This window comes from Planktothrix pseudagardhii, from assembly GCF_904830925.1.
Lineage (GTDB): Bacteria > Cyanobacteriota > Cyanobacteriia > Cyanobacteriales > Microcoleaceae > Planktothrix > Planktothrix tepida.
Genome location: NZ_LR882967.1, coordinates 4,670,461 through 4,728,131, shown reverse-complemented (window position 1 = coordinate 4,728,131; position 57,671 = coordinate 4,670,461). Strand labels below are relative to the sequence as shown.

Here is a 57,671-nt window from a genome sequence, read left to right as displayed (position 1 = left end):
ATTAGATGGGTGGATAGCGGATGGGTGTAATGAATGGGAAATTTTCAAATTAATGAATAATAAAACTTTCCAAAGTGAACACTCTACTTTACAATTTCCTTGGCGTTGATCAGGAATAGTTGCCATTCATGAGTAGGTTCTTATCATAGATTCATTTTATTTATATTTCAGGAGAGAGGGTCAACTTTTCCCTCTCTATTCCCTAGGATAGTTCGCTATTTGGGAGAATTCGAGTCTAGTTATTCCACTTTCTCTAGCGTCACTTAAAGTTGCTATATTACATTTATACTACTTAATAAAGTTCTGTAAAAACACTATCTTAGGAAGCAGGGAACACCAGATAATACTTCTGGCTGTTTCAGGCTAGTTGTAATAATTTACAACTGCTATAGCAATCCCAAATAGGTTGTAATCATTTAAAACTGATATGAAACAGCTAGAAGTATTACCCCTGTTCCCTGTTCCCAGTTAAGCTGTTCCCTGTTCCCAGTTAAGCTGTTCCCTTTTGAGCAGAAATTTTGGATACAAATCAAATAGGATTGCTATATATGATGTTTCAATCAAAAAAATGGCACATTTCAAGGGATAATCTCTAATTTTTAATTAAAATTTATTCCCCCTAAAGGAACAGAAATTAAATCATCAAATTGGGTATCACGAATTCGTTTTAATTCCCACATCCATTTCGTTTCAGCATCAATTTGTTGATAATATTTTTGAGCTAAATTTTGCTCTTTTCCCACATCTGTTTCTTGCCATAATTTTAATGCCATATCTCGTCTTTTTTGACAAATAACCGTTTCAATAGAAGCCACGGAACTGCGAATTACTAAACGAGCGCGACGGATATCAATTTCTGTATGTTCATCCAAATAAAATAAATGATAAAATTGCTTTGTAGGTTGATTTTCCTGTAAACAAACTTGTTGTAATTCCAGAATCAAATCAACGGAATCTAAATCCTTTTCAGCTATTTCTTCAATTTTAGTAATTTCTCGCCAGAGAAACCGATGATGGGCTAAACTAAACTGTAAATCTCTCGCTTCTAAGGCATCCTGAATGGTCAGACGGTATTCAGGACAATGTAAATAAATTCTCAGCAGTTTCACTTCCGCTTCTTCTAATAAACTCCGTTCAGAATTAAGAGTTAGTAAATCAGAAGATACCTTTTGTTTTTCATGATCTGAATAAGGTTTATTAACTTGAGTTTGTAAATTTTTAGCGAACAAAGGAACTAATCGAGATTGTCCTTGGCTGAGAAGTTCAGCACAGTATTGAATATAATGAGTTCTTTGTATGCCGTTGTCAATTTTTCTTAATAATTCTACCATCACTTTTGAAACTTGTTGCGACTGGGCAACGGTTTCCAAGCTTTTTCCGATTAAAAGCCGTTGAATTTGCCACTCAATCCATGAGGGAGAATTCAAGACTAATTTTTGATAATCTTCGGCAGAATTATAGATTAAAAATTCATCAGGATCTTTCCCGGAGGGAATATTTAAAATCCGTAAATTAATATATCCTTGATAAGCCAAATCTTCAATTTCTCCGATGGCGCGTTCGGCGGCTTTATTTCCCGCAGCATCCGCATCAAAATTCAGAATAATTTGTTTAGATTCTGTATAGCGAACTAACTGCCGAACTTGATTTAAACTTAAAGCAGTTCCTAAAGATGCTACAACATTTTCAATTCCCGCCCTATGTAAAGCGATCGCATCAAAATACCCCTCTACAACAATCGCTAAATCCTGTTTACTAATCGCATTTTTGGCTTTATCTAAGGCAAATAACGTTTTACCTTTATCAAATAATTCTGTTTCGGGAGAATTGAGATATTTCGGAAGTTCATCCCCTAAACTCCGACCTCCAAATCCAATCACTCGCCCTTGACTATCCTGAATGGGAATCATTAACCGATCTCTAAACCGATCATAATAGCCATTACCCGTTTTTCGAGGCACAATTAACCCCGCCTGTTCTACTAATTCCGCCGGAAAATGCTTCTGTTCCACAAGATAATCATAGAGGGTTTCCCATCCTTGGGGGGCGTATCCTAACTGAAAATATTGAATTGTATCTTCTTTAATCTGACGTTTCAATTTTAAATAATCTAAGGCTTGTAATCCTTCCGGCTGTCTTAAAGCGTGTTGATAAAAACTTGTGGCGATCGCTAAAATTTCATATAATTGTTCTCGTAAAGAAATCTGTCTTTGTAATTCCTGCCGTTTTTCGGGCTCTAAGGTTTTTACCGGAATTTGATAGCGTTTTGCTAACTCTAAAACGACCTCACTAAAGGAACGTTTCTCCAAATCCATGATAAATTTCAGGCTATTTCCTGCCGCCCCACATCCAAAACAATAAAACATTTGTTTCGTGGGACTAACGGTAAAACTAGGGGTTTTTTCTTCATGAAAAGGACACAACCCCACAAAATCTTTCCCCCGTCGTTTTAAAATCACTTTCTCGGAAACGACATCATAAATATCAGCGCGTTCTTTAACGTCCTCTATGGTATCGGGATGAATTCGGGGAGTCAGCATTGGAGATGAGATTAAAATTGTAAATCTTTATTTTGCCATAAAATACCCCTGATGATCCCTTTAATCTTCTTATTGTCTGATTTTTTTAAAGGTATCCTTATTTACAATGGGCATAAATTCAAGAACTTGAACTTGCTATTGTCGTTTTATATTCAACGGTTAATTAACTAAATTCTCAGCAATTATTGAATTTTCTGTCATCTCTGAATATTTTTTTGATTCTGAAGTAACGGATGTTGTAGGGATTTTTAAACTAAAAACAACAACTAACTGATGATTTTCAATATGAATATTATTAACATTAACAACACTTTTTTCAGTCAGCAAACTATCAACGGGAATCTCAGGGGGTGTCTGTCGTTTATATCCGGCTTCTTCTAACCATTCAGTCACTTCTCGCCAACTTTCTATCCGAGCATCTAACTTATCTACCAAACTTTTCACATATCGATATAACGTCACACAGAGGTCAGTTTTCACACCTTTAACGTTCTTTCCCAGTTGTTCAGCAATTTCCGCAGGGCTAAACCCACATAACAACCCCCGCAAATGCAGCTTTTCCATCGGAGTTAGACGTTTTCCCTTAGCAGAGGCGAGGTCAGTATAAAGGGTTTCCAAGTCCCAATGGAGTGCAGCCTGGTTGAACTGTTGATCAAGGGAAGTCATGATGTTGCGTCCTCAATATCCTATCACGATCATAACACAAATCCTGTTTGAATACAAGGAGCAAATAGGATTAATCATTTTATACTAAGTAAAGCTCAAGCCTAGCTCATCTCTAACTCGCTACGACTCACGAAAGCATATTGATCTGGATTAGCGTTGTGTCATCATCTCCCGATGGCAACAAAACCCAGGTTAAAAAATTTTTTGAGGAATTTGCGTAAAGTTTGCAAGCCAAGTCAATAGATATTTAAGTCAAATCTAATTATTCACCAGCGTTGGGAGGTTGAAACCCAGTATGACAAACGAACCAGGGGACAAATATGTTAAGTATGCTGTTGATTTAGTCATGTGCATTGATGGTACAGGTTCAATGGGTCACTTGATTGATGAAGTCAAGTCTACAGCCCTCAACTTCTATCCCAAACTAGAAGCTAAGATGGAGACTAAACAGAAAAAAATTGATCAACTTAGGGCTAAAGTGATTGTATTTCGGGATTACTGGGCTGGCTCTCCTGAATAAATAGTGTAAAATGTAGCGTAAGCTACGTTTTACACTCCGACTGAATATGGACTTTCAATTAGAACGCTTGCTCAACCTCCCGAATATTACGGTGTTCAGTTGCCAAGAACAAGAAGGTTTTGTTGTTCTTAAGTTAGAATTATTAAACGAGGGAATTACTTGTCCACATTGTCAAAGTTATACCGATCATATTCATCAAACTCGCTCAATGTTAATTCGAGATCTATCTATTTGTGGGCAGGGAGTTTATTTGCATCTTCCCCGTCGCCAATTTTATTGTGCTGGATGTAAAAAATATCCAACAGAACCCTTAGAATTTGTAGAGAAAAGGAGGAATTACACCATTCGTTATGAAGAATATATCTATGAAAGAGTTAAAGAATTAACTGTAGAGCAAGTCAGCCAGAACGAACAATTAAGCCCTCATCAAGTGGGAAGTATCTTTCAAAGAATCGCCCTTCAGAAAAAAAAAGCTGGGGAGAGCCGGAAAAATTAAGCTTAGATGAATTCAGCCGTCAAAAAGGAAAAAGAAACTTTGTTACTGTAGTAAGTGATCTATCGAATGGTTCGTTATTAGAAGTTATTGATTCTCATAAAAGTTCAGAGATTATCGAAGTGTTAAAGCAGCAACCCGAATCAATGAGAGCCAAGGTCAAAGAGGTTTCTGTGGATATGTGGGGAGGATTTAAAAAAGTGATTCGGGAAGTTTTTCCTAATGCTTTAATTGTCATTGACCGATTTCATGTGATGAAGTTAGTCAACAGTTCTCTGAATCAACTTCGACTTAAATTAGAACTAAAAGGCTTAAAAAATCGGTGCTTACTGCTCAAAAATTATGTCGATTTAACCCCCGAAGAGAGAAGTGATCTGAAACTGTTGTTAAAGGCCTCCCCCTGTTTGAGTATCGCTTATGAATTAAAAGAGGAACTCCGAGATATTTATGAAAGCAGTACAACGGTTCTTATGGGAATGAGAAGATTAAAGAAATGGCTCAATTCGGCTCTTATTGTTTTTGGAAAAACCGCCCAAACTCTTAAACACCATCTTCCCGATATTTGCCATTATTTTATTAATCGAACAACCAGTGGAGTTATGGAGGGATTAAATAACCGGATCAAATTAATTCTTCGTCAAAGCTATGGCTTCAAAAATTTTGAGATGATGCGTGAAAAGCTACTAGCTTGTCTTTCTTTATAAGATTTACTTATCACCATAGGTACAGGAGAACCATCAAACTCGTGGCGAAACAATTAATCTTGCAGTCGGTTACTGGGATGGAAATAATGGAACAGAACTGCGAACAAAAGGATGGTTGACTATTTATCCGAGTAGATGTGAAGAGGTTGATCTAGGAAGACGCTATACAGGTGATGTTTATATGTACGGACAAAGCGGAACTAAATTTTGGAATTCAAATTTGCCTAATTTATCTTTTTGTGTTAATAGCTTAAGAGGATTTGATTTTATCAATGCTAATCAAATGCCTTGTAATGAAATAGGCGAGAGAAAAGTTCAGATGAAAGTCTTTGCAGTAACTCCTGGTATAACGCTATGGAATTTAGAAGAATAATTTAATTAAAAATTACTGTTTTACAAATGTGATCGCTCTCACCCTAACTTACCCAAATCAGTAGAAAATGTTATAATTACCTTAGAATTAAGCAAGATTTAATCAATGAACATCACTTTCCTGTTTAAACTTTAAGCCCGTGTTGTGGTATAATAAATGTAGTTATATTCAGTAAATTCTCTAAGGTATAACAATGCAACTGGAAGACTATTTCAACTTTTTAGCCCCTAATGATATTCGTTTGAAAGGTTCACGCATTGGCATTGAAACCATTCTTTATGAGTACATTTATCGAAATCGGACTCCAGAAGAAATCGCTAAAATCTACACTTCCTTAAGTTTAGATCAAGTTTATGCCACAATTTTATATTATTTACAGCATCAAGAATCGGTAAGTCAGTATATTACTGAATGGTTGGAATGGGGACACCAAATGCGAGAAGAACAACGACAAAATCCATCCCCTATTGTTCAAAAATTAATGAAATTGAAAGCAGAAAAGGAAGCTACAAAATTGAAAAATGCTTAAATATCTCATGGATGAAAATGTTAACCCAATTTATATTAATCAACTAAGACGGAGAGAACCCGATTTAGTAATTCGTTCTGTGGGAGAACCTAATACTCCACCAACAGGAACATTAGATCCAGAAATTTTGATTTGGTGTGAAGTTTATAAGTTTGTCCTTGTCACAAATAACCGCACATCAATGCCTGTGCATTTAGCGGATCATTTACAGCTAGGTCGTCATATACCAGGGATTTTTATTCTTAATTCTGAAATGGGAATTGGAGAAACAATAGAGGAGTTAATCCTAATAGCTGCTGGTTCCTTTGAAGAAGAATATCAAAATCAAATTATTCATTTACCTATCGCTTTAAGAAGGTTTTAGTTACCGGAGCCACTGGGCTTTTAGATCAGAAATTAGGGTTGAGATTGCATTCTTTAGGTCAGGATGTTACCGTTTTATACCCTAACTTAATAATAGGCGATCGCTTACAAAAATTAGATCTCAATAGGACACAAGAGCAGGAATTTCCCACACCCGATGCCCTGTAACAAAATTCACCTTTACTGAATAATAGGTATCCCCTTCGATAAAGAATCATTCTCCCAACTTCTAAAGGGATGAATTTCGGTTTCTTCATCAAGAACCGCCACAACTCGATCATAAATTTCCTGGGCGTGTTCAGGAGAATTGCCAATACACGTTAATCCTAATTTGCCATAACGAGATAAACATCCCATTAAGTGAAATACCGTTCCCGTTTCCGTACTATTATTAAAATGTAATTCATGATTGACAATAATATCCATTAAATCATTCGGTAATAACCCCTGATATCGTTCACTTTGTAAATTATCAGAGGCAATATAAAATTTAGGACGAGATTGTTGACTATAAAATAGCCCCGTTTTTAAATCATAAGATCCATTCGTTAATAATTTTAACGTCATAAAGGGATGCGTCGTCCCGCCACGACGTAAATTGATTTCTATCGCCTGTAAATCCCACTCAGAACTGTCGGGTTGATGCACCGCAATAAAATCCACACTAAACCGCTCTAACGCCCCTTTATCGGCTAAATTTTGACCAATTTTTTCCCCCATTTCTTGTAATTGTAATCGATAAGCTTGTTGGGCTGGAAATCGGCATCCTTGAAACACTTGACCATCGGGGCCACTTAAAATTTGATCATGGGTGGAGAGAACTTCAACCTTTCCGGTGGGAAAAATTTCACACTGAACACTCGGCGATTGTTTAATTTCTCCTTCAATAAAGGCTTCTACAATAGCTCCTAATTCTGAAATGCGATCGCTAAAAGTTTCCCAAGTTTCATCGGGGGCTTGAAACCTTAAATGATGCCAAGAATTTTTTAAAGTTTTTGCTCTTTCATGAAAAGTTAAATCTTGGAAAGGTCTTAAATCTAATAAAGCATTTCCTTCCCCAGAAAATCCTTGATTCAGTTTAATCACCATCCGTTTTAAAGTGGGTTGACGATCCCATAATTCCAGGGCAACTTCTGTTAAATCTTCGGAATTCCAAACTAAAGGGCTGCCATCGGGATGAGGAATTCCGACTTCACTAAAGATTTGCCGACTTCCACTTTTCGTTCCCCAATAATTTAAGTCAGGATCAACTCCAAATAACGGGATATCTAATTGTACCGATAATTCCCGTTCTAAAGGTGTGGAATTAAAACAAACCATATAAGATTTATTGGGTCTTAAAACTTGATGAATTCGGGAAATTAAACGGGGACGTTCTAATATTTTTTGGGTTAAAGGTTTCGGGGAGGTATCATAGGTTGAAAACAACAGTAAACGATCCCGAACATGACTGAGGGGAATTCCGGGCATTAAATGTAAATAATAATCAATCACCGTCGGATGAACGGGTTGAGAAGACACATAAATCAACCGCATTTGAGGGTTGCGTAATCGAATTAAAGAAAAGAGTAATCGTTCTTCATATTGATGGGCACCTTGAACTTTTTCTAATTGATGGCTATCTAAACTCAGAGAGGGAATCACGACGACATCTTGATCTTTTAATTCCTGATAGCTTAAACTGTGAAACCGTTGGCGAAGTTGAGTTTGTAATTCTCGAAACCGTTGAACAGTGTTTGTATTGGAGTGAGGTAATCCATTCATAACCCTAACCTGTTGAACCCGATATTACCATCTTAGTTTAGGGGATCAACCAGATAGAGGTTTTGATAAAAATTGCAAAATTTTGTTACTTGAGTTCCCAGAGTTGGGTTTGTTGAGCAACCTTTTCTAGCTGATAGTTAGAAGTTTCAATCCTTTGGCGTAATTCTTGAGAGGGGTTGAGAACCAAAATTTTTGGCCCTACTGGGAGTAATAATAGATTCGGTTGAGAATTGACCATAAATAGTTTGATGTTGGGATTCAATTCGTAACTTAACGAAATAATATTTCCTAAATTTGTATAATCAATTCCTTGATCCACGATGAGGGTCGCTGAGGGATTTTGATTCAAATAACGAGCCATTTGGGGAATTTCATGACTGGGAACTTGATGCCACCAGCTTTGAGAATTGGCACTGATACTAATGGAAATAATACTGGAAGTGAATAGGATTGCTAAGAGTCCTCGCCAGAATATTTCTCCATCCATTAACGAAATTTTATTACTCTGAATATGGGTAGAAAATAAATAAGCAACAGCTAATTGAAGGGCTGGAAAAGAAGGAATTAGAAAGCGAGTTACCCCAGAACGTCCTCCCCCTAACAACACATCGGGTAAGGCTAAGATTAAAAAGGGAACTAAAATTGATGTCCAAATAAATAGACGAGTGGGTCGATTTGTTTGTAAGCTAATTTGATAGAGTGCTGCTACAATAATTAAAATAAAAGGCAGCCTGAGTAAGTACATTTGAATGCTATTAAAATCAAAATTGATATCAATAAATAGACAGGTAAAACTCAAGATCCATAACTTAATTAAGTTGAGTAAACTCGTGGGATAGGCTGACCAATGTGTAACATCTATAGCTTGTTGTAAATTATTGATTAAAATGATTAACCAAGGACTATAAGCCAGAATAGCGATCGCAATTGCTGCCAAAAACTCTAACAAAAAAGTAGAGAAAGGAAGTTTTTTCCTTCGGGAAAAGGACGGGGAAGGTTCAAGACTCAATAATAGAATATAAGCTCCATGACCAATAATTGTTAACCCGAATAAAATATGGGTATAGAGTCCTAAAATACAAGCTAAACTATAGCCGCCCCAAAATAAAGGATGTCGCCAACGGACGGCTTTGAGTAAGTAATAACTACTTACAATTACCATCAAGGTGAGTAAACTATATTGTCGGGCAGTTTGAGCAAATAAAATATCAAAGGGGGATAAAGCAAGAAAGGCTGTCGCGAGTAAAGCGGTTTGGGAAGATTGAAACAGTTCCCAAGCCAATAAATACATAAACGGTAAGGATATTAAACTAATTAAAGCGGGTAAAAGACGAGAAGCCAGAATAGAATTACCGCCTACAAACATCCATCCTCGTGCCAATAAAAAGTAAAAGGGAGAATGTTGAGGATCTTCTGTGGCTAAAGAATTGAGGGTATCTAGGGGGGTACTTCCGGGTTTAAGTTGTTGATATTTTAGGAGATCAATGGGGGAAACAATACGATTTTGATAGAATTCTTGGGCGAATTCTTGACTGGTATATCCCGCCGCCCGCAGGTTCGTATAAACTTCATCATGCCAATAGATTTTTCCATCTAATGCTACAAAGCGAAAGCTGACACCAACAACAATGGCAACAATTAAAAATAACGGCAGAATCTGAAGGCGAATTTTGTTAAAAATTTTTTGGGGATGGAACATAACATCCGGTTACATTAAGTTTAATATTTTTATAGGAGGGAACAGGGAACAGGGAAGAAAAGGAAAGAGAGAATAGGAAATTGAAGGATAGAATATAACGTTTAATTTTTGTGTTCTTGATTAAAAAAAGCAGGGAATTTCCCTGCCTAAATTGGGCTCAAATTCTAAACAATTTTAAGCAAAGGATGAGTTAGGGACTTTGGAATCTAGTTCTAACTCATCCAGTCTTAAGACTTAATCTTAGTACAGAGAAGTAGAAGGTTTGTGAACAATGAAGCTCAACACTTGGCACTGTTTCACGTTGTCAAAACCCATGACGCGAATAAAAGATTTGGAATATTCTTGGCGGCAAGCTTGGATTTCATTTAACACTTCTTGGGGGGTAGAAGCACCGAACAGAGGCAACTTCCACAGTGTCCAATAGTGTTGGGTGGGTTCAGAAGATTCGCTGAATTCTACACCAGGGATATATCCTTGCTCCAAAATATATTGGATTTGCTTGACGATTTGAGCATCGGTCAAGGGGGGGAGATAGGATAAGGTTTCAAAACGACGTTCTTTTGGTAATGTCCGCATTGTTGTTTCTGAAGTTCAATCCACTAAAGGTTTACACGCAATGGCAATTAATCTTTCACTCACCGAGGATCGGCATTGGGTTCCGAGTCGGTTTGCAATTTTGTCTCTGGGTTAGGTTCAATACTACTGAGTTGCGTCATTCGTTCTAAATACTGACGGCGATAATCCATATTGGCTTTTTGAATATTGTCACGAACCATTTCCGGTAAATAATCAGCGACTTCCTCCACCAGATGGTCTCGTACCGTCATAATGCGAAAAGCCATTTCCTGATTTTCTTGAAGCATTTCCTGTAGATAAGCTTCTCCGTCCTGAATTTTACCCGTTGAGGAAAATCCACTCAGCCAAATTGCTTGTCCAGGGTTCGTTTCCCGTAGTTGATTCGTAATAATCCTAACAGCCTGATAGGTCAGGTAGCTTGCCAGCACCTTTGATGTTTCTTTCGCAACTTGTTTGATATCCATAGGCTGACCTAACCCTCTTGATTGTGGATTTAGATTTTAGATTTTGGATTGAGTTGTAACCACAACTGACTTGATTTGTCAAGTCTGACCCAAAATCCAAAATCCTGAATCTCCAATCAATTAGACGGTATCCATCGACTCGAATTCAAACTTGATTTCTTTCCACAGTTCGCAAGCAACAGCCAGTTCAGGAGACCATTTGCAAGCTTCGCGGATAACGTCGCCGCCTTCACGGAACAGGTTACGGCCTTCGTTACGAGCTTGGATACAAGCTTCCAGAGCCACACGGTTCGCAGTTGCACCCGGAGCATTACCCCAGGGGTGTCCGAGGGTTCCACCACCGAACTGTAAGCAAGAGTCATCGCCGAAGATTTCCACCAGGGCGGGCATATGCCAAACGTGAATCCCACCGGAGGCAACGGGCATAACCCCAGGCATAGAAGCCCAATCTTGGGTAAAGTAAATCCCACGAGCACGATCGACTTCAACGTGATCTTCACGCATTAAGTCAACGAAGCCCATGGTGATGCCTTTTTCACCTTCGAGTTTACCCACAACGGTACCGGAGTGCAGGTGGTCTCCACCGGACATCCGTAAGCATTTGGCTAACACGCGGAAGTGAATCCCGTGATTTTTCTGACGGTCAATAACCGCGTGCATGGCACGGTGGATGTGGAGCAGCAGACCATTGCTACGGCACCATTTGGCTAAACTGGTGTTAGCGGTGAAACCACCCGTCAGGAAGTCGTGCATGATGATGGGGGTTTTGATTTCTTTGGCGAATTCAGCCCGCTCCATCATTTCTTCAGAGGTGGGGGCGGTCACGTTTAAGTAGTGGCCTTTGATTTCCCCGGTTTCAGCTTGAGCTTTTTCGATGGCTTCTTGAACGAACAAGAAGCGATCGCGCCAGCGCATGAAGGGCTGAGAGTTGATGTTTTCGTCGTCTTTGGTGAAGTCTAAACCACCGCGTAAGCACTCATAAACGGCGCGGCCATAGTTTTTGGCAGACAGACCGAGTTTGGGCTTGATGGTACAGCCGAGCAGAGGACGACCATATTTGTTTAATTTATCGCGCTCAACGGTAATCCCGTGAGGAGGCCCTTGGAAAGTTTTCAGGTAAGCAATGGGAATCCGTAAGTCTTCTAAACGCAGGGCGCGCAAGGCTTTGAACCCGAAAACGTTACCGACTAAAGAGGTCAGTAAGTTGGTGACAGACCCTTCTTCAAACAGATCCAGAGGATAGGCGATGTAGCAAATATATTGGTTATCTTCACCGGGAACGGGCTCGACTTCATAGCAACGACCTTTGTAACGATCCAGGTCAGTCAGTAAGTCTGTCCATACCGTTGTCCAGGTTCCGGTAGAGGATTCAGCAGCAACGGCAGCACCCGCTTCTTCCGGGGGAACTCCAGGTTGAGGCGTGACGCGGAAGGCAGCCAGAACATCTGTATCTTTAGGTGTATAGTCGGGCGTGTAATAGGTCAGTTTATAGTCCCGTACCCCAGCTTGATAGCCGGATTTGGACTTGGTTTGTGTTTGAGAGTAAGACATATCTCCCTTAAATCTCCCTTCGTGAGGAATCGCTTATTTTATGCGCTAATTGGCAATTGATTAAAATAGTATCAAGAAATGAGTCATTGCAACGTTGAATCTTTTTAATATTTTCATAACATTTGTTTATATTTCTTCTGAATTAGCCATAATTTCCTCAGAATCCTTGTTTGTTTTTAACCTTCTTTACCATTAAATTGGCATTTTTTATATTAAGTCTTATTAAGGTAATTTTCTTGAATAGAATAAGTGATTTTACTTAAATTTTTTAGAGATTTTGATTGCACAGTTGTAGCCTGCTGTCAAGCAAAACGCTATGATCCCCGATTTTCAGTCTTCAGATTTCCGAGGGAGGAACTGCACAGAAGTATTTCTAGGTTTACCCCAGAATTCTAGCCATAGTCTCCATCAGGTTGCCAGTCTGTACCCGACTCTTTTTCCTCTGTTCAAATTTCCCTCCTCCTCTAACCCTTCGTTTCGGCTTTGTTGAGTCTGAACCGAGGATCAAGTTGCCACTTAAATAGTATATAATCTATGATAAATTAATTAACAATTGACTTTAATCTATTCAACTAAAACTGGGTTTTGCGTAGAACTCTTCGTTAATATTGTTGTTATAACAGTTGACCGTTGACGATTAACGGTTGCAAGACTACCCCTTCCCTATTCCTGACTGATAACTGGTACAGACGCGCCATGGCACGTCTCTACACTGATAACTGAATCACTGCCCATTGTGAATCCACCCAATATCCACTGTATTAATCCCCACTGTTCCCATCCCTCCCATCAACCTTGGGGGAACAAATTTTGTCAGAGTTGTGGAGCTCCCCTACAACTCAACCAACGTTATATTCCCTTACACAATTTAGGGAGTGGGGGGTTTTCCCGACTCTATACCGTCTGGGATCTCAAAACCCAAACTGAAAAAGTCCTCAAAGTTCTGGTTGAACCTTCTCCCAAAGCCTTAGAACTCTTTGAACAGGAGGCGGCAGTTTTAGCTCAGTTACGCCATTCTGGAGTTCCCAGAGTTGAAGGAGACGGCTATTTTTATTTAAAAAAACGCAATGGGAACGATGGCCATCTCCCCTGTTTAGTCATGGAAAAAATTCATGGCCCGACGTTACAGGAAATTTTGAACCAATACCCCCAAGGCTGTCCCGAAGACTGGGTGCTCAGTTGGTTATCCCAAGCTTTGGAAATTTTACGCGAGTTACATAGCTATCAAATTATTCATCGAGACATTAAACCCTCGAACTTGATGTTACGCATGACTCCCCATCAACCCTTGAGTACCACTCAAGTTTGGCAAACCCAACTGGTGATGATTGACTTTGGCGGAGCGAAACAAATTGGTAATCTAGTACATGGCGATCGCGAAAGTACCCCCCGCAGTACCACCCGCCTCGTGTCTGCTGGATACAGTCCCCCAGAACAGGTGATGGGGGCAATGGTGGGGCCAGCAACGGATTTTTATGCCTTGGGACGCACTTGTATTCATTTATTAACAGGTCAATTTCCAGGGGAATTAGAAGATGGGTTAACAACGGAATTACAGTGGCGACAAAAAGCACAGGTGAGTCCTGGGTTTGCTAATTTATTAGATCGCATGGTTCAACTCGATCCCCGTCAACGTCCCCAAAGTGCTACGGAAATTCAAACGGATATCTTTAGAATTGTTCGACAGAAAAAGCATCCTCGACGGATGATGTCGTCTCATCAACAATTACTAGACCGCATCAAAACCACATTAATTCAATGGGATCGCGGATTAATTCAACTGGTTTTAGGACTGGGAAAATTAACCCTCCATTGTGTTCGGGGAGTAGGAGAAACGAGTTGGGAAATGGCATTAGCCGTCATTGGGTCTATAATTGGAACCGTCATAGGAGCAATGTTTGTTTATTTCTCTGGGTTAGGAGAAACCATAACTGTTTTTTTAGCCCAAGAATTACCTCAACTTTTGCCGAATGTTCCCCTAACTTTAGGCGCAGAAATATTAGTTTGGGGATTAGCAGGATTAGGAACTGGAATTGGCTTAACGGATGCAGGAGGATTTGATCAACGTCGCCGTTATCCTTTAGCTGGAATCATGGGACTATTCGGTTATATTGTAGGGGGAGCCAGTGGAGAATTGATTAATCGCTTAGGAAATTTAGGACTTCAAGGAAGGGAATTAGAACTTTTAAATCAACTTCCTTTCGGAATAGCGGCGATATTAGTAACGTTAGGTTTAGGGTTACGAAGTGATCAACTTTTTCAGGGAATTTGTGTTTTATTAACCGTCACAACTTTATTTTTAGGGTTCAATCAATTTGATCTTTTTCCTCAAGAAGTATTAACGTTTCCCACTGAAATGCAACAGCCTAATTTACCTCAATTTTGGCAAAGTTTGGGTTTTATGGCTTTACTCAGTGGTACAACAGCCTTTTCTCTGGGAATCACGCACTATTTAATTCTACCCATATTTCGCTGGTTAAGTCGCTAGTTCTCCCTTTTCCCCTGCCCCCCCAGGGCTGTTTCATTCTAAAAAAATTAGGTACACAAAAGGCAAAGATAATTGATATTGTCGGCTATCATTCTTTGAACTTTTCTTAGGGAATGATAGCCGTTAATTTGAAACAGAAGTATTAGAGAAAAGATAGCAACAAACTTATTCACTGTTTACTGTTCCCTGTTCCCTAGCTAGAACAAAAAACCTGATTTCTGAATCAGAAACCAGGTGAGGAACGAACTAAAAAACTAAAATTAAGCTACGTTAAAATTATTTAACGGAAACTTTAGCACCAGCTTCTTCCAGTTTTTTCTTCGTTGCTTCAGCATCATCTTTGTTCGTACCTTCTTTAACCGCTTTAGGTACGGCTTCCACTAAATCTTTAGCTTCTTTCAGACCTAAACCAGTCAGTTCACGCACCACTTTCAGAATTGTAATTTTCTTATCAGCAGGGTATTCTTCCAGAACAACATCAAATTCTGTTTTCTCTTCAACTTCTTCTGCTGCTGCGGCACCGCCAGCACCAGGAGCCGCCATCATGAAACCACCGACGGGAGCGGCTGCACTCACACCGAAAGCTTCTTCAATTTGTTTAACTAATTCAGACGCTTCTAACAGCGTTAAAGACTTCAGTTGTTCCAGAATTTGATCAGTAGTTGCAGACATTCTTTAAACTCCTAGACAATGTAACGTTTTTGTTTGATACTTGTTGCCAAAGCCCACACGAGAAACTATACAGCTTCATCGTTTGAGCCATTTTGATCTTTTTCGGCATAGGCATTAAGAGCGCGTGCCAAAGACCCTGGAACCTCGTTGATACCAACGGCCAGTTTGGTCGCCACACCATTAATAGCCCCAGCAATTTGAGCCATAAGTTGCTCTTTGGAGGGTAAATCTCCTAATGCTTTAACATCACTTTCACTCAGCAGCCGGCCTTCCATAACGCCGCCGCGAACTTCCGTTTTCTTAGAAGCCTTTTGGAAAGCTTGGTAAGCTTTAATCGCGCTACCAAAGTCCTCTTTGACTAATAAAAAAGCATTAGAACCCTTCAGCAACTCTGTCAATGGCTGCCAGTTGCTTTGACCCTCGATGGCAATTCGCATTAAGGTGTTTTTTGTCACCTTGCAAACACTACCGGAGGGACGAAGTTGTTGCCGTAAATTGGTGATTTCTGCAACGGACAAGCCGCTGTAGTCAATCACAATTGCCAGTTGTGAATCTTTGAGCGTTTCTTTGAGTTCGGCAACAATTGCTTGTTTATTTTCTAGGGTTCTTCCCATTCTTGTGGAACCTCCTTGTGACATTGCGGTTCATGTTCATCCCTTTAAGGTGATGTGATGACCTACAATGGTTGACTTCTTCCCCGACGCGACAGAGCGCGAATTCGCCATAAAAAACCTCGGTTTTTTACCGAGGTCAAAACTTAAAACTTAAACATTCAGGATAAAGAAATACAGATTCCTGTTAGTCTGTCACTTCCCCTATAATTGTTTAGCTTTAAACTCGTTTAACCTCGGCAGGACATTAAGCGTTTTGCCCCTGCTGTCTGCGGTGAGTTAGCCGTTTATTGGTTTAAATACGCAATTTTTTATCATTGCATATTTTATTGAATTTGTCAAGGAAATCAGTAAAAATCTTGAAGAAAGTGGAACAGGCATCTTGCCTGTTAAAAGCTCTTGCCGAGAACCCTTTTCCCCATCACCGCATTAAGCTACATCTCCAATTTTCAGTTCTCGCAGTGCGGTAATATCCACTTCAATGGATGGCCCCATTGTGGCAGCAATAAACACACTGCGCCAGTAACGACCTTTTGCCCCCGAAGGACGGTTACGGTCAATACATTCTTGTAGTGCGGACAGGTTCACCAGCAAATCTTCCGCAGAAAACGCTGTTTTCCCAAACATAATATGAACGATCCCAGTCCGATCAGCCCGGAATTCTAGTTTCCCGCCTTTAAATTCTGCGATCGCTTGGGCGACATCCATCGTCACGGTTCCCCCTTTTGGAGAGGGCATTAAGCCTTTAGGCCCTAACAGCCGTCCCAGTTTTGCCACTTGAGGCATCATATCCGGTGTGGCAATTAAGCAGTCAAAATCCAGCATTCCTTTCTGGATATCATTAATTAAATCTTCTGAGCCAACAATATCAGCCCCTGCACTTTGAGCTTCCGTGACTTTTTCACCTTTGGCTAATACCGCCACCCGGATCACTTGGCCCGTTCCTTTGGGCAAGGTCACGGTTGTCCGCAGTTGTTGATCTGTATATTTGGGGTCAATCCCTAAACGAATATGAGCTTCGGCTGCTTCAGGAAACTTAGCTGTAGCGGTTTCCTTTAACAGTTTAATAGCTTCTAAAGGTTCATAGGGCCGTTCTTCAACCTTTTTTCTCAGTTCTTGTAATCGACGAGATACTTTTTTTGTCATTCTCTAATCTCCTGGGGTAATTAACGAAGGGACACTTCTCCCCCATTAAAGGGTTAACTTAAATCAAAGTATTCAACCAACGCCTGAAGTCGCCTTAATCGACAATGGTAACTCCCATGTTGCGGGCGGTTCCTGCCACAATTTTCATGGCAGCGTCCACATCATTTGCGTTCAGGTCGGGCATTTTGGTTTCGGCAATTTCTCGTAACTGAGCTTGCGTAATTTTGCCCACTTTCTTGCGGTTCGGTTCCCCTGAACCCCGTTCAATACCTGCGGCTTTGCGAATTAACACCGAAGCCGGAGGGGTTTTCAGAACAAAGGTAAAACTCCGGTCTTCAAAAACCGAAATTTCCACCGGAACTACAAGACCTGCTTTATCTGCGGTTTTGGCGTTATATTCTTTGCAGAACGCCATAATATTCACCCCGTGTTGACCCAAAGCGGGGCCAATGGGGGGTGCAGGGTTGGCTTTGCCCGCAGTAATTGCCAACTTAATAACTGCTACAACTTTTTTTGCCATTCCTTAGCCTTAGCCTTGTTTTTCAACCTGAGTAAACTCTAATTCCACAGGGGTATCTCGCCCAAAAATCGACAGTAACGCTTTGAGCTTACTGCGTTCTGGACTGACTTCAATCACATCTCCTTCAAAGTCTTTAAACGGCCCTGAAAGGACAATGATATGATCCCCTATCGCCATTGCTGCCTTGACAATCGGTTCCTGTTGTTGCGCTTGTCTGAAGATACGCTCCACTTCAGCATGGCTCAATGGTAGAGGTTTAACGTGACCTCGACCCCGACCCGAATGCCGCTTTTGTTCCGCCCCAACGAAATTAATGACGTGTGGCGTGTTCTTGACCACCTGCCAAGCTTCATCGTCAATTTCCCAGCGATTAAGTTCGTTATTCCACTTTAGTCTCATTTGAATGAGGACATAACCTGGAAACACTTTCTCTTCACCGTGTTGACGACTGCCATCTTTCCGCAGTTTAATCATTGGGGTGTGTGGGATTTCCACCTTCAAAATCCGATCCGCAACATCCAAGGTTTGTACCCGTTGTTCCAGGTTCGCTTTGACTCGTTTTTCACAGCCAGAAGCCACCTGAACAGCATACCAACGACGCTCTCCCGGTGAAAACTCCTGGGAACGTTCGTCTGTATCTGCCATGAGGTCTGAATGTTGTGATTCGTCCGATGTAAAAGTCATCCGAAGATTTGCCCCGACGCCCAACGAAAGAAGTTGTCTGCTAAATAGATCAAGCTAGCCGAGAGAGTGACCATCAACAATACGCCGGCCGACTCACTTAAGAGTTGCTGTCGGCTTGGCCAGACTACTTTGTCCAATTCCTCTTTCGTTTCTTTGAGGAACGTAGAAGCGTTAAAGCCAGAAGTTGTTTCTTGACCTCCAACTTCTTCTTTCTTGTTGACCACCATGAACTCCCCTTGCGATCTTACGGTATCTGATCCTGATCTTATCTGAAAGAGGGTCACACATCCGCCCAAACTTGTTAATTTATCACACTGAATCCTCCGACACAATGTTCCGATCCGTTGCTTTTCGGAACAATGCCCAGACGTAAGATTTCCTTTCGTCTGGGCATTGGAGGTATCCAGCGCGCCCTGGAGGACTTGAACCCCCGACATCAGGTTTTGGAGACCTGCGTTCTACCAACTGAACTAAGAGCGCATAGCGGAGTGGCTGATCTTTTACCTTATCTAGCTTAACACAACTTGCAGACTTTAGTTAAAAATTTTTCCGAAAATCTCTAGGGGAATCCTAGATGGTCGGGTGTTGAGTCCGTTATAGACTGCGATCAAAGCGTTGTTTAACGCGAGTGGCTTTACCCACACGGTCGCGCAGATAGTAGAGTTTTGCCCGACGCACTTTCCCACGACGCAGAACTTTAATACTGACAATTCTAGGAGAATGAATTAAGAAGACTCTCTCAACCCCGACTCCTTGAAAAATCTTACGCACGGTGATGGTGGCGTTAATGCTGCCATGACGTTTGGCAATCACAATGCCTTCATAAGGTTGGATGCGTTCTTTACCGCCTTCTTGAATCTTCACGCTAACTTTCACCGTATCGCCCACATAAATGTCCGGGAGATCGGGTTTATTGAGTTGTTGCCGCAGGTTTTCAATTTCTGCCGTTTCAATAGAACGGATAATTTCTTCCGCCTTCATAATGATTTTCCAAAACTCACAAGCCCCTATTATAGATCAAAACGGATTGTAAAATCTAGATCAAATCAGTTATCAGTTATCAGTTATCAGGGGCAACGGACAATAGGCACTCTTGCCATCGTCAATCATCAACTGTCAACCGCTAACAGTCACCAAAATGGATTTAATCGTACCAATCATCCTGTTATGTGGGTTAGCCTTCTATGTTGCCTGTAATTTGGGGGCAAATGATGTGGCTAACTCCATGGGGACATCGGTGGGTTCCAAGGCTTTGACCCTGAAACAAGCAATTATCGTCGCCGGGATTTTAGAATTTACCGGGGCGGTGTTGTTTGGAGAACGAGTCTCTAAAACCTTAGCAACGGGGGTTGTTAATCCAGAAGTCTTTATCTCAATGCCTCAAGAGTTTGTGATTGGCATGGTATCGGTCTTAATTTCCGCCGGATTGTGGTTACAAATTGCCACCCGTTATGGATTACCCGTATCATCCTCCCATGCCGTTGTCGGGGCGATCGCTGGATTTAGTTGCATCGCTGCCGGACTCAACGCGGTAGATTGGCTCACCATTGGTTTGATTTCCCTGACGTGGTTACTTACACCGTTGATGAGTGGCATCATTGCAGCCTTATTTTACACCTTGATCAAGCATTGGATTTTAGATCAACCCGATCCTCATAAGCAAATTCGAGAATGGATTCCTTGGTTGAGTTGTGCCTTAATTGGAATTTTTGGGGTGATCGTCTTCCCGATTTTGAGTCCTCCCTTACAAAACACGTTAAATCAGTGGGGGTGGACACTGCCTGCTCATGATATTCCTTTAGCCATTGGGGGGATAGCGGCGGTCAGTTTAACCTGGATCAGTTGGCGACAATTGGAACAACAACAGAACCTTTCTATTTCTAATACGACCCCCGAAAAATTTCCAGGGATCGAAAAGCAACTTGCTCAATTTCAGGTCATTAGTGCTTGTTTTGTTGCCTTTGCTCATGGATCAAATGATGTAGGGAATACAATTGCACCCTTAGCCGCGATTTTAGCCGTGATCAAAACGGGTTCTGTCCCTCTAGCCGATATTGAAATTCCCACTTGGCTGTTACTCTTAGGAGGGAGTGGGATTGTGACCGGATTAGCGATCTGGGGTAAAAATGTGATTAAGACCGTGGGAGAAAATATTATTTCTCTTGTTCCGAGTGAAGGGTTTTGTGCCGAATTAGCAACTGCAACTACTGTATTATTAGCGTCTCGTTTAGGACTTCCGGTTTCCACTTCCCATGCTTTAGTCGGAGGTGTGGTGGGAATTGGACTGGTGCAGGGGGGAAAGTCGGTGCGGTTAGATACCGTCCGTTCCATTGTTTTAGCTTGGGTGATTACGGTTCCCACCGCAGCTTTGTTGAGTGCGATTCTATTTAAAATGATGGAATCGATTTTATAAGCTGATCCTGATTGACACTCCCCACTCTGAAGAGACAAGGTTTCCAACCTCTAGGAGGTCTTGATGAGTGGCACACTGCTATAGCACTACGCAAAAAGGGGTTTGAGATTTCTAAATCCAGCAAAGCCTTTCACAGCTTACTGTTCGCGGTTCGCTGTTCCCTGTTCCCTCATGCTATAAAACTTGTGATTGAGATCGGATTTAGCAAATCTAGGACTATACAAGGACGAGATTTTGCTGATATTTTTGGTGAATCAATAGAGAATGAGCTATTGTGTAGAGACCGACCATGCTTGGTCTGTACCAGGTTTTGGGGACAATTTTACCCCAGTCGCCATTTTTCCCGTTGTGCCTTTATCGGAGTCAGATTGTGAAACCGGGACACAGGCAGCGTGGGTATGAGTGGCGGAATAGCTGAATGAGCAGATAGATTAAGAGGTTAATCACGAATGGGGACACAGGACAATCAACCGCCACCCTTGGGATCGGGAGAAACCAGAACACCAACAGACGAAATCCTCAATTCGGTGATGCAGGAGTTGGAAGCGCTTCATCGGCAAATGAAGGAACAAATGTCTCAGGACATTCAACGACTCCAAGCAGATAAAGATCGCCTAATTGAGGATATTGACAGCCTGCAAACGGAATATCGGCGGCTGCAATCTCAGCAGTTCCAAACGCTATCCGATCGCATTCCTCCCAATCCAGCTTGGCTGAAACAACTGACCCAAATTGTTGCTCGTAATGTAGAACAAGCCTTGATCGCTCGGATTAATCAAATCAAAGCAGCCAGCGATCCGCCTCTATTAGCAGCCGATCCTAGTGGACTGGTTCCCCTGTCTGATCTGGGGGATGAAAATTTTAATAATCGGCAATTGGAAGCGGTCTTGGAAACAAGCCTCAACCATACATTCCAGACGTTACAGCAGGAATTAAGTCACTACCAAAGTGACCTGTCTCGACGCTTGAACAATATGCAAACTCTGGAACAGCAAGCCGAAGCTTTGCTAGAAACCATTGTTGCTCGTTTGCAGCAACAAGCTGAAACTTCAACCCTGGGAGGGGATAGTTCCAGACGAGAATTCTCAAGCGGACGTCCTGAAGCCCTTCCCCCAGCGAAGACGATTTTAACGAAGACACCGGAAACCGCTCCTTCTGGGGCTAAATCCTCTTCTCCGGTGCAATTGGGCTTATTCTTAGCGTTATTATCGGCCGTATCCCTGTCGTTATTTAACGTCTGTCTCAAGATTATTCTCAAAGGGCCACAACCCCGTGAAATCTTTGGTCTATTTTCGCTGGAAGGAATTATTACTCCGGGAATCGGAAATTCCTTATTAATTTTGTTACTCCGCATGATTGTGGTCATGGGATTGATGCCGATTGTGGCAACGTTTTTGTATCCCCCGGTATGGCAGGATCTGCGACGTTTTCTTCAGTCTGGTGATCGTCGCTTAATGCTGACGGTGATTGGGAGTGGATTTTTCTTATTTTTATCTCAAGTCGCTATTTATGTCGCAATTGGTGAAATTCCAACCGGAATTGCGATTACGATTTTCTTTATCTACCCCATTGTTACGGTAATTGCTTCTTGGGGTTTATTTGGAGATCGACCCACGTTAATCCGAGTGATTGCCATGATTACGATTTTGGCTGGAGGTATTCTGTGTTTACCAGCCCGAAATCCTAATATTGCGATGGGCAATGTACAGGTAGGGGTAATTGCCGCCATCTGTGCAGGTATAGCATTTGCGGGTTATGTATTGTTGACACAAGTGGCGGCGGGAAAACTGCATCCGATTCCCTTTAGCTTGGTGAACTTTGCGGCTATCTTTGTGTTTTCAGCCCTGAGCTTAATGGTATTACCCGATAACTTAGGGATTAGTATCGAACCGGGTGTTTGGAACGGGTTAATCATCGGTGGCGTTGTTTTAGGGGTTCTCACCCTATCGAGTTATTTATTAAACAATTTTGCCATTCGTTCGGCGGGAGCTTCCTTAGCCTCGATTATCGGGACTACGGGGCCAGCATTAACGGCGTTGTTTGCTTTCTGGATTATTGGTGAATCCATTAAACAGCAGCAAATTTATGGGATGGCATTAGTGATTTTGGGCGTGGGAGCCATGAGTGTTGAACGCATGATCGCCGCCAAGCGTAAAGCCAGCTAGATGTTGACGGTTGAGTGTTGATGGTTAAGGGTTAACACTCAACACTCCTCTGTCTACTTGAAAAATACTCCTGTTCCTCTTAAGACATCGAGAAAGGCGAAGACGGCAGGAACATGGAAGCCATTTGACCAAATTGCAGCACCAATCACTCGTTCTAGGGGAGCAGGTAAAGCTCTAACTTGGACTTGGGGAGGAATGGGTAAGGCGGCTAAACGGGGTAAAATTGCGGCTCCTAAGCCTTGAGCGACCATACTAACAATTGTTGAATCTTCTTTAATTTGATAGGCGACTTTTAACGATTGTCCCCATTTTGCCCAATGTTCACGCACCGCAGAGGTACATTCGGCATAATTAAATAATATAAAAGAGTAAGTTGAGAGTTCTTCCCAGGTCAAGGTTTCGGGAATGTGAGGCATGGAGTTTGGGAGCAAGACTACATATTCATCTCTGGCTATTTCCCAGGTTTGAAATTCTTCAGAACGGGGTAGAGGAACTAAGCCAATATCGACTTGACCTGTTCGCAAAGCTTGTTCAATTCCTAACGGATCGGTTTCGGTAATTGTGATTTCTACATCGGGAAAACGGTTGCGAAACAGAGCAACTTTTGACGGAAGGATGTGAGTTGCGGCGCTGCGAAAGGATGCAACCCGAATTTTTCCTCGCTGTAAGCCTTTTTCTAAATTGACTTCATAATCAATGGTTTCACGCAGTTCTAAGATTTTTCGCGCGTGTAGCATTACCCGTTCTCCTATCAGGGTGGGACGAGCTCCAAACCGTCCTCGCAGCAGCAAGGGAACACCAAGTTCATCTTCTAAGGCTGCGATCGCTCGACTCACGGCAGATTGAGAGATACTCAGACTTAATGCTGCTTCTGAAAAGCTTCCTTGTTCTGACACGACTAATAAAATTTCCAATTGGTCAATATTCATTTTCCTTAAGCTGTTAGCTATAGCGCAAGGGAACAGGGAACAGGAATAGGGAACAGTAAGAAGTCAAAGGGTTTCAGGTTTGACTCCGAAGTCCTAACCCATCATGCGGAGCACTATATTCACCTCCCCGACTTCAGTTGCGCGTGCAAACGTTGAGTTAACTTTAATAAACTAAGTTATATTATAGTAAATTTTTATCCGTTTTTAACTGATAACCGTTATATTAAATTTAGCATCATTCATTAAAAATTTCGGTTTTATTATCCAATCTAGGATCACAAATATGTCAAAATTTTCTCTTTTAAATTCTCAAAAAAAATGGATATATTTGTCTTGTTCAAGTATATTATTAATCCTGGTTACTCTAGGCTTTTTTCACTTTGATAATAAAATTCGTAGAAGTCAACAAGCACAAGGTAGATCAATTTTAAAGAGTTTAATTAAAAATCAAAATCAACAATTCAGAAAATATGGTAAATTTACTCCTAACTTAGAAAATCTATATCGAGGGACTTCAAAAGGCATCGGAACCTATCAATTTAAAATGACTGTAGAGTCAGATCAAGTATTTTTTGAAGCGATTCCTATTATTTGGCGTCGGGTGAGTTACTCTGGCGCGATCTTTAAGATTAAAAACAATCAATCCGTTATCCTGGTGGGAGGCATTTGTAAAAGTCCTCGCTCCTCCTTTACGGCTCCAACTCCCATTCAACCTCCTTTTCCCAACTTTTATCAAGTTCGCTGTCCTCTTGATTCTGAATTGATGGATTCGATGAAATTTATCAAATAAATAAAATTAAAAAATAGCTGGAAAATCAACTTAATATTAATGGCTGCATCTATATCAATATAAAATGAAAGTGGAATCGGAGCAAGTATTATTTGAAGTTTCTGCAAACCTTCCTCGGATTAAAATTTATTCCGGTGCGTTATTTACCGTTAAAATAGAAGGTTATATGGTGCAGGTCGGCGGAATTTGCCAAAGGGATGACCTAACCGCTATTCCTCCCACTCCCATTCTACCTCCCTCCCCAGGTTCTAAAGAAATTCGTTGTCCTGCGGGTTCTCAATTGATCGAAGCCATGCAGTTTGTAGATGAAAATGATTAAAACATGACAAAATCACTACCGTTTCGTATTATTCTATACTTATCATCTTTCAGGAACGAGAATAGTTGAGGTGTGATCGCTTAACCGGAACCCATAAAAAATCGATGATCTGAGAAAATTCACCTTAAAGGTTCTGGTTTTCTTCCCCTCTATACTGTTCTTCCCTCTAGGAAAAATTGCTACTGTGAAAAAAGTTATCTTTAATTACAGATTTGTATTACCAAGTCGTGTTAAATCAGTGAGTAAAATCATCCATTCAGTTATCGGTAATTGAACAACATAGCAAACCCATCGCCTCGAAAGATACAGTTAATTTGTTTAACTCCCTTTTCAACGAACTAAGATTTGAGTAAAGTGACTATGAATCAACCTCAACACTGTTTAGGTAAAGTCTATCTCGTGGGTGCAGGGCCAGGAGATCCCGGTTTGTTAACGATTAAAGGAAAAACCTTATTAGAATTTGCAGATGTCGTCATTTATGATGCCTTAGTTAGTCCTCAAATCTTAGATTTAATTAACCCTCGATCGGAAAAAATTCATGCGGGAAAACGACGAGGACGACACTCATTATTACAAGAAGAAACCACTCAACTGTTAATTGAAAAGGTTCAAACCCATGGGGTTGTGGTGCGCTTAAAAGGAGGAGATCCGTTTATTTTTGGTCGCGGTGGCGAAGAAATGGAAGATTTAATTCAAGCGGGTGTTCCGGTTGAAGTTGTACCTGGAATTACATCAGGAATTGCGGCACCTGCTTACGCGGGAATTCCCTTAACCCATCGAGATCATAGTTCATCTGTTACCTTTGTCACAGGTCATGAAACCGCAGGAAAATATCGACCTTCTGTGAATTGGGAAGCGCTCTCCAAAGGTTCAGAAACCATCGTCATTTATATGGGGGTGCACAATTTACCTTATATTATTCAACAGTTAACCCAAGCTGGACAATCCCCTGAAACCCCTGTGGCGTTAATTCGCTGGGGAACTCGACCGGATCAAGAAGAGTTAATTGGAACTTTAGAAACTATTGTTCAAAAAGTAGAAGAAACAGGTTTTGAAGCCCCTGCGATCGCTGTAATTGGTTCGGTTGTGAATTTTAAATCCCGTTTAAATTTGTAGAAGGAAATAGGGAATAGAAAAACATGATTCAGAAAATTATTAAATCAATGAGAGCTAATCATTATGTATCCCGCATGAAATCTTTAAATGTTTGCTACGCATCCGTATCGTGTAGAGACGTGCCATGGCGCGTCTCTACAGGGGATTTAGGGATCATCTGTAATATAAATTTGAGGATTTCATATTACTTCTACAGTTAAAAAAACTGACGAAGGTATTGTGGAAAAAACCCGGCTCCTCTGTTTATCAATTTCAAATTAAGCTTGAATTACAAATTGAGTTGCTGTTAAGGCTGGTTTATTCGTTAAGGTAAGGAATTGAGCCCCTGTACCAAAACCTGCGGCTGTACCATTTTGATTATAAAATAATCCTCCGGTTGCAGTGTTATACACAATATCCGCCGCGCTGGTCGCAGCGAGAGCATCGGTGGTCACTTTGGCAAACTCACCAACAACAGAAAACCCAGTTCCCGCAATACTGCTAATACTGGTAAAGGTGGTTTTATCTAATACAATTTGATCACCTTGGGCTATGGTAAAATCGGTAATCGTATCTACACCAACGGCAGAAGTAGCAAAAGCAGCATTGGTATTGTAGATAAATTTATCCGCACCAAGTCCACCTGTAAGGGTATCATTAGCAGCATCTCCACTCAGAGAATCATTGCCATCCCCACCTAATAATTGGTCAGCACCGCTACTACCATTGAGAATATTATTAGCAGTATTTCCGGTAATAATATTAGCTAAAGTATTAAGCTGTTGTGTATTTAAACTGTGATTATAGCATTACCTTTGTTTTTAAGTTTACGTCCCCATTTAATAGATAACTGTCCTTCATTTAAAAGCTGATGTAATAAACACTCTAGCTCATCAACTGATTTAAAGAGTCGATGAGCTATATATTCTTTAGCTGAATGCCAGACTAATTCAATTAAATTATAATCTGGACTATATGCTGGAAGAAATTCTAAATAGACATTCGGCATTTCTGCTTTAATTTTTTCTAGGTACTCTTCTTTTTTGTGAAAACTTGCATTGTCAAGAATAATCAGGATCTTAGCTCCTTTTTCTACAAATTCTTCTGCTTGATTTCCCGCTAATACCCATTCATAAATTAGCTCTTGATAAAAACTTTTTAACACTTGATAAAAATTATCTGCATTTCCTTTATCCAGAAATTCTACAAATCTTTTTTTATCCGAGTACCTCAATCCTCCCATCACATTAACTCTTCCTTTCCTCCTGTCTCCTCTAATCTGTTTCCTCTTCCCTTTTTTACACCAATTCTTTCTTTTTATCACTCTTAAATTAAATCCACTTTCATCCCAAAACCATACCTGTAATTGTTCTGGACTTTCTTTTGCTATTTTCAAATATTCTTCTATTTTATCTTTAAATAATTTTCTTTTTTCTGGATCTCTTTTCTCTTCTAAGCTATACTTTGCCCACAAATAAACATACTTTTTTTCCTTTAATATCTTTCTCACTTGTGAACTACTTAATTTGATTCCTGTGATTTGTTCTAAATAAGTTGCCAATCTTTCTCCTGTCCATCTCCCAAATTCATATCCTAATTCTTCCGGTTCTTTTTCTACTGTTTCTAATAATATCTCTATATATTTGTCTGTGGCTTTTCTATAATTTCCTTTCATTCTTTCATCTTTTAGGCTTTCTAATTTGTCAGGGTCTCCATGTACACACCAATAACATACTTTGTTTAATGAGCAGCCCAAAAACTTGGCAATTTCACTTTGCTTTTTACCATCATTTAGCAATAATAAAATCAAGATTCTTTCTCGGATTTGTCCATTTTCTTCCTCTTTCAATCTTTTCTGTAGTTTCTCTACTTGCTTTTCATTTAAATGATTTTTAGCAGGCATCTTTTGATTGATTTTTCTAAACTTGGTTTTTCATTATACCCTATTTAGATGCTTAACAGCTTATCAACAACATAAGTATCGTTTCCTGCATTTCCTTTAAGTTGGTCGGCTCCTGTTCCTCCATTTAACAAATCATTACCCGCCAAGGCATTAATAACATCGTTACCTGCATATCCATAGAGGTTATCGTTGCCAGGAGTTCCGGTGAGAATATCGTTTCCAGATGTGCCATCAAAATTTGTTGAACGCCACAACTCATAACCATTAATTCCATCGGTAGCGGTAAAATAAAGAACACCATTGACATTAATCAGATTGTTGGGTGAGGAACTCCCTGAACCAAGATTAATATCTTTAACTAAAGTTGTTCCTGCCGTTGTGCCATTGGTTTTCCACAACTCATAACCTGTAATATTATCATTGGCTGTAAAATAAAGAGCCCCATTGACATTAGTAAAATCACCTGGATAGGAACTCGATGATCCCAGTCGAATATCTTTAAGTAATGTTGTTCCTGCCGTTGTGCCATCACTCTTCCATAACTCTTTACCATACGTTGAGTCACTCATCGTAAAATAAAGAATATTGTTGGCAACAATAAAGTTATCAAAGCTGGAATTATTGCCAAAGTCTTTAACCAGTGTTGTTCCGGTTTCTGTTCCGTTACTTTTCCACAATTGATATTGATATCCCGTTGAGGAGTTATAGGTAGATATTGTGAAATAAATGTTATTCCCAGCCACAATATAATTATCGGGATTATTCCCCAAGAAGTTTTTAACCAGTGTTGTTCCGGTTTCTGTTCCGTTACTTTTCCACAGTTTATTGCTATAGATTCCTAGACTAGAATCATAGGAGCGAGTCTCAAAGTAGAGTAGATTTCCCACTGGTGTAAAGTCAGAATAACTTGGGGCTGAACTTCCAGGAACAATATCTTTAAGTAACGTTGTTCCTGCTGTTGTACCATCCGTTTTCCACAATTCATCCCCATAAATTCCGTCATTGGCTGTAAAAAATAGAGTACCATTCACATTGATCAAATTACCGGCTGAGGAACTCCATGATCCCGCTCGAATATCTTTAACTAAAGTTGTTCCCGCCTCTGTTCCATTCGTTTTCCATAACTCATTACCTATAGTACCATTATTTGCAATGAAATAAAGAGTACCATTCACATTGGTCAGGTCGGTGGGATAGGAAGTTCCTGACCCTGTTTTAATATCTTTGACTAAAGTTGTTCCTGCGGTTGTGCCATCACTCTTCCATAATTCTTTGCCGTAAGTTGAGTCAGTTAAAGTAAAATAAAGGGTGTTATTGGCAGCAGTAAAATCGTAATAATTATTATTATTGCCAAAATTTTTAACCAGTTTTGTTCCGGTTGCGGTTCCGTTACTGTTCCACAATTGATACTGATATCCCGTTGAGGAATTATAGGTAGAGACTGTGAAATAAACCGAATTGCCAACAGGAATATAATTGGTTGGGTTATCACCTAAAAAGTTTTTAACCAGTTGAGTCCCACTCGGTGCACCATTGCTTGTCCATAATTGATTGGTATAGATCCCCAGGGTAGAATCATAAGTTCTAGCTTCAAAGTAAAGCGTGTTGTTTACATTGGTAAAATCGCTATAACTGGGATATGAACTTCCGGGAACAATATCTTTTAGGAGTTCCGCACCTAACACAGAAGGATAATTAGCCCTGACTTCCGGTTCAAATGCTAAGGAAATATTCATATTCCCTGTGGTAATTTCTAAATCCCAATCTCCCCCTAATTTTGGGTTTCCAGTGACATCATCTGAAGCGGCAATGATAGATTGAGTTAGGTGACTTAATTGTTGAATAAAAGCTTGATCTTTTCCAACGTGACAACCATATAATAATAGGTAAGGAACTGACCAACTTTGTAGTTGTGAAGTATAGGATTTTAGGGTTTCTAAATTCAATACGCTGTTTCCTAAGAATACACAACCGGGCAGTCCGTGAGAAACAATATGAATGGCTTGGAGATGAGCGTGAGATTTTAAAATCGAGGTAATTTGTGCAATTCCGTCTTCTTGAGGATGTAAGATATAAACGGCTGCATTGGGTTTAGTTCCGGCAATGAGTTGATCGATGTCAGAAACATGAGAGTCAATAAAGATGATCTCTTGAGTTTTATTTAAGGTTGATAAAGCGGGGTTCAATGTGGCTTGAAAGTGATGAAATTTGCTTTGGGGGAGATGCGTAACTGAATACATGAGATTGATATGATAGAAGTTGTCAATGCGATCAGATCTAGTTGAGAAGCAGTGAAGCTAGGTTTCTCTGCTATATGAACTCAACTGTTGCGATCGCATTATAGCTCAAGAACAGAATAGTAGTAGATATTGCTCTCCAGAATTGTCACCCCGTCAGGTTTTTTATTTTACTCCCCTTGAATTAATTTAAGAAGAATACATCTTCTTAAATCAGTAGATTATTAACCTTAAAGTCTCCAGTAATATTGTTATTTTGCTTGACAACTATAGCCAGTCTAAATCAGTTGTATAAATGTCTTGAAATTCAATTTATCGTAGGGGCGAGGCGCGCCTCGCCCCTACTGGGATTTGTATCCATTTTTTAGGATTAATAATCAGCCCTGATGATGAGGGTACAATCCATTTAGACTTGCTCTATTGAAATTAGAGTCAAACAAAATAACACCGTTCAATTTAGGCTTGAATTACAAATTGAGTTGCTGTCAGTGCAGGTTTAGTGGTTAAGGTTAAGAATTGAGTACCTGTGCCAAAACCTGCGGCTGTACCATTTTGATTGTAGAATAATCCTCCGGTTGCAGTGTTATAAACAATATCCGCCGCACTGGTAGCAGCTAAAGCATCGGTGGTTACTTTGGCAAATTCAGTAGCAACAGAAAATCCCGTCCCTGCAATACTGCTAATACTGGTAAAGGTGGTTTTATCTAATACAATCAGATCACCTTGGGCTATGGTAAAATCGGTAATAGAATCCACACCTACCGCAGAAGTAGCAAAAGCAGCATTAGTATTGTAGATAAATTTATCCGCACCGAGTCCACCCGTCAGGGTATCATTAGCAGCATCTCCACTCAGAGAATCATTGCCATCCCCACCTAATAATTGGTCAGCACCGCTACTGCCAATCAAGTTATCATTTCCGGTACTGCCATTGAGAATATTATTAGCAGTATTCCCGGTAATAATATTAGCCAGAGTATTACCCGTACCATTAATAGCAGTAGTTCCAGTTAAGGTCAGATTTTCTACTTCCCCAGGTAAGGTATAGGTGACAGAAGATTGGATTAAATCTGTACCTCCAGAAGCTAATTCTGTAACGATATCCCCAGCATTATCAACAACGTAAGTATCGTTTCCTGTACTACCTTTGAGTTGGTCGGCTCCGCTACTGCCATTGAGAATATTATTCGCAGTATTTCCGGTAATAATATTAGCTAAAGCATTACCCGTACCATTAATAGCAGTAGTTCCAGTTAAGGTGAGGTTTTCGACTTCCACAGGTAAGGTATAAGTTACAGAAGATTGGACTAAATCTGTGCCTCCAGAAGCTAATTCTGTAACAATATCCCCAGCATTATCAACAACGTAAGTATCGTTTCCTGCACCCCCTGTGAGAATATTATTAGCAGTATTTCCGGTAATAATATTAGCTAAAGCATTACCCGTACCATTAATAGCAGTAGTTCCAGTTAAGGTCAGGTTTTCCACTTCTACAGGTAAGGTATAAGTTACAGAAGATTGGATTAAATCTGTGCCTCCAGAAGCTAATTCTGTAACAATATCCCCAGCATTAGCGACAACGTAAGTATCGTTTCCTGCACCCCCTGTGAGAATATTATTAGCAGTATTTCCGGTAATAATATTAGCTAAAGCGTTACCTGTACCATTAATAGCAGTAGTTCCAGTTAAAGTCAGGTTTTCGACTTCCCCAGGTAAGGTATAGGTGACAGAAGATTGGATTAAATCTGTTCCTCCAGAAGCTAATTCTGTCACAATATCTCCCGCATTATCGACAACGTAAGTATCGTTTCCTGTACTACCTTTGAGTTGGTCGCCCCCGATACCGCCATTGAGAATATTATTAGCAGTATTTCCGATGATGGTATTAACTAAAGCATTACCCGTACCATTAATAGCAGTAGTTCCGGTTAAGGTCAGGTTTTCAACGTTAGCAGGTAAGGTATAAGTCACAGAAGATTGGATTAAATCTGTACCTTCGGAAGCTAATTCGGTGACAAGATCTCCAGCATTATCAACAACGTAAGTATCGTTTCCTGCACCCCCCTTGAGAATATTATTAGCAGTATTTCCGGTAATAACATTAGCTAAAGCATTACCCGTACCATTAATAGCGGTAGTTCCGGTTAAGGTCAGGTTTTCTACATTTGCAGGTAAGGTATAGGTAATGGAAGATTGGACTAAATCTGTACCTTCGGCAGCTAATTCTGTAACGATATCTCCAGCACTATCGACAATATAAATATCATTACCCGCATTGCCTTTGAGTAAATCGTTACCTGCTCCGCCATTGAGGGTATCAATTCCATCACCGCCATTTAAACTATCATTACCAGCATTACCGAAAAGTTGATCATTTCCCCCTAAACCATTAATAATTTCTGGGTGGACTGTTCCGGTGAGAATATCATTATTAGCCGTACCATTAATCGGAGGAAATCCTTCAGTTTTGAAGTTCCAGGTACTATTTCCAGTAATACCCCCATAATTGTTACCTGCAAGATCTTTAATCGCACCATTAGCAATTTCAACGTAATAATCTGTACCCTGTGCTAAATTTGCGGTTGGATTAATGGTGAGTTGATTGCCATTAAGTATGACATTAGTGGCAGTTACGGCGATGGTTTCTACCACTGAGTTATCAGAGAGTTTCTTGATAACAATATTACCTGTACCTTTTTTAATCGCTTCGCTGAAGTTAACAACTAGGTTAGCATCAACGGCAACGATGATGGAATTATCACCAGGGGTGAAACTGCTGGCTTTGGGTGGGGTTGTGTCTGAAGTGGTGGTGCTATATTTGTACAGTTGCGAGATGGAGTTGTAACCATCTTGACCCGTCAATAGGAAGCCCGGTTTGCCATCTCCGCTATAGTTAGACCAGGCTACGGAACTCAAGTAAACATCAGGAAGGACAATACTGGGATCTTCGCTAAAACCACTGCCTGTATTTTTGTAGAGTTTCGAGATTTGGTTGTATGAATTATCTAAACCCGTCAATAGCAAGTCCGGTTTGCCATCTCCGCTATAGTCAAACCAGGCGACGGAACCCCTGTCAACACCAGGAAGGGAAATACTGGTATCTTCAGTAAAACCACTGCCTGTGTTTTTGTACAATTTCGAGATGTGGTTGTTTGAATTATCGGAACCCGTCAACAGGAAGTCGGGTTTGCCATCTCCGGTATAGTCTGCCCAGGCGACGGAACCCCCGCCAACACCAGGAAGGGAAATACTGGTATCTTCAGTAAAACCACTGCCTGTGTTTTTGTAGAGTTTCGAGATGGAGCCTGAATTATCGTAACTCGTCAACAGGAAGTCTTGTTTACCGTCTCCATTGTAGTCAGACCAGGCGACGGAACCAGCCCAAACACCAGGAAGAGAAATATTGGTATCTTCAGTAAAACCAGTGCCTGTGTTTTTGTAGAGTTTCGAGATGGAGTTGTTTGAATTATCCTCACCCGTCAACAGCAAGTCTTGTTTACCGTCTCCATTGTAGTCGGCCCAGGCGACGGAACCACCATAAACACCAGGAAGGGAAATACTGGTATCTTCGCTAAAACCACTGCCTGTGTTTTTGTAGAGTTTCGAGATTTTGCCACCTGAATCTGACAAACCCGTCAATAGGAAGTCGGGTTTGCCGTCTCCATTGTAGTCAGACCAGGTTACGGAACCCCAGGTAACACCAGGAAGGGAAATACTGGTATCTTGGGTAAAACCACTGCCTGTGTTTTTGTAGAGTTTCGAGATTTGGTTGCCTGAATTATCTTGACCCGTCAATAGCAAGTCCTGTTTACCATCTCCGTTGTAGTCAGACCAGGCTACGGAACCGGCAGAAACACCAGGAAGGGAAATACTGGGATCTTTGGTAAAAAAATTGACTGCCTGAGCTTTGAAATTCCAGGTACTATTTCCGGTAATACCCGCATAGTTGTTACCCGCAATATCTTGAATTGCTCCATTAGCGATTTCAACGTAGTAATCTACACCCTCTGCTAAATTTGCAGTTGGATTAATGGTGAGTTGATTGCCATTGACTATGACATTAGTGGCAGTTACAGCGATGGTTTCTACCACTGAGTTATCAGAGAGTTTCTTGATAACAATATTACCTGTACCTTTTTGAATGGCTTCGCTGAAGTTAAGGACTAGGTTAGCATCAACGCCAACGATGGTGGAATTATCACCAGGGGTGAAACTGCTGGCTTTGGGTGGGGTTGTGTCTGAAGTGGTGGTGGTATTTTCGTACAGTTTGGAGGTGACGCTGTCTGAAGGTACATCATCACCCGTTAACAGGAAGTCGGGTTTGCCGTCTCCGGTGTAGTCAGACCAGGCTACGGAACCGATCCGAACAGCAGCAAGGGAAATACTGGTATCTTGGGTAAAACCACTGCCTGTGTTTTTGTACAGTTTCGAGATTTGGTTGTATGAACTATTGACACCCGTCAACAGCAAGTCGGGTTTGCCGTCTCCGTTGTAGTCAGACCAGGCTACGGAACCCTCGTAAACACCAGGAAGGACAATACTGGTATCTTCAGTAAAACCACTGCCTGTGTTTTTGTACAGTTTCGAGATGTGGTTGTATGAACTATCCTCACCCGTCAACAGGAAGTCGGGTTTGCCATCTCCGGTATAGTCTGCCCAGGCGACGGAACTCCTGTCAACACCAGGAAGGGAAATACTGGTATCTTCAGTAAAATCACTACCTGTGTTTTTGTACAGTTTCGAGATGATGCCTGAACCACTCTCACCCGTCAACAGCAAGTCCGGTTTGCTGTCTCCGTTGTAGTCAGACCAGGCTACTGAACTGCTCCGAACACCAGGAAGGGAAATACTGGTATCTTCAATAAAACCACCGCCTGTGTTTTTGTACAGTTTGGAGAGGGGGGTGTATGAATTATCATTACCCGTCAACAGGAAGTCTTGTTTACCGTCTCCATTGTAGTCGGCCCAGATGACGGAACCCCCTGCAACACCAGGAAGGGAAATACTGGTATCTTCAATAAAACCACTGCCTGTGTTTTTGTACAATTTCGAGATGGAGGGGTATAAAGAACTATCTAAACCCGTCAACAGGAAGTCGGGTTTGCCGTCTCCATTGTAGTCAGACCAGGCTACGGAACTGTATTGAACACCAGGAAGGGAAATACTGGTATCTTCAATAAAACCACTGCCTGTGTTTTTGTACAATTTCGAGATCCCGTTGTTCGAGATCCCGGGGTATAAATAATCCCAACCCGTTAACAGGAAGTCCTGTTTGCCATCTCCGTTGTAGTCAGACCAGGCAACAGAACTGGAGCTAACACCAGGAAGGGAAATACTGGTATCTTCGGTAAAACTTGATGTTATGACTTAACTCCTGTATTTATTCATCAGGAACCAGACAAAGCTCAAGAAGATATTTCGGTTGAGGCTTGAATCACAAATTATTTAACCCACCTCGATCTTGATCAACGAACTAGGGAGCTTTTTTTCTGCAAACCCGCCTTGAATCAGACTTTGCTCAACAAAAATTTTTTATTAGTTAAAGCGATCGCAATACTGCTAACATCGGTGAACGATGATGGGAACTATAACCCTCCGGGTATTCACCGAGGAGTTGAGGCACTAGGGCAGAATCTGAGTGAGGTCGCTCGGTGATGTCAATAAGCCTTTGATTAACCGGGCGTTCTCTGAGACAATGTTATCAGCTAACCCTGACAACGGTGATTCTACTTAGGTGATGCTGAACTTTTCTTTTGAGCTTACAAGTATAATTATCTAGCCTGCTCTTGACTTTTGGTTGAGTTTGTTACTAAACGTTACAAAAAACAGCTATATTTAGACTTGAATGAGAAATTGAGTTGCTAATCTCAAAGAGAAAGCGGGTTTCTAACAACTTAGGGCTGACTCACAGAAACCGGGTTTCTGAAGTGATCCTGATTTCTCACAACAAATCTACCAGAGAAACCCGGTTTCTAACAACTTAGTAAAGGCTCACAGAAACCGGGTTTCTGAAGTGATCTTGATTTCTCACAACAAATCTAGCAGAGAAACCCGGTTTCTAACAACTTAGCGTTGACTCACAGAAACCGGGTTTCTGAAGTGATCTTGATTTCTCACAACAAATCTAGCAGAGAAACCCGGTTTCTAACAACTTAGTAAAGGCTCACAGAAACCGGGTTTCTGAAGTGATCTGAATTTCTCACAACAAATCTACCAGAGAAACCCGGTTTCTAAGTTTCTAGGAATTTAAAACGGCCATTTCCAATGCACAATTTCATCTTTGTCAATGCCATGTTCATAGGCATAATTGACATTTTCGATGATAGCATTTCTCATCCGTTCCCGAACGTAAGCCGCCGCCGAACCTAATTTAGGTACTCGGTCAATGACATCCATCACCAAATTAAAACGGTCAACTTGGTTATTAATAGCCAATTCCAAGGGTGTATTAATATTCCCCTTTTCTTTATAGCCTCGGACGTGCAGATTCGGGTGATTTTTCCGACGATACGCTAACTTGTGAATTAACCAAGGATAGCCATGGAAATTAAAGATAATTGGTTTATCCGTGGTAAACAAACTATCAAAATCGCGGTCTGATAACCCGTGAGGATGCTCCGTATCCGGTTGTAACTTAAATAAATCCACCACGTTCACAAACCGAACTTTTAAATCCGGTATTTCTTCTCGTAAAATAGCCGTAGCTGCGAGAGATTCCATCGTCGCCACATCCCCACAACTCGCCATAATCACATCAGGGATATCCGGTTCTTTTCCACAATCATCATTACTCGCCCATTCCCAAATGCCAATGCCTTTAGTACAATGTTTAATGGCATCATCCATGCTCAAAAATTGCAAATGTTTCTGTTTATCTGCAACAATCACATTGATGTAATCGGTACTCTTTAAACAATGGTCAGCAACGGATAATAAACAGTTAGCATCCGGTGGTAAATAAATCCGAGTCACACTGGCGCTTTTATTCGTAACCACATCTAAAAATCCGGGGTCTTGATGGCTAAACCCGTTATGATCTTGTCGCCAAACCGTTGAAGACAATAGAATATTTAAGGAAGAAATCGGTGCTCGCCAAGACACTTCATTTTTGCAAATATCCAACCATTTCGCGTGTTGGTTGAACATGGAATCAATCACATGAGCAAAGGCTTCATAAGTGTGGAAAAATCCATGTCGTCCGGTGAGCACATACCCTTCTAACCATCCTTCTAAGGTATGCTCACTCAACATTTCCATCACCCGACCATCGGTGGCTAACTCACTTCCGTCTAAATCTTCCGGGTAAAATTCAGCTAACCAAGTTTTTTTACTAACTTCATAAACCGGATTTAAACGATTAGAAGCGGTTTCGTCGGGGCCAAACATTCGGAAATTGTGCAGATTATTCCGCATCACATCCCGCAGGAAATTGCCCAAAAGCTTTGTATTCTCCACTTCTGCCTTACCCGGATGTTCCACAGAAACCCCATATTGGCGGAAATCGGGTAACTTTAAGTCTTTTCGGAGTGTGCCACCGTTGGCATGGGGACTCGCACTCATGCGTTTCGTGCCTTGGGGGGCTAAGGCCTTCAGTTCAGGAATTAAACGGCCGTTTTCATCAAATAATTCTTCCGGTTTATAACTCCGCATCCAATCTTCTAATAACCGCAGATGGGGCGGGTTTGTCGTCACATCCGCCATCGGAACTTGGTGTGCTCGCCAAAACCCTTCCACTTTATGACCATCCACATCGGCTGGGCCCGTCCAACCTTTGGGACTCCGCAACACAATCATGGGCCACATCGGACGTTTTGCCGTACCCGTTGACCGTGCTTCCGCCTGAATAGCTTTAATTTCCGTAATGGCTTCTTCTAAGGTCGCCGCCATTTTCTGGTGCATTAAGGTTGGGTCTGACCCTTCGACAAAATAAGGTTTATAGCCATAACCTTTAAACAGCGCTTCTAATTCCTCATGGCTAATCCGCGATAAAATAGTCGGGTTGGCAATTTTATACCCATTCAAATGCAGAACAGGCAACACCGCCCCATCTCGAATCGGGTTGATAAATTTGTTAGAATGCCAAGCAGTGGCTAAAGCTCCGGTTTCCGCTTCTCCATCTCCCACCACACAAACGGAGATTAAGTCCGGGTTATCAAACACAGACCCATAGGCGTGAGATAAACTATAGCCTAACTCTCCGCCTTCATGGATAGAACCGGGAGTCTCCGGGGTACAATGACTGCCAATACCGCCAGGGAATGAGAACTGTTTGAAGAATTTCTGCATCCCGTCAGCATCTTCGCTAATATTGGGATAAATTTCCGAGTAGGTTCCTTCTAAATAAACTGGGGCTAAAACTCCGGGTGCGCCGTGACCTGGGCCAGCGAGATAAATCATATCCAGGTCGTATTTTTTAATTAAGCGGTTGAGGTGAATGTAGATAAAGCTCAACCCTGGACTGGAGCCCCAATGTCCTAATAACCGATGTTTAACGTCTGAAGGTTTTAGGGGTTGTTTTAATAAAGGATTTTCGCGTAGATAAATCATACCAACGGCTAGGTAATTGCAAGCTCGCCAGTAAGCGTTAATCTTAAGCAGTTCCTCCTCATTCAAAGGGTTATTTAACTCAATGGGTTTATCTGGTGCAGCTACCATAAATCCTGACCGTTATAAAGGGTTTTCGTTTTTCAACTTTTGAGAGTATAGGATATCTTGAAAACGGCGGTTTGCAGTTTTGTATACACCCTATTGTTGAAAATTTGGTTAAATCATAGCACTGAATCTTGATTGCAGAGACATAATATTTTTATTCTTATTATTTTTTTAAGATTTGACTGGGTTAGCCATTATAACAAAGAAACCTTAACAAAAAATTAAAATTTTAGTTAAAAAAGTTAAAAATTTTCTCTCGGTTTGAGAAACTCAAGCTGATATGTTAAGCTAACGGCAACCTAAAGGTATTGGGAAAATTTAAACAAATGTTAAACTCAATATCTACATTAAGGAATAGGCTTTTAGGAGGAGTTTCCTCTCATTCCTAATGGCATCCCCTAACTTGCTAAAAATGATGAGCGTTAAACTGTATTTTTTGAGACACGGAGAAACCACCTATAGTCAACAAGGCGGTTATTGTGGAAATTTAGATCCCGATTTAACCGAAAATGGCTTAAAGATGGCGGATCAATTTGCTAAATCTTACCAAAATTTACCTTGGGTTGCTGCATTTGTAAGTCCAATGAAACGAACCATTGCAACTGCAAAACCCTTGTGCGAAGCGGTGGGTTTAGAAATGCAATTTCGAGACGGTTTAAAAGAAATTGCCTATGGAGAATGGGAAGGAAAATCACCCCAAACCGTTAATGAAAGTTACCATGATGAGTATGTTCGCTGGTTAACTGATCCCGGTTGGAATGCACCTACAGGCGGCGAAAAAGGGGTTGATATTGCTCGTCGTTGTGCTCCGGTACTTCAAGAAATAGGAGAACGTTATCAATCGGGTAATGTTTTAATTGTATCCCATAAAGCCACGATTAGAATTATGATCTGTGGATTATTAGGAATTGATATTGGCAGATTTCGCGATCGCATTGCCATGCCCACAGGGGCTGTTAGTATAGTAGAATTATCGAATCATGGGCCGTTATTACACACTTTAGCCGATCGGTGTCATTTAGATGAAACCTTACGGTCTTCTATTGGAACCTAGAACCCGGATTTAAGGGATTAATGGGATTGCCCATAAAATTTAGTTTATGTTTTCGGGTTTGAGTTCAATTGATGATATTATTATTTATCTTAATTTTTACCGAATTTACCCTATGAAAATTTTAGTATTAAATGCGGGTTCAAGTTCTCAAAAAAGCTGTTTGTATGAAATTACAAAATCTACATTACCCGACTATCCCTTACACCCCATTTGGGAAGCAACGATTGATTGGACAGCTTCTCAAGAATTTGGGTTAATGAAAGTGAAAACTTTAAAGGTTAAGCAAGAATATCAAATCGATTTAAAATCTAAACAAGACGCGATCGCTCAAATGTTTAATACCCTAAGTGCAGGGGAAACAAAAGTGTTAAATCACCTTTCAGAAATTAATATTGTCGGTCATCGCGTCGTCCATGGCGGCTCAGATTATTCTGAAGCCATATTGATTAATGAAAAAGTAAAAGAAACCATTCAATCTTTAATTCCCCTTGCTCCTACCCATAATCCTGCCCATTTAGAAGGAATTGAAGCCGTAGAAACCCTATTAGGAACTGTCCCCCAAGTTGCAGTATTTGATACGGCTTTCCATCGAAAAATGCCCGATTATGCAACAATTTATCCAATTCCTTATCAATATTTACAAGCAGGAATCAAACGCTATGGATTTCATGGAACTAGCCATAAATATTGTGCCAAACAAACCGCTAAAATTCTAGGTAAACCCTTAGAATTCTTAAAAATAATTACCTGTCATTTAGGAAATGGATGTTCCTTAGCTGCGATTCAAGATGGGATTAGTATTAATACCACGATGGGATTTACCCCCTTAGAAGGATTAATGATGGGAACCCGAAGCGGCTCAATTGATCCGTCTATTATTTTATATTTACAAGGAAAATATCAATATGATGTTAATCAAATTAATCAAATTTTAAATAAGGAATCGGGGTTAAAAGGGATTGTTGGGGAGTCGGGAGATCTGCGATATGTTTTAGCAGAAATGAAAGCCGGAAATCCCAAAGCCAAACTCGCCTTTGAAATGTATATTCACCGCTTAAAAATGGGAATAGGACAAATGTTAGCGAGTTTAGGCGGTTTAGATGCCTTAGTCTTTACCGCAGGAGTCGGAGAACACGCCGAACAAGTTCGAGAAGCCACTTGTCAAGGATGGGAGTTTTTAGGGTTAAAATTAGACTTAGAAAAAAATGCCTCTCATCCCGTTGATGAAGAAATTTCTACCGCAGATTCAAAGGTTAAAATATTAGTCATTCATACGGAGGAAGATTGGGCGATCGCAACAGAATGTTGGCATTTATTCAATTATAATACAGTAAAATAACCAGAAACCGGGTTTCTATAAAATTCTATGTTTATTACCAATAATCTCAAACAGAAACCCTAAAAGAAGAATATTTGACGGAGAAATATTTAAAATGAGAGTCCTGCTAGATACTAATATTATTCTTGATCATTTACTGGAGCGAGAACCTTTTGCTGATGAAGCTATAGCAAGAGTGTAGGGTGCGTAAGGTGAAGCCGCACGCACCATTTCTCAGATACAATGATAATGCAATAATCAGGAGCAAATATTTGTGAATTTCATGTTAAATTAATAGAAAAGGGACGTTGGAAAGTTGAGGTAACAACATGACTCAAACCCCTGTTAAATTAACCTTTGAGGAGTATTTAACCTACGATGACGGAACAGATAACCGTTATGAACTTGAAGATGGGGTGTTAATTCCAATGACACCTGCGAGTCCCATTCATTCTGATATTATTGAATTTCTCTACGATACCTTCAAAGCTGAGGTCAAAAGGCTAGGGTTAGACCTGAAAATCAAACAGGGAGATGTCGGGATACGAACTCAAATAAATCGCTCTCGACAACCGGATATTGTTATTATTCAAGGGGAAGATTGGCGACGGTTACGACAATTGAAAAAATCAGCCATTCTTGAAGTTCCGGCTTTATTAGTAGTAGAGGTTGTGAGTCCTGGGGAAGATAACGAAAACCGAGATTATGTTAAAAAAATAACTGAATATGCTGAATTTGGAATTTCTGAATATTGGATTATTGATCCGTTAACAGAGGAAGTAATAATCAATTTTCTGATGAATGGAAGTTACGAGAATACTATTTTTATAGGTCAACAAAATATTGTTTCTCAACTATTTCCTGAAATTAATTTAACCGTTGAGCAAATTTTTATAGCAGAATAAAAACTGAAAGTATTGACAAAAAAGCTATAGCAAAAACGTAGGGTGCGTAAGGCGAAGCCACACGCACCATTTCTCAGATACAATGATAATGTAATGATCAGGAGCAAATATTTTGGGATTTCATGTTAGATAGTGCGTGCGCGGAGCTTACGCACCCTACGGATTTAGACTCGCTACAAAAGTTAAGAACACCGACCTGTATACTTCATGAATGCTTTAGGATCTGAGGAAATTTTCTTAACAAGAGGAGCATTATACCGTTGTCTATATTCCAGTTGTACTTGAGGGTTTGGAAAGCCACAAAAGCTACCATTACCAAAACTGAAATATCCTGAATTGCCAAAATCAAAAAATGCTCTAGGAACTGGACAAAGCCCAATATACTTATACGTTGAGATAGCGGTTATATTTAGATCAGGAGCAGGTCTTGATCTTCTAAAAATATCAAGATGTCCAGGTTTACTAAACGCACAAATTGTTCCACCAGCTTTAGCATATACTGACCCATTATAGGCGAAATATCCATCAATATTCTCTGGCATTGTCTCAGCAAAACCGGGTTTTTGTGCAGCAGAGACTACTATAATACCAATGATTACTGAACTCAGAAAATAACGTTTCATATTGTTTTTAAGTGAGTTACTTCAAATCATAGTTGCTATAACTTGCATAAGTTCAGTCAGATTTACTGTGACTGTTCCAAATGGAGTATCAACTCCAAAATGTAATTTGTTGGGATCGGGGTTGCGAGGATTAATATCGCCAGTAGCATGGGTTGTCAAGCTGTAAGTAATGATATTCTTATTTCCATTAAATGGAATGTGAATAGTGGTGACTTGTCTATGTCGAATTTGAACATCGTAGCTTAGGATTCCACTGTCACTCAACTGTAGTTTTTTTATTTCTGAATCACCATCATTGCCAATACAGATTGAATCAAAGTAATTTTCTAAAGCACTAGCAATTCCTGTACCCCGTAAATCTCTTGACATTGTACCTCCAAGGTCTAACTATTGATTCAACCACTGGATGTAAGATAATATTCTCTTTGGTTAGCTTATCCGCACATCTGTGTGTTACTACAGTCATAAACGAAAACCAATTCCTCTGTCAGTCGGATCGTGTCGGAACTTTTTCCTAAAAAATTCCTAAAATGTCGGAAAAATATCGGAAAGATCGGATACAATTGGATAAGATTATTCAGTGTCATCTCGCTATGGATATTGCAAAAGTATTGAAACTCGCAGATCAACTGCTTTTTACACATACAGGCGAACATTTAGACCTTCTGCAAGAAACAATTCTTAAAGGAACATTACAAGGCAATAAATACGCTGAAATTGCATCAGAAAATCATTTAAGTGAAGGTCATGTTCGAGATACTGCATCAGAACTCTGGCAAACTTTATCGAAAACTTTAGGGGAAGATATTAATAAATCAAATGCACGGTCTATTTTAGAAAAAATTACTATCTATAACAGTGTTTCATCTGGAAATTTTATTAGTTTTCATCAAATCAGTATTTGTCCAAAACAACAGAAAAAACCTAAATCTTGTCCTTTATTAAAACCATCTGAAAACAACCATTTAGACCTAGATGCGACTCCAGAAATTACCACATTTTTTGGACGAGATCATGAACTAAACACTTTAAAAACCTGGTTAATTCAAGACCATATCCGAATGATTACCTTAGTGGGGATACTTGGAATTGGCAAAACGACGCTGGCTGTCAAACTGATTGAAGAAATCCAAACGGAATTTCAATATATTATTTATCGCAGTCTCCAGTATTGTCCAACTATAGATGTTTTTCTAACAGATTTACTGCAAAGTGTTGTTTCTCCTCCTATTCTTCCAAATACCCTAGATCGTCAAGTTGATTTATTGCTGAAATTCATTAAAAAACATCGCTGTTTAATGATTATTGATGATCTGCAAATGCTCTTTAAAACCGGACAATATGCAGGTCAATATAAATCCGAATTTGAAGGGTATTATTTATTATTTAAACAAATTGCTGAATTGTCTCATTCCAGTAGTTTTTTACTAATTACCAGCGAACAACCGGAATATTTAACAGTCGATAGTCCTAAATTCTTCAGATCGTTAAAACTGTCAGGATTAGGAGATTGTGCTACAAAAATTTTAAAGGATAAAGAATTATTAGATCAAGAAAATTGGCATGATTTAATTGAAAAATATCAAGGACATCCCTTATGGTTAGAAATGACAGCTACGATGATTCAAGAACTATTTTCTTGCAAAGTAACAGAATTTTTAGCTTATCCTTCCTTGATATTAAGCAATGAAATCACATTTCAACTTAATCGTTTATGGAGTAGATTAACTGAGTCTGAACAACAAGTGATCAATTATTTAGCCAAACAAGAAAATGAGGTTGCTTTGATGCAGGTTTTACAAGAAATCCCTAATCAACCCACAGATATATTAAAGGCTATACAATCCTTAAAAAGACGTTGTTTGTTAGAAGATAGTAGCCATACAGATCATGATCGTGCTTCTTTACTAAAGATTAATTCAATTTTTAAATATTATATTATCTCTCCATACTAAAATATATAGTTCTATCAACTTGAACAAATATTCCTTCGTGTTTTAGTTTCTTTGTGGTTCTTTCTTTATACCTTAATCAAGGCGAAATTCAAATCATCATTAATCACTTCAAAATCAAACTCACTGACTGCATCCATTTCTGCTTTTGCTTTTAATCCCTAGCAGGAATTTCTTGCCATTCTCTCGCGTCTACAAATATCGATAAATGCTTTTTATTCGTTGTCACCACAATCACAGAATTACCGTTTAATTCTTCTAATTTAGCTTGCGCCGCTAGAATAACATCTGCATCTAAAGCACGATTATCCGCCGTTGGGTTGCCACTTTTTCTCGCATCGGCCCATAGTTCTGCTGCTAATAACATCACCTCCGTATTAATCGGTCTATACTCTAAAATAGATTTTAATTGATCAAGTTTCCTAATACTCCGTTGTTTATTAGCCCTTAATAATTCCCGACGGATTTCATAGTCAGCAATTTCGGGTAAAATCACTTTTTCCCCTTGGGCTAATAAATTGTCTAACCACAATTGACAGCCTAAATTTGAGGGAGTCGCTTTCGGGTTAGCAATCATTCCTAAAGGGCCAGCATCTAAAAAAATTAATCGCATTTACACGTCCTTAAATTTCGGTTTTTTCAATCTCTAACGCTTGATTTAAAATTTCCCAAGTTTCTTTTTGTTCTTGCTCATCATCATCATCTCTCCACTTTCTTAACAATTCAATTACGGCTTGATTTTTTTTAATTTGTTCTTTCCGTTGCTGTTCTTCCGGTGTTAAAGGGACAGGTTTAGGGTCTGGATTCGTGGCTTGTCGAAACGTTCTCATAATTTGTAACAGATTGTGCCATTGTTCTTGCGGGGTTAATTGAATTTCTGTTAAAATTTCGTTAATTAATAACGTCGGTTTTGCTTCCGATGTAGTCGGGTTAGTTCCGTCTGAAATGGGAGAACTAGGCTTAACAGTTTGTGTCATTGTTAAAATTTCCTCAACAAGTTAGACTGTTTTAATTATAGATCGATTCTCCTTTGTCCTTCAGATTTTGAGATTAACCCCGGATTTTCGGTGAACCGTACTCAAAAAGTCGTGAAAATCAGATAAACTTCCGTCAGAGAGTTCAGTATAGTAAGGAAGTGTTATAGGAAATCCTTAACTTCTAGCATTGCTAATATTGATAATTATCACTCAATTCATTTTAATCTATGTGGAGGCTTAATCAATATGCAACCAACTGACCCCAATAAATTTACAGAAAAAACCTGGGAAGCTCTAGCCAGAACTCCCGATATTGTCAAACAATCCCAACAGCAACAAATTGAAAGTGAACACTTAATGAAAGCGTTGCTGGAACAAGAAGGATTAACTAAAAATATCTTAACTAAAGCCGGAATATCCGTTGCTCAATTTCGAGAAAGAACCGATAGCTTTATTAATCGTCAGCCTAAAATAACAGGTACAATTTCTAATGTTTATTTAGGTCGAAGTTTAGATACGCTGTTGGATCGAGCCGAAACCTATCGTCAAGAATACAAAGATGAGTTTATTTCGATAGAACATCTATTTTTAGCTTATCTTAAAGATGATCGTTTTGGCAAGGCTTTATTTCAAGAATTTCACTTAGATGAACCTAAACTCAAATCAATTATTACTCAAATTAGAGGAAACAATAAAGTGACTGATCAAACCCCAGAAAACAAATATGAAGCCCTGGAAAAATATGGTCGAGATTTAACCGAAGCCGCCCGTCAAGGAAAACTTGATCCCGTCATTGGACGAGATGATGAAATTCGGCGCACGGTGCAAATTTTAAGCCGCAGAACTAAAAATAATCCCGTATTAATTGGGGAACCCGGTGTTGGAAAAACAGCGATCGCAGAAGGACTCGCCCAACGAATTATTGCCGGAGATGTGCCTCAATCTTTGCAAGAAAGACGGTTAATTGCATTAGATATGGGGGCGTTAATTGCCGGAGCAAAATTCCGAGGTGAATTTGAAGAACGCTTGAAAGCCGTGTTAAAAGAAGTGACCGACTCTCAGGGCGCAATTATTCTATTTATTGATGAAATTCATACCGTTGTGGGAGCGGGTGCAACCCAAGGCGCGATGGATGCGGGGAACCTTTTAAAACCCATGTTAGCACGGGGAGAATTGCGCTGTATTGGAGCAACAACCCTCGATGAATATCGCAAATATATTGAAAAAGATCCCGCCTTAGAACGCCGTTTTCAACAAGTTTATGTCGATCAACCCACCGTTGAAGATACTATCTCGATTTTACGGGGATTAAAAGAACGTTATGAGGTTCATCATGGGGTCAAAATTTCCGATAGTGCCTTAGTCGCCGCCGCCGTATTATCCACTCGATATATTAGCGATCGCTTTTTACCCGATAAAGCCATTGATTTAGTTGATGAAGCGGCAGCTAAATTAAAAATGGAAATTACCTCTAAACCCGAAGAACTTGATGAAATTGATCGGCGCATTTTGCAATTAGAAATGGAACGATTATCGTTGCAAAAAGAAAGCGATCCAGCATCTTTAGAACGGTTAGAACGGTTAGAAAGTGAATTAGGAACCTTAAAAGAAGAACAACGCAGCCTGAGTTCTCAATGGCAATCTGAGAAAAATGTAATTACCGATATTCAATCCATCAAAGAAGAAATTGATCGGGTTAATATTGAAATTCAGCAAGCGGAACGGAACTATGATTTAAACCGGGCGGCAGAATTAAAATACGGTAAACTGGAAGAACTCAAGAAAAAACTCAAAGCCACAGAAGCGCAATTAGAAGCGACTCAAACCAGTGGAAAAACCTTATTGCGGGAAGAAGTGACCGAAGCCGATATTGCGGAAATTATCTCTAAATGGACAGGAATTCCGATTAGTAAATTAGTCGAGTCGGAAATGCAAAAACTCCTGAATTTAGAAGATGAATTACACCACCGAGTTATCGGTCAAAATGAAGCGGTAACGGCCGTTGCAGATGCCATTCAACGCTCAAGAGCCGGGTTAGCTGATCCCAATCGTCCCGTCGCCAGTTTCATCTTTTTAGGCCCTACAGGAGTCGGGAAAACGGAATTAGCAAAAGCCTTAGCTTCCTATTTATTTGATACCGAAGAAGCGATGGTGCGAATTGATATGTCGGAATACATGGAAAAACACGCCGTTTCCCGTTTAATTGGTGCTCCTCCAGGGTATGTGGGATATGATGAAGGCGGGCAATTAACCGAAGCCATTCGTCGTCGTCCCTACGCTGTAATTTTGTTTGATGAAATTGAAAAAGCCCATCCCGATGTGTTTAATATTATGCTGCAAATCCTCGATGATGGGCGGGTAACAGACGCACAAGGTCATACTGTTGATTTCAAAAATACCATTATTATTATGACGAGTAATGTGGGATCACAGTATATTTTAGATGTGTCAGGTTCCGATTCCCAATATGAAGAAATGCGGAGTCGGGTATTAGACGCAATGCGGGCAAGTTTCCGACCGGAATTTCTCAACCGTATTGATGAAATGATCATTTTCCATGCGTTACAAAAAGAGGAATTACGGCAAATTGTTCGTCTCCAAATTGAACGGTTATCGAAACGGTTAGCAGACCGGAAAATGGCGTTAAAATTATCGGATTCTGCCTTAGATTTCTTAGCAGAAGTGGGTTATGATCCGGTGTATGGCGCGCGTCCGTTAAAACGAGCTATTCAACGAGAATTAGAAACCCCCATTGCTAAAGCGATTCTTCGCAGTGAATTTGTGAATGGAGATACCATTTTTGTTGATATCGAAAACGAACGATTAGCATTTAAACGTTTACCCGTTGAATTATTAACAGTTCAAGAACGATAAATTGATCTTTTTTTCTTACCTCTTACCTAATCGGTAAGGGGTATTTTCTATAGGGAACTAGAACAATAAACTAGCTATATCAAAAGGCGATGATATTCTGACCAAAAAGACGGTAAAGTAGCAGACCTCATAATTGCTCATAGTCCATAGGTTGTGCTTGTCCTTGAGCAATTTGTTGTTTTGCCAGCTTTGCTGCTGCGACTAACTTGCTTTGGGTTTTTTGAAAAGATTGATCCCACTGCAATTCATCTTCAAAATCGGCGTTTTTATTTTTTAGATCATTAATATATTTCCGTAAATGCTCAATAATCTGTTGTTGTTGAGCATCTGTTAGAGATTCTAGGATTTTAACAACGGTTGCTATATTTTCTTTTGACATTTTTGCTTTCAATGGTACTCATTAATCAGAATACTTGGATCATAACACCTCCCTAGAGTTTAAAAAAAGGAAGGCAAACATTAAAATATGATAAGGCTTGCTATAGTAGTAATAAATCGTCTGTAAGAGAGGCAATAATGAATACATTAGAAAAATTAGAACTCTTGAGTGAAAACTGTAGCGATCGCACGGAATTAGATCGAATTATTGGGCAACTTCTCAACATTACACTAATTAACTTGGGAAATAGAAACCGGATTTCTTAACAACAGTTTCGGTTGTCGCCGATAGATAATATAAGAAACCCGATTTCTGAGCCTATTCCAAATTGCTATTTTAAATACAGAAGATTAAATTAAATAAATAGGGGTATAATTAGCTATATTCCTAATTGCTGAATTTACTTTAAGTGTATGAGTAATTTACAGGAGATTGAACGTGCTGTTAGTCAATTAACGAAAGAGGAACTAGCAGCTTTCCGGGTTTGGTTTGCAAAGTTTGATGCAGAAATCTGGGATCAGCAATTTGAACAAGATGTTACAGCAGGTCGGCTCGATGGGTTGGCTAAACAAGCACTCCAACATCTACGGGAAGGACGTTGTACTGACCTGTGAAATATCGTGTAACCCCTGATTTCTGGTATCATTATCGACAGTTACCGAATGAGATTCCAGAACTAGCTGATCGATGCTATGAGTTACTCAAGCAGGATTCTCGATATCCTTCGCTGCACTTTAAGAAGGTGGGGCCATTCTGGTCAGTGCGGATTGGAATTCACTATCGAGCCTTAGCAGTCGAAGAAAACGGTGAAATGGTGTGGTTTTGGATTGGTTCCCATGCAGATTATGATCAATTATTAAGAAGTGAGTAAGCTAGGGAAATAGAAACCGGGTTTCTTAACAACACTTTCGGTTGTCACTGATAGATAACATAAGAAACCCGGTTTCTGATGCTTATTCCCTTGATGATAAGGCACTTTTTTGATATACTAAAAAAACAGAAGTGATGGAGGCATGGTAAAATTTAAAGTTTAGCGATCGCATAATAATTAGAAAATTAGAAGAAGAAAATGAATGCAGATACTTATATACTACAGTTGCCTCATGTATTACTTAAGTCAAAAGAACTTTTACCAGAAGACTCAGGAATTTATTATGTTATCGATGAGAATCAACTGATTTGGTATATCGGAAAAGCTAAAAATCTTAAGACAAGATGGGATGGAAAAACCCATCATAGAATTCTACAGTTAGGATCTCAAAAAAGAAAAGTATTTCATATTTATTATGAGAAAATCTCCCCTGACCAGCTAACCCAAGTTGAAAAAGCTAGAATTGAGAAATATAAGCCTCAGCTTAACGGGAGCAAAGTTACAAAGAAAACAATCCGTCCGGCTGAAACATTACTGCGTGAAACCCTCAATGCCCTTTCAGAATATATGATCTTAATCGGAATTGAACCACCCAGAAAAGACGATCCTGTTTATGTTGAAAAGTGTAATAAATTTGAAAAAAATTGGCGAATTCTAAAAAAAGTTTTGCCTTTACCGATTATACATTTGTGTATTGATAAAAGTAGTATTTATAACAATACAGAAGATAGCCGCGCCACCGAGCTTGCGATTAATAAAGCTTTTTCAAGCCGAAAAGCATATACTAACAAATGGGAATTTAGAAAAAGTGGTGAGCGTACATCAATAAGGCTTCTTGTAAATGGCTATGCTGTTGAAGTGTATGATATCAGTAAAGAAGCTATTACATTAATTACAGGCTATGAATTAACAGCATTAGCCGGAATTCCTGTGAGAGCTATTAATCAAGAGTCTTTACAAGCCATTCAAAAATATTGTGGTCAGTCTAGCTATAATATTTTCAAGCTCAATGACGATAGTGAGTTTTCTCAGTTATGCAATTACCCTCTAAAACGCCTATCGTCCTATCAAAAAGATCCCATCAAGATATTATTTAATGAATCAATAAACTCTCGAAATATTAACGAAAATATAAAACAACTTGAAGAAGAATACAAATTAAAAAAGCGAGGAATTGATAGTCGTTCTAATCAAAATAAATATGATATTTCTGATATTTTAGCTCAAAGAGGAATTGATTTAAAGTGCTATAGTACCCATCCCTATGTTAAAGATTATTCTCACAAAAGAATTTATCTCTATGTTAAATCTTTTTCAGCTAATCTTTATGAACCTACAGGACAAAAAAACTACATTTCTGAAAATGGAGAAAAAGTCACAACATCAATTGTTCACTCTATACAAGGCTCTAAAGGTTCATTTCGTCAGGGATCTGATCTTAATCTATTCCCTTATCAAAATGTATATATGCTGACATCTGTAGAGCGAGAAGCATGGTTACTATTTGAACGTTATTTATCAGATTTTGCTAAAGTTACTCTATCAGAAAATGATGGCTATATCTCAAGAGTATATGTTTCACCAAGAAAGTGTATCAAACCTGCTCAAGTCAAAATATCATTGGGTAATCAACGTACTTTTATAATTCCATTTGGGCCATCGGAAACGATTGTAAAATACGATCAAGTCAGACAGACTATGATTGAATCTCTAAAAAACTGTGGACTACCTGATCTAAAAATTTCGTTTACCTTAGAGTCGGTCAGTCAATGTCCATTAAATAATAATATTTCCTCACGACCTTCAATTTCAGATAGGTCTGATCTAGTATCTGATTTTGTATTAGAATTTTAACCTATTCCTAGGGTGCGTAAGCAACGCACACGCACCGTTTCTTGATCAATTAATTCTCATAAATTCAAGAAAGAATGATCTATAAATTTTGATGTGGTGCGTGCGCTGCGCTTATGCACCCTACGGTTTGATGGTGGTAAATAGGGCGGAATAATCATCGTCTGATTTTCCGAGTTTTTGCGTTGCTTCTAATATTGCTTTTACTCCTTCTAACGAACTGGCATTTAACCCCATTTTGACCGCTTCTTGTAGAAACAAATTCGTATCTTTTAATAAATGTTTTACGGGGAAATTGGGGTTTTCATAATTTTCTTCTAACATCCGTTGTAATTTTTTATCAAAGGTGGGAGCATATAACGCACTGTTGCGTAAAATCTCCATAAATAATTCGATGTCTACTCCTTGCTGTTGAACAAAATTTAAACTTAAGCCGAAAGCCGTTGTTAAGGAAGCAATTAATTGATTTAAGGCTAATTTTAATGCAGCCGCACTTCCCACTTCCCCAATATATTTCGGTTCGCCTAAGCATTTTAACAAATTCAACCATTGCTCAAATTGCGCTTCTGTAGAACCCACCATAATTTGTAATGTTCCGGCTTTCGCTTCAGGAATACTCCCCAAAACAGGAGCTTCTAAATAGTCTCCTCCCGCTTTCAGAATGTCTTTTTGAATCGTTTTACTATCTGTTGGAGAAATTGTTCCCATTGAAATTACTGTTTTTCCCGATAAAAACGATTGAAATTCTGAACGGAACAAAACTGACTCAATGGCATCTTGATTCGTTAACATCAATAAAATACAATCACTGGTAGCAATTAAACCTTGAGGCGTTCCAGCGACGGTAGCCCCTGCTTCTCTTAAGGGTTCGACTTTAGAGGTTGTGCGATTATACACAATGAGTTGATATCCAGCTTCTAACAATCGTTGCGCCATCGGAAACCCCATTAACCCCGTTCCGATAATCCCAATTCTCATTTGATATTAACTCCCATTGATTAGAACTTTTGATGCTCGGTTACAGTTGGTTTAATATTGCAACCTAGATCATAATAGAGCTAAAATTTAATAACTACAATTTTCACAAATTTCAAACCATCAGGGCGCATCTGTTAACCTTCGTACAGGTGTAAGCTCATGAAAATCGGTGAGATTTTAGTGCGTAGAGGTTTAATTTCCTCAATACAACTTGAACAAGCCATTACCGTTCAAGGAGTTTGTCATTTAAAATTAGGAGAACTGTTAGTGACTGAAGGTTGGATTCAGACCACTGACTTAGAACAAGCCCTTTTAGAACAGAAATGGCGTCAGAAGGGCTTGTGGATTGATTAGTTTTTTCCTGAATTAAATGCCTGTTTAATAGACTTAAATTGAATACAGTTGATCTTCAAATAAATCTTCTCCGAAAACTGGGGTGACGTTTTGAAACCCTAAGCTTTCCAGATAAGATTTCCAACCGTCTGGGGAATCTTCTATGTCTAATGCACCCAGTACCCTAGCAACATCCGCAATCCAAGGAACAGTCCAAATGGTGTATCCTTGCCAATTCGAGCCCACTGATAACCAATCTGGGAGTGTATGTTCTCGAATAGGGCTTGAAAGTTCCCAACTTGCGCGAAAACAGTAGATTTGACCAGAATTTAACATCATTTTTTTGAGGATTTTGAACGGCAAAATGGACAGATTTCTGTCTCAACAAGATGCGTGAATTTAAAATTACGCATGGGTCTAAATTTAGCGGATTTATTTAACGATCCACCTCAATCAAAAGATAGGATAACTTCGAGAGTTTAACCGTATCCTATACAACAAATAATCTCTAAAAAAGATCTAATCAATTAAAATATCCTCCGAGGTGTCGCTAGTTCGATGCTGCCAATTAATATTAGGGATATTATTAAATCCTTGTTTGAGGCACTCTTCCCAGAGTTTACGAATTTCTGCTAAATAGGGATCACCCAAGCGTAGTTTTAACCAATTTTTGACCTCTAAAGTATCTTTTTCATATAACACTAAATTAATTGGAGGCCCTACAGAAATATTAGATTTCATAGTAGAATCAATAGAAAGTAACGCACATTTAGCGGCTGCTTCTAAATGAGTATTAAAGCTCAATGTTCGATCTAAAATCGGTTTACCATATTTAGTTTCTCCAATTTGCAAAAACGGTGTTTCTCTCGTGGCATGAATAAAATTACCTTGGCTATAAATTAAAAATAAAGCCGGATCTTGTCCCTTGATTTGCCCTCCTAATAGCATTGAACATTGCGGTTCAATTCCGTCTTTTTTTAGCCATTTTTCATCCAGTTCTTGAATTTTTCTGAGTTTTGATCCAATATAGCGAGCGACTTCATACATAGAAGGGAGGGTATGTAAATTAATCTCTTCCTGGGTTTTGAGATCCCGATCTAATTCGCTGACAATTCCCTGGGTGATGGAGAGATTTCCCGCCGTACATAATAGAATTACGCGCTCACCTGATTTAGAAAAATCGAATAATTTCCGATAGGTAGAAATATAATCAACCCCAGCATTTGTGCGCGAGTCCGCCGCAATCACTAAGCCAGTATTGGTAATAATGCCCAAACAATAGGTCATAGAAAGTTTCAATAAAATTTAGTAACTCACCAAAAGGAAAAGAATAGACTTTTTTGACCCGAACTGTCAACCATCAAGCTTCAATACCCCCCTCCTCTTCTACCCAGATCAAAATTCAACTCAAACAGCCCTGGGGGGGGACTTAACTTGAGGTTGTTCTGATAACCATTTCAACTGACCGTTTTCATAAATTGCTTCATAACTTTGGCTCTTCTAGGGTAACTATGATAAATTAGGAGAAAAATGCCAATTTAAGAGAACTCTTCTTCTAAAGTTAGCAAAATTATTTAAGCCATACGCTCTTCTCTTAATTAACTTAATTTTCTGATTGATTCCTTCGACGGCTCCTTGGGTAGTTCGATTGTCGAAATAGGCGAGAATTTCGGCAATCCACCTTTTGATTGTTTGGCAGCTTTTTGGGAAGTCTTTATAAGATGATTCAGTCCATTCTACCAGTTGCCAAAATGCCTCATCTCCCGTTATTTGACTTTCAAATATATCTCTAAATTTCTCTTTTCTATCATACATATCCATTAATTCTGGCATGACTTCTTTGAGAACTGACAATTTTGATTTTTCCGTCTCGTTCAAATCTTCTTTCTTTTTCAGCAAAGGATATTTACTCTCTTTTATTCCTGAGATTTGACGTTCTCTTTCCGTTTTATTTTTGATTTTTTCTGCCTGTTTTTTCTCGGTTTTTCTCCGATAGTCTAACTCTTCATTGACTTGTTTCATGACGTGAAATCTATCCGCAACTACTTGTGCATTCGGCATCAGTTCTTCCACTACACTTTTATAGGGAACCCACAAGTCTATACTGACCGCTTCCATTTCTTTTAATATCGTTTCAATTTCTGCCGGACTCATTCGATTTCTTTTTCCGGTATTCACCACATCTGTTGCTAACACTTCTTCAACCACTTTTTGGGCTAGTCTTTTTGTATATGTTCTTCTTTTCTTCACAAAACTTAATTCTTCGGAAAATACTTTCTGGCAGTTAGGGCATCTAAATTGACGGCGATTTACATTCAGAAAGACATCAAAACTACTCACAGGAATATCTCGCACTCTATGTCGATGTGATTGATGTACTTTACTCGTACTCTTCCCACAATGAGGACAAGTCGCGCTAGTCTGTTTATTTTCTAATTCAATCAGAAGTTCATTCTCCGTAATAAAATGATAATTTGTTGCTTTAAAACCGGGAAAGTTAATGATTTGAGTAATAAAATAAAGTAGGGAGTTAGATGGCATTTTTATAAAAAAGTCATTTTTCTTAGTGATTTAGTCAATATTTAATACCATAAAATATTGTCTATGTCAATCTCCCATTATCAGTTTCACTCAATTCAACTTTAAACATTTTTTCCTTCTTGATTTTTTGTTTATTACTAAGTTATCATAACCAGCCTAGAAGAACCGATAAAGCAACTCAAATTAACGATGCCAAATGGTTTGATTTCCGGGTTGATCAATTAAGGTAATCCCTAACTGTTTGAGATGATCTCGAATGCGATCGCTTTCCCCATAATTCTTAGCTTTTTTCGCTTCTAACCGTTGCTGAACAAACGCCTCAATCTCAGCATCACTTAACCCTAACGCTTGACTTTTCTCTGGTTGAGCTTCTAACCCTAATACTGTTGCTAATTCTACTAACGTTTGCCAATATTTTTGTAAGGTTTCCGGTGAGGTTTCTGGAGTTCCGCCATGTACTAAAATATTGCGATCGCGTTTTAATTCTTTGGCTAATTCAAAAACAACCGCTAACCCTTCGGGTGTATTAATATCGTCATCCATTGACGTTTTAAACCGTTCAATAGCATCTTGATCAATCAGATTTTTTTGTAGATCAAACCCTAATTTTTCGCCATATTCATGATTAAATAAGAGAGCTTCTTTAATGGTATTCCAGCTATTTTCAGCAGAAGCGATCGCTTCATCGGTAAAGTCTAAAGGTTTGCGATAATGAGCTTGTAACACAAATAAACGCACTACCATCGGGTCAAGGGGTGTATCTAATAAACCCCGAATTGTGGTGAAATTCCCCAGGGATTTTGACATTTTTTCTCCACTCACCCGCACCATGCCATTGTGCATCCAATACCGAGATAAAGGTTGATGGGTTGCGGCTTCCGACTGGGCAATTTCATTTTCATGATGGGGAAAAATTAAATCCCCACCACCGCTATGAATGTCAATGGTATTTCCTAATAACGATTTGACCATTGCAGAGCATTCAATATGCCATCCAGGGCGACCATTTCCCCAGGGAGATTCCCAAGCAGGTTCGCCTAATTTTGCAGCTTTCCAGAGGGCAAAATCCGAGGGATCTTTTTTCTTCATGGCTTCAGGATCAGATAAAGAAACCCGTCCTCCTGCGCCTGCTTGCAGTTGTTCCTGTTGTCGTCCTGATAATTTTCCATACTCAGGAAACTGATTTACACTATAGTAAACATCCCCATCCACTGAATATGCAACCCCTTGTTTTTCTAATTCTTGAATCAGTTGAATAATTTGGGGAATATGTTCAGTTACACGGGGATAATTATCAGCATCTTTAATATTCAAGCGACGAATATCTTCAAAATAAGCTTGAATATATTTCTCAGAAACGATCTCCATTGTTGTGCCTTCTAATTTGGCACGGTTAAGAATTTTATCGTCAATATCGGTAAAATTCTGAATATAATTGACTTGATATCCCGCATATTCTAAATAGCGTCTAACGGTATCCCACACAATATAGGATCTAGCATGACCTAAATGGCAATAATCATAGACCGTCACCCCGCAGCAATACATTTTCACCGTCCCGGTTTCTAACGATTGAAAATCTTCTTTTTGACGAGTTTGAGTATTATAAAGTTTGATAACCATATTTTTTTATAATAGGAAAGAGGGAATTACGAATTACGAATTACGAATTAGGAATAGAGACAAGATTGGAGCTATTAGTTTATTTTTAAACTGATAACTGATAACTGATAACTGATAACTGTTAACATTTGACTTCTGTAAAAAAACAACTTCTTGCGCCTGTATGACAAGCAATATTGCCAATTTGTTCTATTTTTAATAATAAAGTATCGGCATCACAATCATAATATAAAGATTTCAGTTTTTGAATATGTCCTGATGTGGCTCCTTTGTGCCATAATTCAGAACGAGAACGGCTCCAATAGTGAACTTCTTGGGTTTCTAGGGTTTTTTGAATGGATTCTTTATTCATCCAAGCCATCATTAATACCGTTCCATCTTCTGCATCTTGAGCGATCGCTGGAATTAACCCTTGGTCATTAAATTTTAACGCTTCTATCCACAAATAATCTTGATTCATTACTCGGTTAAATTGTCAAGTATTTTTTCAGATTCCTGACCCTTCAGAATTTAGGTTGGGATCGCA

At 39.6% G+C, this 57,671-nt stretch carries 56 protein-coding genes, 1 tRNA gene, 1 pseudogene and 1 other annotated feature (1 of these 59 running past the window's edge); of the genes and pseudogenes, 24 read left to right on the top strand and 34 right to left on the bottom strand.

Going from position 1 to position 57,671, the window contains the following annotated elements; genetic code table 11:
• Window positions 1-599 precede the first annotated feature (599 nt).
• Window positions 600-2,540: a DNA primase gene (gene dnaG / locus NMK36_RS20360; protein ID WP_254174504.1), complete on the bottom strand. Its 1,941-nt coding sequence runs from the start codon at window positions 2,538-2,540 to the stop codon at window positions 600-602.
• Between the two features lie 159 nt (window positions 2,541-2,699).
• A complete protein-coding gene (locus NMK36_RS20355) occupies window positions 2,700-3,206 on the bottom strand; it encodes a helix-turn-helix transcriptional regulator (protein ID WP_254174503.1) in 507 nt (168 codons plus the stop codon).
• 295 nt (window positions 3,207-3,501) lie between these two features.
• On the opposite strand from NMK36_RS20355, the gene NMK36_RS20350 reads away from it, so the two are divergent.
• From NMK36_RS20350 to NMK36_RS28845, 7 genes are all read left to right on the top strand, one after another.
• Window positions 3,502-3,726: a hypothetical protein gene (locus tag NMK36_RS20350; protein WP_254174502.1), complete on the top strand. Its 225-nt coding sequence runs from the start codon at window positions 3,502-3,504 to the stop codon at window positions 3,724-3,726.
• A 46-nt stretch (window positions 3,727-3,772) separates the two neighbouring features.
• On the top strand, window positions 3,773-4,222 hold the full coding sequence (locus NMK36_RS29150) for a transposase family protein (RefSeq protein ID WP_438822829.1): 450 nt from the start codon (window positions 3,773-3,775) through the stop codon (window positions 4,220-4,222).
• Window positions 4,108-4,923, top strand: coding sequence for an ISL3 family transposase (locus tag NMK36_RS20345; RefSeq protein WP_438822842.1), 816 nt, complete (start codon window positions 4,108-4,110; stop codon window positions 4,921-4,923). Before NMK36_RS29150 ends, NMK36_RS20345 begins: the two co-directional genes overlap by 115 nt.
• Window positions 4,924-4,975: 52 nt before the next feature.
• Window positions 4,976-5,296, top strand: coding sequence for a DUF1036 domain-containing protein (locus tag NMK36_RS20340; RefSeq protein ID WP_302184700.1), 321 nt, complete (start codon window positions 4,976-4,978; stop codon window positions 5,294-5,296).
• A gap of 193 nt (window positions 5,297-5,489) precedes the next feature.
• A complete protein-coding gene (locus NMK36_RS20335) occupies window positions 5,490-5,825 on the top strand; it encodes a DUF433 domain-containing protein (protein WP_072719967.1) in 336 nt (111 codons plus the stop codon).
• On the top strand, window positions 5,818-6,189 hold the full coding sequence (locus NMK36_RS20330; protein ID WP_072719966.1) for a DUF5615 family PIN-like protein: 372 nt from the start codon (window positions 5,818-5,820) through the stop codon (window positions 6,187-6,189). Before NMK36_RS20335 ends, NMK36_RS20330 begins: the two co-directional genes overlap by 8 nt.
• A gap of 38 nt (window positions 6,190-6,227) precedes the next feature.
• Window positions 6,228-6,356 carry a hypothetical protein gene (locus NMK36_RS28845; RefSeq protein ID WP_281250332.1) on the top strand — a complete coding sequence of 43 codons (129 nt, stop codon included), beginning with the start codon at window positions 6,228-6,230 and terminating at the stop codon, window positions 6,354-6,356.
• A 12-nt stretch (window positions 6,357-6,368) separates the two neighbouring features.
• Here the strand turns inward: NMK36_RS28845 and NMK36_RS20325 are convergent, their stop codons facing one another.
• The 5 genes from NMK36_RS20325 to NMK36_RS20305 all read right to left on the bottom strand — a co-directional run bounded on the left by NMK36_RS20325 (window position 6,369) and on the right by NMK36_RS20305 (window position 12,242).
• Complete coding sequence (locus NMK36_RS20325) at window positions 6,369-7,952, bottom strand: peptide ligase PGM1-related protein (protein ID WP_254174501.1); 1,584 nt, start codon at window positions 7,950-7,952, stop codon at window positions 6,369-6,371.
• Between the two features lie 85 nt (window positions 7,953-8,037).
• Window positions 8,038-9,651 (bottom strand): glycosyltransferase family 39 protein, encoded by a 1,614-nt coding sequence (locus NMK36_RS20320; RefSeq protein WP_254174500.1) that lies wholly within the window; start codon window positions 9,649-9,651, stop codon window positions 8,038-8,040.
• Between the two features lie 240 nt (window positions 9,652-9,891).
• Window positions 9,892-10,227, bottom strand: coding sequence for a ribulose bisphosphate carboxylase small subunit (locus NMK36_RS20315; RefSeq protein WP_254174499.1), 336 nt, complete (start codon window positions 10,225-10,227; stop codon window positions 9,892-9,894).
• Window positions 10,228-10,286: 59 nt separating this feature from the next.
• Window positions 10,287-10,691: a RuBisCO chaperone RbcX gene (rcbX, locus tag NMK36_RS20310; protein WP_254174498.1), complete on the bottom strand. Its 405-nt coding sequence runs from the start codon at window positions 10,689-10,691 to the stop codon at window positions 10,287-10,289.
• 120 nt (window positions 10,692-10,811) lie between these two features.
• Window positions 10,812-12,242, bottom strand: coding sequence for a form I ribulose bisphosphate carboxylase large subunit (locus tag NMK36_RS20305; protein ID WP_072719961.1), 1,431 nt, complete (start codon window positions 12,240-12,242; stop codon window positions 10,812-10,814).
• 736 nt (window positions 12,243-12,978) lie between these two features.
• Between NMK36_RS20305 and NMK36_RS20300 the strand changes: the two genes are divergently transcribed.
• Window positions 12,979-14,730, top strand: coding sequence for a serine/threonine-protein kinase (locus tag NMK36_RS20300; protein WP_245824270.1), 1,752 nt, complete (start codon window positions 12,979-12,981; stop codon window positions 14,728-14,730).
• Window positions 14,731-15,006: 276 nt separating this feature from the next.
• On the opposite strand, the gene rplL is transcribed toward NMK36_RS20300, so the two are convergent.
• The 8 genes from rplL to rplS all read right to left on the bottom strand — a co-directional run bounded on the left by rplL (window position 15,007) and on the right by rplS (window position 19,344).
• Window positions 15,007-15,402: a 50S ribosomal protein L7/L12 gene (gene rplL / locus NMK36_RS20295; RefSeq protein WP_072719959.1), complete on the bottom strand. Its 396-nt coding sequence runs from the start codon at window positions 15,400-15,402 to the stop codon at window positions 15,007-15,009.
• A 65-nt stretch (window positions 15,403-15,467) separates the two neighbouring features.
• Complete coding sequence (gene rplJ / locus NMK36_RS20290; RefSeq protein ID WP_072719958.1) at window positions 15,468-16,016, bottom strand: 50S ribosomal protein L10; 549 nt, start codon at window positions 16,014-16,016, stop codon at window positions 15,468-15,470.
• A 101-nt stretch (window positions 16,017-16,117) separates the two neighbouring features.
• Window positions 16,118-16,306: a sequence feature (ribosomal protein L10 leader region), on the bottom strand.
• Window positions 16,307-16,442: 136 nt separating this feature from the next.
• On the bottom strand, window positions 16,443-17,159 hold the full coding sequence (gene rplA / locus NMK36_RS20285) for a 50S ribosomal protein L1 (RefSeq protein ID WP_072719957.1): 717 nt from the start codon (window positions 17,157-17,159) through the stop codon (window positions 16,443-16,445).
• 94 nt (window positions 17,160-17,253) lie between these two features.
• Entirely contained in the window at window positions 17,254-17,679 is a 426-nt protein-coding gene (rplK, locus tag NMK36_RS20280; RefSeq protein WP_072719956.1) for a 50S ribosomal protein L11, read from the bottom strand.
• 9 nt (window positions 17,680-17,688) lie between these two features.
• Window positions 17,689-18,363 carry a transcription termination/antitermination protein NusG gene (gene nusG, locus NMK36_RS20275; RefSeq protein WP_072719955.1) on the bottom strand — a complete coding sequence of 225 codons (675 nt, stop codon included), beginning with the start codon at window positions 18,361-18,363 and terminating at the stop codon, window positions 17,689-17,691.
• Window positions 18,360-18,590, bottom strand: coding sequence for a preprotein translocase subunit SecE (gene secE, locus NMK36_RS20270; protein WP_072720097.1), 231 nt, complete (start codon window positions 18,588-18,590; stop codon window positions 18,360-18,362). Before secE ends, nusG begins: the two co-directional genes overlap by 4 nt.
• 180 nt (window positions 18,591-18,770) lie before the next feature.
• Window positions 18,771-18,843, bottom strand: a tRNA-Trp gene (locus NMK36_RS20265).
• A 114-nt stretch (window positions 18,844-18,957) separates the two neighbouring features.
• Window positions 18,958-19,344, bottom strand: a complete 387-nt coding sequence (gene rplS / locus NMK36_RS20260) for a 50S ribosomal protein L19 (protein WP_072719954.1) — start codon at window positions 19,342-19,344, stop codon at window positions 18,958-18,960.
• Between the two features lie 157 nt (window positions 19,345-19,501).
• Between rplS and NMK36_RS20255 the strand changes: the two genes are divergently transcribed.
• The 3 genes from NMK36_RS20255 (at window position 19,502) to NMK36_RS20245 (ending at window position 22,941) form a co-directional block, all read left to right on the top strand.
• A complete protein-coding gene (locus NMK36_RS20255; RefSeq protein ID WP_072719953.1) occupies window positions 19,502-20,776 on the top strand; it encodes an inorganic phosphate transporter in 1,275 nt (424 codons plus the stop codon).
• A 264-nt stretch (window positions 20,777-21,040) separates the two neighbouring features.
• Window positions 21,041-21,178, top strand: a complete 138-nt coding sequence (locus NMK36_RS20250) for a hypothetical protein (protein WP_186440381.1) — start codon at window positions 21,041-21,043, stop codon at window positions 21,176-21,178.
• Between the two features lie 47 nt (window positions 21,179-21,225).
• Window positions 21,226-22,941 (top strand): DMT family transporter, encoded by a 1,716-nt coding sequence (locus NMK36_RS20245; RefSeq protein ID WP_072719952.1) that lies wholly within the window; start codon window positions 21,226-21,228, stop codon window positions 22,939-22,941.
• 53 nt (window positions 22,942-22,994) lie between these two features.
• On the opposite strand, the gene NMK36_RS20240 is transcribed toward NMK36_RS20245, so the two are convergent.
• Window positions 22,995-23,870, bottom strand: coding sequence for a LysR family transcriptional regulator (locus tag NMK36_RS20240; RefSeq protein WP_072719951.1), 876 nt, complete (start codon window positions 23,868-23,870; stop codon window positions 22,995-22,997).
• Window positions 23,871-24,153: 283 nt separating this feature from the next.
• On the opposite strand from NMK36_RS20240, the gene NMK36_RS20235 reads away from it, so the two are divergent.
• The 3 genes from NMK36_RS20235 (at window position 24,154) to cobA (ending at window position 26,095) form a co-directional block, all read left to right on the top strand.
• A complete protein-coding gene (locus NMK36_RS20235) occupies window positions 24,154-24,660 on the top strand; it encodes a type IV pilin-like G/H family protein (protein WP_072719950.1) in 507 nt (168 codons plus the stop codon).
• Window positions 24,661-24,724: 64 nt separating this feature from the next.
• The gene (locus NMK36_RS20230; protein WP_072719949.1) at window positions 24,725-24,979 is read left to right on the top strand and encodes a hypothetical protein; all 255 of its coding nucleotides are present in this window, start codon (window positions 24,725-24,727) and stop codon (window positions 24,977-24,979) included.
• A gap of 360 nt (window positions 24,980-25,339) precedes the next feature.
• Window positions 25,340-26,095, top strand: coding sequence for a uroporphyrinogen-III C-methyltransferase (gene cobA / locus NMK36_RS20225; RefSeq protein ID WP_186440380.1), 756 nt, complete (start codon window positions 25,340-25,342; stop codon window positions 26,093-26,095).
• A 257-nt stretch (window positions 26,096-26,352) separates the two neighbouring features.
• Here the strand turns inward: cobA and NMK36_RS20220 are convergent, their stop codons facing one another.
• The 6 genes and pseudogenes from NMK36_RS20220 to NMK36_RS20195 all read right to left on the bottom strand — a co-directional run bounded on the left by NMK36_RS20220 (window position 26,353) and on the right by NMK36_RS20195 (window position 38,869).
• Window positions 26,353-26,529 carry a hypothetical protein gene (locus NMK36_RS20220; RefSeq protein ID WP_245824396.1) on the bottom strand — a complete coding sequence of 59 codons (177 nt, stop codon included), beginning with the start codon at window positions 26,527-26,529 and terminating at the stop codon, window positions 26,353-26,355.
• Between the two features lie 183 nt (window positions 26,530-26,712).
• A pseudogene (locus NMK36_RS29030) lies at window positions 26,713-26,832 on the bottom strand (calcium-binding protein); the annotation flags it as partial.
• A gap of 32 nt (window positions 26,833-26,864) precedes the next feature.
• Window positions 26,865-27,977 (bottom strand): IS630 family transposase, encoded by a 1,113-nt coding sequence (locus tag NMK36_RS20210; RefSeq protein ID WP_254172743.1) that lies wholly within the window; start codon window positions 27,975-27,977, stop codon window positions 26,865-26,867.
• A 44-nt stretch (window positions 27,978-28,021) separates the two neighbouring features.
• Window positions 28,022-30,217, bottom strand: coding sequence for an ELWxxDGT repeat protein (locus tag NMK36_RS20205; RefSeq protein ID WP_254174497.1), 2,196 nt, complete (start codon window positions 30,215-30,217; stop codon window positions 28,022-28,024).
• Between the two features lie 453 nt (window positions 30,218-30,670).
• The gene (locus NMK36_RS20200) at window positions 30,671-35,548 is read right to left on the bottom strand and encodes an FG-GAP-like repeat-containing protein (protein ID WP_302184699.1); all 4,878 of its coding nucleotides are present in this window, start codon (window positions 35,546-35,548) and stop codon (window positions 30,671-30,673) included.
• Window positions 35,549-36,460: 912 nt separating this feature from the next.
• The gene (locus NMK36_RS20195) at window positions 36,461-38,869 is read right to left on the bottom strand and encodes a phosphoketolase family protein (protein WP_254174496.1); all 2,409 of its coding nucleotides are present in this window, start codon (window positions 38,867-38,869) and stop codon (window positions 36,461-36,463) included.
• 385 nt (window positions 38,870-39,254) lie between these two features.
• On the opposite strand from NMK36_RS20195, the gene NMK36_RS20190 reads away from it, so the two are divergent.
• From NMK36_RS20190 to NMK36_RS20180, 3 genes are all read left to right on the top strand, one after another.
• Window positions 39,255-39,920: a histidine phosphatase family protein gene (locus tag NMK36_RS20190; RefSeq protein ID WP_367997196.1), complete on the top strand. Its 666-nt coding sequence runs from the start codon at window positions 39,255-39,257 to the stop codon at window positions 39,918-39,920.
• 112 nt (window positions 39,921-40,032) lie between these two features.
• Entirely contained in the window at window positions 40,033-41,259 is a 1,227-nt protein-coding gene (locus NMK36_RS20185; protein ID WP_254174495.1) for an acetate kinase, read from the top strand.
• A gap of 308 nt (window positions 41,260-41,567) precedes the next feature.
• Window positions 41,568-42,143: a Uma2 family endonuclease gene (locus NMK36_RS20180; RefSeq protein ID WP_254174494.1), complete on the top strand. Its 576-nt coding sequence runs from the start codon at window positions 41,568-41,570 to the stop codon at window positions 42,141-42,143.
• Window positions 42,144-42,325: 182 nt separating this feature from the next.
• Here NMK36_RS20180 and NMK36_RS20175 read toward each other — a convergent pair whose 3' ends face one another.
• Both NMK36_RS20175 and NMK36_RS20170 read right to left on the bottom strand, forming a co-directional pair.
• On the bottom strand, window positions 42,326-42,766 hold the full coding sequence (locus NMK36_RS20175) for a hypothetical protein (protein WP_254174493.1): 441 nt from the start codon (window positions 42,764-42,766) through the stop codon (window positions 42,326-42,328).
• Window positions 42,767-42,787: 21 nt separating this feature from the next.
• Complete coding sequence (locus NMK36_RS20170; RefSeq protein WP_079681424.1) at window positions 42,788-43,135, bottom strand: hypothetical protein; 348 nt, start codon at window positions 43,133-43,135, stop codon at window positions 42,788-42,790.
• A 224-nt stretch (window positions 43,136-43,359) separates the two neighbouring features.
• On the opposite strand from NMK36_RS20170, the gene NMK36_RS20165 reads away from it, so the two are divergent.
• Window positions 43,360-44,721, top strand: coding sequence for an AAA family ATPase (locus tag NMK36_RS20165; RefSeq protein WP_254174492.1), 1,362 nt, complete (start codon window positions 43,360-43,362; stop codon window positions 44,719-44,721).
• 151 nt (window positions 44,722-44,872) lie between these two features.
• On the opposite strand, the gene NMK36_RS20160 is transcribed toward NMK36_RS20165, so the two are convergent.
• Together NMK36_RS20160 and NMK36_RS20155 are read right to left on the bottom strand one after the other, a co-directional pair.
• Window positions 44,873-45,331 (bottom strand): PIN domain-containing protein, encoded by a 459-nt coding sequence (locus tag NMK36_RS20160; protein WP_254174491.1) that lies wholly within the window; start codon window positions 45,329-45,331, stop codon window positions 44,873-44,875.
• Between the two features lie 10 nt (window positions 45,332-45,341).
• The gene (locus NMK36_RS20155; RefSeq protein ID WP_254174490.1) at window positions 45,342-45,695 is read right to left on the bottom strand and encodes a hypothetical protein; all 354 of its coding nucleotides are present in this window, start codon (window positions 45,693-45,695) and stop codon (window positions 45,342-45,344) included.
• Between the two features lie 246 nt (window positions 45,696-45,941).
• Here NMK36_RS20155 and clpB point away from each other — a divergent pair, with 246 nt between their 5' ends.
• A complete protein-coding gene (gene clpB, locus NMK36_RS20150; protein WP_254174489.1) occupies window positions 45,942-48,569 on the top strand; it encodes an ATP-dependent chaperone ClpB in 2,628 nt (875 codons plus the stop codon).
• Window positions 48,570-48,696: 127 nt separating this feature from the next.
• Here the strand turns inward: clpB and NMK36_RS20145 are convergent, their stop codons facing one another.
• Entirely contained in the window at window positions 48,697-48,948 is a 252-nt protein-coding gene (locus tag NMK36_RS20145) for a hypothetical protein (RefSeq protein ID WP_072719942.1), read from the bottom strand.
• A gap of 137 nt (window positions 48,949-49,085) precedes the next feature.
• Here NMK36_RS20145 and NMK36_RS28840 point away from each other — a divergent pair, with 137 nt between their 5' ends.
• The 4 genes from NMK36_RS28840 (at window position 49,086) to NMK36_RS20130 (ending at window position 51,673) form a co-directional block, all read left to right on the top strand.
• A complete protein-coding gene (locus NMK36_RS28840; protein WP_302184674.1) occupies window positions 49,086-49,214 on the top strand; it encodes a hypothetical protein in 129 nt (42 codons plus the stop codon).
• A 147-nt stretch (window positions 49,215-49,361) separates the two neighbouring features.
• Window positions 49,362-49,562: a hypothetical protein gene (locus NMK36_RS20140; protein ID WP_254174488.1), complete on the top strand. Its 201-nt coding sequence runs from the start codon at window positions 49,362-49,364 to the stop codon at window positions 49,560-49,562.
• Window positions 49,559-49,819, top strand: a complete 261-nt coding sequence (locus NMK36_RS20135) for a ParE family toxin-like protein (protein WP_254174487.1) — start codon at window positions 49,559-49,561, stop codon at window positions 49,817-49,819. Before NMK36_RS20140 ends, NMK36_RS20135 begins: the two co-directional genes overlap by 4 nt.
• Window positions 49,820-50,017: 198 nt before the next feature.
• A complete protein-coding gene (locus tag NMK36_RS20130) occupies window positions 50,018-51,673 on the top strand; it encodes a GIY-YIG nuclease family protein (protein WP_254174486.1) in 1,656 nt (551 codons plus the stop codon).
• Window positions 51,674-51,793: 120 nt separating this feature from the next.
• Here NMK36_RS20130 and NMK36_RS20125 read toward each other — a convergent pair whose 3' ends face one another.
• Window positions 51,794-52,648, bottom strand: coding sequence for an NAD(P)-dependent oxidoreductase (locus NMK36_RS20125; RefSeq protein WP_254174485.1), 855 nt, complete (start codon window positions 52,646-52,648; stop codon window positions 51,794-51,796).
• A 159-nt stretch (window positions 52,649-52,807) separates the two neighbouring features.
• Between NMK36_RS20125 and NMK36_RS20120 the strand changes: the two genes are divergently transcribed.
• Window positions 52,808-53,002 carry a hypothetical protein gene (locus NMK36_RS20120; RefSeq protein WP_254174484.1) on the top strand — a complete coding sequence of 65 codons (195 nt, stop codon included), beginning with the start codon at window positions 52,808-52,810 and terminating at the stop codon, window positions 53,000-53,002.
• Window positions 53,003-53,035: 33 nt separating this feature from the next.
• On the opposite strand, the gene NMK36_RS20115 is transcribed toward NMK36_RS20120, so the two are convergent.
• From NMK36_RS20115 to NMK36_RS20090, 6 genes are all read right to left on the bottom strand, one after another.
• Entirely contained in the window at window positions 53,036-53,320 is a 285-nt protein-coding gene (locus NMK36_RS20115; RefSeq protein WP_242049010.1) for a hypothetical protein, read from the bottom strand.
• A gap of 180 nt (window positions 53,321-53,500) precedes the next feature.
• On the bottom strand, window positions 53,501-54,268 hold the full coding sequence (locus NMK36_RS20110; protein ID WP_072719936.1) for a proteasome-type protease: 768 nt from the start codon (window positions 54,266-54,268) through the stop codon (window positions 53,501-53,503).
• 222 nt (window positions 54,269-54,490) lie between these two features.
• Window positions 54,491-55,522, bottom strand: coding sequence for a transposase (locus NMK36_RS20105; RefSeq protein ID WP_072719935.1), 1,032 nt, complete (start codon window positions 55,520-55,522; stop codon window positions 54,491-54,493).
• 183 nt (window positions 55,523-55,705) lie between these two features.
• Window positions 55,706-57,145, bottom strand: coding sequence for a cysteine--tRNA ligase (gene cysS / locus NMK36_RS20100; protein ID WP_072719934.1), 1,440 nt, complete (start codon window positions 57,143-57,145; stop codon window positions 55,706-55,708).
• A 121-nt stretch (window positions 57,146-57,266) separates the two neighbouring features.
• On the bottom strand, window positions 57,267-57,605 hold the full coding sequence (hisI, locus tag NMK36_RS20095; RefSeq protein ID WP_072719933.1) for a phosphoribosyl-AMP cyclohydrolase: 339 nt from the start codon (window positions 57,603-57,605) through the stop codon (window positions 57,267-57,269).
• Between the two features lie 27 nt (window positions 57,606-57,632).
• On the bottom strand, window positions 57,633-57,671 hold the final stretch of the coding sequence (locus NMK36_RS20090) for a SufE family protein (protein ID WP_072719932.1). 420 nt of this gene lie beyond the right edge of the window; only the last 39 of its 459 coding nucleotides appear in the window; its start codon lies off the right edge, out of view; it ends in the stop codon at window positions 57,633-57,635.

Bases quoted from the DNA above. Each gene is read 5' to 3' on its own strand.
- dnaG (WP_254174504.1), bottom strand. From the start codon at position 2,540: ATGCTGACTCCCCGAATTCATCCCGATACCATAGAGGACGTTAAAGAA.
- NMK36_RS20355 (WP_254174503.1), bottom strand. From the start codon at position 3,206: ATGACTTCCCTTGATCAACAGTTCAACCAGGCTGCACTCCATTGGGAC.
- NMK36_RS20350 (WP_254174502.1), top strand. From the start codon at position 3,502: ATGACAAACGAACCAGGGGACAAATATGTTAAGTATGCTGTTGATTTA.
- NMK36_RS29150 (WP_438822829.1), top strand. From the start codon at position 3,773: ATGGACTTTCAATTAGAACGCTTGCTCAACCTCCCGAATATTACGGTG.
- NMK36_RS20335 (WP_072719967.1), top strand. From the start codon at position 5,490: ATGCAACTGGAAGACTATTTCAACTTTTTAGCCCCTAATGATATTCGT.
- NMK36_RS20330 (WP_072719966.1), top strand. From the start codon at position 5,818: ATGCTTAAATATCTCATGGATGAAAATGTTAACCCAATTTATATTAAT.
- NMK36_RS20325 (WP_254174501.1), bottom strand. From the start codon at position 7,952: ATGAATGGATTACCTCACTCCAATACAAACACTGTTCAACGGTTTCGA.
- NMK36_RS20320 (WP_254174500.1), bottom strand. From the start codon at position 9,651: ATGTTCCATCCCCAAAAAATTTTTAACAAAATTCGCCTTCAGATTCTG.
- NMK36_RS20315 (WP_254174499.1), bottom strand. From the start codon at position 10,227: ATGCGGACATTACCAAAAGAACGTCGTTTTGAAACCTTATCCTATCTC.
- rcbX (WP_254174498.1), bottom strand. From the start codon at position 10,691: ATGGATATCAAACAAGTTGCGAAAGAAACATCAAAGGTGCTGGCAAGC.
- NMK36_RS20305 (WP_072719961.1), bottom strand. From the start codon at position 12,242: ATGTCTTACTCTCAAACACAAACCAAGTCCAAATCCGGCTATCAAGCT.
- rplL (WP_072719959.1), bottom strand. From the start codon at position 15,402: ATGTCTGCAACTACTGATCAAATTCTGGAACAACTGAAGTCTTTAACG.
- rplJ (WP_072719958.1), bottom strand. From the start codon at position 16,016: ATGGGAAGAACCCTAGAAAATAAACAAGCAATTGTTGCCGAACTCAAA.
- rplA (WP_072719957.1), bottom strand. From the start codon at position 17,159: ATGACAAAAAAAGTATCTCGTCGATTACAAGAACTGAGAAAAAAGGTT.
- rplK (WP_072719956.1), bottom strand. From the start codon at position 17,679: ATGGCAAAAAAAGTTGTAGCAGTTATTAAGTTGGCAATTACTGCGGGC.
- nusG (WP_072719955.1), bottom strand. From the start codon at position 18,363: ATGACTTTTACATCGGACGAATCACAACATTCAGACCTCATGGCAGAT.
- secE (WP_072720097.1), bottom strand. From the start codon at position 18,590: ATGGTGGTCAACAAGAAAGAAGAAGTTGGAGGTCAAGAAACAACTTCT.
- rplS (WP_072719954.1), bottom strand. From the start codon at position 19,344: ATGAAGGCGGAAGAAATTATCCGTTCTATTGAAACGGCAGAAATTGAA.
- NMK36_RS20255 (WP_072719953.1), top strand. From the start codon at position 19,502: ATGGATTTAATCGTACCAATCATCCTGTTATGTGGGTTAGCCTTCTAT.
- NMK36_RS20250 (WP_186440381.1), top strand. From the start codon at position 21,041: ATGAGCTATTGTGTAGAGACCGACCATGCTTGGTCTGTACCAGGTTTT.
- NMK36_RS20245 (WP_072719952.1), top strand. From the start codon at position 21,226: ATGGGGACACAGGACAATCAACCGCCACCCTTGGGATCGGGAGAAACC.
- NMK36_RS20240 (WP_072719951.1), bottom strand. From the start codon at position 23,870: ATGAATATTGACCAATTGGAAATTTTATTAGTCGTGTCAGAACAAGGA.
- NMK36_RS20235 (WP_072719950.1), top strand. From the start codon at position 24,154: ATGTCAAAATTTTCTCTTTTAAATTCTCAAAAAAAATGGATATATTTG.
- NMK36_RS20230 (WP_072719949.1), top strand. From the start codon at position 24,725: ATGAAAGTGGAATCGGAGCAAGTATTATTTGAAGTTTCTGCAAACCTT.
- cobA (WP_186440380.1), top strand. From the start codon at position 25,340: ATGAATCAACCTCAACACTGTTTAGGTAAAGTCTATCTCGTGGGTGCA.
- NMK36_RS20210 (WP_254172743.1), bottom strand. From the start codon at position 27,977: ATGCCTGCTAAAAATCATTTAAATGAAAAGCAAGTAGAGAAACTACAG.
- NMK36_RS20205 (WP_254174497.1), bottom strand. From the start codon at position 30,217: ATGTATTCAGTTACGCATCTCCCCCAAAGCAAATTTCATCACTTTCAA.
- NMK36_RS20195 (WP_254174496.1), bottom strand. From the start codon at position 38,869: ATGGTAGCTGCACCAGATAAACCCATTGAGTTAAATAACCCTTTGAAT.
- NMK36_RS20190 (WP_367997196.1), top strand. From the start codon at position 39,255: ATGGCATCCCCTAACTTGCTAAAAATGATGAGCGTTAAACTGTATTTT.
- NMK36_RS20185 (WP_254174495.1), top strand. From the start codon at position 40,033: ATGAAAATTTTAGTATTAAATGCGGGTTCAAGTTCTCAAAAAAGCTGT.
- NMK36_RS20180 (WP_254174494.1), top strand. From the start codon at position 41,568: ATGACTCAAACCCCTGTTAAATTAACCTTTGAGGAGTATTTAACCTAC.
- NMK36_RS20175 (WP_254174493.1), bottom strand. From the start codon at position 42,766: ATGAAACGTTATTTTCTGAGTTCAGTAATCATTGGTATTATAGTAGTC.
- NMK36_RS20170 (WP_079681424.1), bottom strand. From the start codon at position 43,135: ATGTCAAGAGATTTACGGGGTACAGGAATTGCTAGTGCTTTAGAAAAT.
- NMK36_RS20165 (WP_254174492.1), top strand. From the start codon at position 43,360: ATGGATATTGCAAAAGTATTGAAACTCGCAGATCAACTGCTTTTTACA.
- NMK36_RS20160 (WP_254174491.1), bottom strand. From the start codon at position 45,331: ATGCGATTAATTTTTTTAGATGCTGGCCCTTTAGGAATGATTGCTAAC.
- NMK36_RS20155 (WP_254174490.1), bottom strand. From the start codon at position 45,695: ATGACACAAACTGTTAAGCCTAGTTCTCCCATTTCAGACGGAACTAAC.
- clpB (WP_254174489.1), top strand. From the start codon at position 45,942: ATGCAACCAACTGACCCCAATAAATTTACAGAAAAAACCTGGGAAGCT.
- NMK36_RS20145 (WP_072719942.1), bottom strand. From the start codon at position 48,948: ATGTCAAAAGAAAATATAGCAACCGTTGTTAAAATCCTAGAATCTCTA.
- NMK36_RS28840 (WP_302184674.1), top strand. From the start codon at position 49,086: ATGAATACATTAGAAAAATTAGAACTCTTGAGTGAAAACTGTAGCGAT.
- NMK36_RS20140 (WP_254174488.1), top strand. From the start codon at position 49,362: ATGAGTAATTTACAGGAGATTGAACGTGCTGTTAGTCAATTAACGAAA.
- NMK36_RS20130 (WP_254174486.1), top strand. From the start codon at position 50,018: ATGAATGCAGATACTTATATACTACAGTTGCCTCATGTATTACTTAAG.
- NMK36_RS20125 (WP_254174485.1), bottom strand. From the start codon at position 52,648: ATGAGAATTGGGATTATCGGAACGGGGTTAATGGGGTTTCCGATGGCG.
- NMK36_RS20120 (WP_254174484.1), top strand. From the start codon at position 52,808: ATGAAAATCGGTGAGATTTTAGTGCGTAGAGGTTTAATTTCCTCAATA.
- NMK36_RS20115 (WP_242049010.1), bottom strand. From the start codon at position 53,320: ATGATGTTAAATTCTGGTCAAATCTACTGTTTTCGCGCAAGTTGGGAA.
- NMK36_RS20110 (WP_072719936.1), bottom strand. From the start codon at position 54,268: ATGACCTATTGTTTGGGCATTATTACCAATACTGGCTTAGTGATTGCG.
- NMK36_RS20105 (WP_072719935.1), bottom strand. From the start codon at position 55,522: ATGCCATCTAACTCCCTACTTTATTTTATTACTCAAATCATTAACTTT.
- cysS (WP_072719934.1), bottom strand. From the start codon at position 57,145: ATGGTTATCAAACTTTATAATACTCAAACTCGTCAAAAAGAAGATTTT.
- hisI (WP_072719933.1), bottom strand. From the start codon at position 57,605: ATGAATCAAGATTATTTGTGGATAGAAGCGTTAAAATTTAATGACCAA.